At 40.3% G+C, this 57,671-nt stretch carries 47 protein-coding genes, 1 tRNA gene and 2 pseudogenes (1 of these 50 only partly in view); 31 read left to right on the top strand and 19 right to left on the bottom strand.

What is annotated here, in order from left to right; genetic code table 11:
* Together htpG and AC2SLT_RS09030 are read left to right on the top strand one after the other, a co-directional pair.
* On the top strand, positions 1-641 hold the 3' end of the coding sequence (gene htpG, locus AC2SLT_RS09035; RefSeq protein WP_486547377.1) for a molecular chaperone HtpG. It extends 1,330 nt beyond the left edge of the window; 641 of the gene's 1,971 nt are visible here — the last part of the coding sequence; its start codon lies off the left edge, out of view; the stop codon is at positions 639-641.
* Between the two features lie 579 nt (positions 642-1,220).
* On the top strand, positions 1,221-1,781 hold the full coding sequence (locus tag AC2SLT_RS09030; RefSeq protein ID WP_486547327.1) for an NADPH-dependent FMN reductase: 561 nt from the start codon (positions 1,221-1,223) through the stop codon (positions 1,779-1,781).
* A gap of 277 nt (positions 1,782-2,058) precedes the next feature.
* Here the strand turns inward: AC2SLT_RS09030 and AC2SLT_RS09025 are convergent, their stop codons facing one another.
* Positions 2,059-2,703, bottom strand: coding sequence for a DsbA family oxidoreductase (locus AC2SLT_RS09025; RefSeq protein ID WP_486547326.1), 645 nt, complete (start codon positions 2,701-2,703; stop codon positions 2,059-2,061).
* A gap of 434 nt (positions 2,704-3,137) precedes the next feature.
* Between AC2SLT_RS09025 and aqpZ the strand changes: the two genes are divergently transcribed.
* Together aqpZ and AC2SLT_RS09015 are read left to right on the top strand one after the other, a co-directional pair.
* Entirely contained in the window at positions 3,138-3,875 is a 738-nt protein-coding gene (aqpZ, locus tag AC2SLT_RS09020) for an aquaporin Z (RefSeq protein WP_486547325.1), read from the top strand.
* 447 nt (positions 3,876-4,322) lie between these two features.
* Positions 4,323-6,062 carry an AMP-binding protein gene (locus AC2SLT_RS09015; protein WP_486547324.1) on the top strand — a complete coding sequence of 580 codons (1,740 nt, stop codon included), beginning with the start codon at positions 4,323-4,325 and terminating at the stop codon, positions 6,060-6,062.
* A gap of 254 nt (positions 6,063-6,316) precedes the next feature.
* On the opposite strand, the gene AC2SLT_RS09010 is transcribed toward AC2SLT_RS09015, so the two are convergent.
* The 8 genes from AC2SLT_RS09010 to AC2SLT_RS08975 form a co-directional block, all read right to left on the bottom strand.
* The gene (locus AC2SLT_RS09010) at positions 6,317-6,835 is read right to left on the bottom strand and encodes an AmiS/UreI family transporter (protein ID WP_486547323.1); all 519 of its coding nucleotides are present in this window, start codon (positions 6,833-6,835) and stop codon (positions 6,317-6,319) included.
* 354 nt (positions 6,836-7,189) lie between these two features.
* Positions 7,190-7,870 carry a HupE/UreJ family protein gene (locus AC2SLT_RS09005; RefSeq protein WP_486547322.1) on the bottom strand — a complete coding sequence of 227 codons (681 nt, stop codon included), beginning with the start codon at positions 7,868-7,870 and terminating at the stop codon, positions 7,190-7,192.
* Positions 7,871-7,963: 93 nt separating this feature from the next.
* A complete protein-coding gene (gene ureG, locus AC2SLT_RS09000) occupies positions 7,964-8,617 on the bottom strand; it encodes an urease accessory protein UreG (RefSeq protein ID WP_486543474.1) in 654 nt (217 codons plus the stop codon).
* A 187-nt stretch (positions 8,618-8,804) separates the two neighbouring features.
* A complete protein-coding gene (locus AC2SLT_RS08995; RefSeq protein ID WP_486547321.1) occupies positions 8,805-9,659 on the bottom strand; it encodes an urease accessory protein UreF in 855 nt (284 codons plus the stop codon).
* Entirely contained in the window at positions 9,652-10,212 is a 561-nt protein-coding gene (ureE, locus tag AC2SLT_RS08990; protein WP_486547320.1) for an urease accessory protein UreE, read from the bottom strand. The genes AC2SLT_RS08995 and ureE overlap by 8 nt, the downstream gene beginning before the upstream one ends.
* A 66-nt stretch (positions 10,213-10,278) precedes the next feature.
* Positions 10,279-12,555: an urease subunit alpha gene (gene ureC, locus AC2SLT_RS08985; RefSeq protein WP_486547319.1), complete on the bottom strand. Its 2,277-nt coding sequence runs from the start codon at positions 12,553-12,555 to the stop codon at positions 10,279-10,281.
* A 69-nt stretch (positions 12,556-12,624) separates the two neighbouring features.
* Complete coding sequence (gene ureA, locus AC2SLT_RS08980) at positions 12,625-12,927, bottom strand: urease subunit gamma (RefSeq protein ID WP_486547318.1); 303 nt, start codon at positions 12,925-12,927, stop codon at positions 12,625-12,627.
* 207 nt (positions 12,928-13,134) lie between these two features.
* The gene (locus tag AC2SLT_RS08975) at positions 13,135-14,157 is read right to left on the bottom strand and encodes an urease accessory protein UreD (protein WP_486547317.1); all 1,023 of its coding nucleotides are present in this window, start codon (positions 14,155-14,157) and stop codon (positions 13,135-13,137) included.
* 731 nt (positions 14,158-14,888) lie between these two features.
* On the opposite strand from AC2SLT_RS08975, the gene fghA reads away from it, so the two are divergent.
* The 5 genes from fghA to AC2SLT_RS08950 all read left to right on the top strand — a co-directional run bounded on the left by fghA (position 14,889) and on the right by AC2SLT_RS08950 (position 18,068).
* Positions 14,889-15,752, top strand: coding sequence for an S-formylglutathione hydrolase (fghA, locus tag AC2SLT_RS08970; protein WP_486547316.1), 864 nt, complete (start codon positions 14,889-14,891; stop codon positions 15,750-15,752).
* Between the two features lie 110 nt (positions 15,753-15,862).
* Positions 15,863-16,570 carry a ribulose-phosphate 3-epimerase gene (rpe, locus tag AC2SLT_RS08965; protein WP_486547315.1) on the top strand — a complete coding sequence of 236 codons (708 nt, stop codon included), beginning with the start codon at positions 15,863-15,865 and terminating at the stop codon, positions 16,568-16,570.
* A 42-nt stretch (positions 16,571-16,612) separates the two neighbouring features.
* Positions 16,613-17,107 (top strand): hypothetical protein, encoded by a 495-nt coding sequence (locus AC2SLT_RS08960; RefSeq protein ID WP_486547314.1) that lies wholly within the window; start codon positions 16,613-16,615, stop codon positions 17,105-17,107.
* A 181-nt stretch (positions 17,108-17,288) separates the two neighbouring features.
* A complete protein-coding gene (locus AC2SLT_RS08955) occupies positions 17,289-17,600 on the top strand; it encodes a hypothetical protein (RefSeq protein ID WP_486547313.1) in 312 nt (103 codons plus the stop codon).
* A 135-nt stretch (positions 17,601-17,735) separates the two neighbouring features.
* On the top strand, positions 17,736-18,068 hold the full coding sequence (locus AC2SLT_RS08950; RefSeq protein ID WP_486547312.1) for a hypothetical protein: 333 nt from the start codon (positions 17,736-17,738) through the stop codon (positions 18,066-18,068).
* Between the two features lie 136 nt (positions 18,069-18,204).
* Here the strand turns inward: AC2SLT_RS08950 and rpmG are convergent, their stop codons facing one another.
* Positions 18,205-18,360, bottom strand: coding sequence for a 50S ribosomal protein L33 (gene rpmG / locus AC2SLT_RS08945; protein WP_019671862.1), 156 nt, complete (start codon positions 18,358-18,360; stop codon positions 18,205-18,207).
* Positions 18,361-18,407: 47 nt separating this feature from the next.
* Complete coding sequence (rpmB, locus tag AC2SLT_RS08940; RefSeq protein WP_486547311.1) at positions 18,408-18,644, bottom strand: 50S ribosomal protein L28; 237 nt, start codon at positions 18,642-18,644, stop codon at positions 18,408-18,410.
* Positions 18,645-19,320: 676 nt separating this feature from the next.
* Between rpmB and AC2SLT_RS08935 the strand changes: the two genes are divergently transcribed.
* Positions 19,321-21,165 (top strand): MFS transporter, encoded by a 1,845-nt coding sequence (locus tag AC2SLT_RS08935; protein WP_486547310.1) that lies wholly within the window; start codon positions 19,321-19,323, stop codon positions 21,163-21,165.
* Positions 21,166-21,199: 34 nt separating this feature from the next.
* On the opposite strand, the gene AC2SLT_RS08930 is transcribed toward AC2SLT_RS08935, so the two are convergent.
* Positions 21,200-21,991: a cytochrome C assembly family protein gene (locus AC2SLT_RS08930; protein ID WP_486547309.1), complete on the bottom strand. Its 792-nt coding sequence runs from the start codon at positions 21,989-21,991 to the stop codon at positions 21,200-21,202.
* A gap of 652 nt (positions 21,992-22,643) precedes the next feature.
* Between AC2SLT_RS08930 and ffh the strand changes: the two genes are divergently transcribed.
* The 5 genes from ffh to AC2SLT_RS08905 all read left to right on the top strand — a co-directional run bounded on the left by ffh (position 22,644) and on the right by AC2SLT_RS08905 (position 27,534).
* Entirely contained in the window at positions 22,644-24,203 is a 1,560-nt protein-coding gene (gene ffh / locus AC2SLT_RS08925; protein WP_486547308.1) for a signal recognition particle protein, read from the top strand.
* 165 nt (positions 24,204-24,368) lie between these two features.
* On the top strand, positions 24,369-24,530 hold the full coding sequence (locus AC2SLT_RS08920) for a DUF2256 domain-containing protein (protein WP_486543458.1): 162 nt from the start codon (positions 24,369-24,371) through the stop codon (positions 24,528-24,530).
* Positions 24,531-24,712: 182 nt separating this feature from the next.
* On the top strand, positions 24,713-25,180 hold the full coding sequence (locus AC2SLT_RS08915; RefSeq protein WP_486547307.1) for an OsmC family protein: 468 nt from the start codon (positions 24,713-24,715) through the stop codon (positions 25,178-25,180).
* 240 nt (positions 25,181-25,420) lie between these two features.
* Positions 25,421-26,638, top strand: coding sequence for a tetratricopeptide repeat protein (locus tag AC2SLT_RS08910; RefSeq protein WP_486547306.1), 1,218 nt, complete (start codon positions 25,421-25,423; stop codon positions 26,636-26,638).
* Positions 26,639-26,979: 341 nt separating this feature from the next.
* Positions 26,980-27,534 carry an REP-associated tyrosine transposase gene (locus tag AC2SLT_RS08905; RefSeq protein ID WP_486547305.1) on the top strand — a complete coding sequence of 185 codons (555 nt, stop codon included), beginning with the start codon at positions 26,980-26,982 and terminating at the stop codon, positions 27,532-27,534.
* Positions 27,535-27,603: 69 nt separating this feature from the next.
* On the opposite strand, the gene AC2SLT_RS08900 is transcribed toward AC2SLT_RS08905, so the two are convergent.
* Positions 27,604-28,851 carry a modification methylase gene (locus tag AC2SLT_RS08900; protein WP_486547304.1) on the bottom strand — a complete coding sequence of 416 codons (1,248 nt, stop codon included), beginning with the start codon at positions 28,849-28,851 and terminating at the stop codon, positions 27,604-27,606.
* 1 nt (position 28,852) lies between these two features.
* A complete protein-coding gene (locus AC2SLT_RS08895; RefSeq protein WP_486547303.1) occupies positions 28,853-30,979 on the bottom strand; it encodes an ATP-binding protein in 2,127 nt (708 codons plus the stop codon).
* A gap of 549 nt (positions 30,980-31,528) precedes the next feature.
* On the opposite strand from AC2SLT_RS08895, the gene AC2SLT_RS08890 reads away from it, so the two are divergent.
* Positions 31,529-32,023: a hypothetical protein gene (locus AC2SLT_RS08890; RefSeq protein WP_486547302.1), complete on the top strand. Its 495-nt coding sequence runs from the start codon at positions 31,529-31,531 to the stop codon at positions 32,021-32,023.
* Positions 32,024-32,290: 267 nt separating this feature from the next.
* Here the strand turns inward: AC2SLT_RS08890 and metH are convergent, their stop codons facing one another.
* Positions 32,291-36,121 carry a methionine synthase gene (metH, locus tag AC2SLT_RS08885; RefSeq protein ID WP_486547301.1) on the bottom strand — a complete coding sequence of 1,277 codons (3,831 nt, stop codon included), beginning with the start codon at positions 36,119-36,121 and terminating at the stop codon, positions 32,291-32,293.
* A 931-nt stretch (positions 36,122-37,052) separates the two neighbouring features.
* Complete coding sequence (locus AC2SLT_RS08880) at positions 37,053-38,600, bottom strand: alanine/glycine:cation symporter family protein (protein ID WP_486547300.1); 1,548 nt, start codon at positions 38,598-38,600, stop codon at positions 37,053-37,055.
* Positions 38,601-39,300: 700 nt separating this feature from the next.
* Here AC2SLT_RS08880 and AC2SLT_RS08875 point away from each other — a divergent pair.
* The 4 genes and pseudogenes from AC2SLT_RS08875 to AC2SLT_RS08860 all read left to right on the top strand — a co-directional run bounded on the left by AC2SLT_RS08875 (position 39,301) and on the right by AC2SLT_RS08860 (position 42,301).
* Complete coding sequence (locus AC2SLT_RS08875) at positions 39,301-39,912, top strand: LemA family protein (RefSeq protein ID WP_486547299.1); 612 nt, start codon at positions 39,301-39,303, stop codon at positions 39,910-39,912.
* Positions 39,913-40,024: 112 nt separating this feature from the next.
* Positions 40,025-40,207, top strand: a pseudogene (locus AC2SLT_RS08870) (TPM domain-containing protein); the annotation flags it as partial.
* Between the two features lie 124 nt (positions 40,208-40,331).
* Positions 40,332-41,552, top strand: coding sequence for a TPM domain-containing protein (locus AC2SLT_RS08865; RefSeq protein WP_486547298.1), 1,221 nt, complete (start codon positions 40,332-40,334; stop codon positions 41,550-41,552).
* A gap of 137 nt (positions 41,553-41,689) precedes the next feature.
* Positions 41,690-42,301: a TPM domain-containing protein gene (locus AC2SLT_RS08860; protein WP_486547297.1), complete on the top strand. Its 612-nt coding sequence runs from the start codon at positions 41,690-41,692 to the stop codon at positions 42,299-42,301.
* Positions 42,302-42,431: 130 nt separating this feature from the next.
* Here AC2SLT_RS08860 and AC2SLT_RS08855 read toward each other — a convergent pair whose 3' ends face one another.
* Positions 42,432-43,217 (bottom strand): SIR2 family NAD-dependent protein deacylase, encoded by a 786-nt coding sequence (locus tag AC2SLT_RS08855; protein ID WP_486547296.1) that lies wholly within the window; start codon positions 43,215-43,217, stop codon positions 42,432-42,434.
* A 353-nt stretch (positions 43,218-43,570) separates the two neighbouring features.
* Here AC2SLT_RS08855 and AC2SLT_RS08850 point away from each other — a divergent pair, with 353 nt between their 5' ends.
* Complete coding sequence (locus AC2SLT_RS08850) at positions 43,571-44,050, top strand: hypothetical protein (RefSeq protein WP_486547295.1); 480 nt, start codon at positions 43,571-43,573, stop codon at positions 44,048-44,050.
* 1,631 nt (positions 44,051-45,681) lie between these two features.
* Entirely contained in the window at positions 45,682-46,203 is a 522-nt protein-coding gene (locus AC2SLT_RS08845; RefSeq protein ID WP_486547294.1) for a lecithin retinol acyltransferase family protein, read from the top strand.
* Between the two features lie 109 nt (positions 46,204-46,312).
* Here the strand turns inward: AC2SLT_RS08845 and AC2SLT_RS08840 are convergent.
* Positions 46,313-46,429: pseudogene (locus AC2SLT_RS08840) on the bottom strand (type I-F CRISPR-associated endonuclease Cas1f); the annotation flags it as partial.
* Between the two features lie 326 nt (positions 46,430-46,755).
* A tRNA-Arg gene (locus AC2SLT_RS08835) sits at positions 46,756-46,832 on the bottom strand.
* Between the two features lie 575 nt (positions 46,833-47,407).
* Here AC2SLT_RS08835 and AC2SLT_RS08830 point away from each other — a divergent pair.
* The 9 genes from AC2SLT_RS08830 (at position 47,408) to AC2SLT_RS08790 (ending at position 57,335) form a co-directional block, all read left to right on the top strand.
* Positions 47,408-48,067, top strand: a complete 660-nt coding sequence (locus AC2SLT_RS08830; RefSeq protein ID WP_486547293.1) for a c-type cytochrome — start codon at positions 47,408-47,410, stop codon at positions 48,065-48,067.
* A gap of 314 nt (positions 48,068-48,381) precedes the next feature.
* Positions 48,382-49,359: an ABC transporter ATP-binding protein gene (locus tag AC2SLT_RS08825; RefSeq protein ID WP_486547292.1), complete on the top strand. Its 978-nt coding sequence runs from the start codon at positions 48,382-48,384 to the stop codon at positions 49,357-49,359.
* 71 nt (positions 49,360-49,430) lie between these two features.
* Positions 49,431-50,186, top strand: coding sequence for an ABC transporter permease (locus AC2SLT_RS08820; protein WP_486547376.1), 756 nt, complete (start codon positions 49,431-49,433; stop codon positions 50,184-50,186).
* Between the two features lie 40 nt (positions 50,187-50,226).
* Positions 50,227-51,210, top strand: a complete 984-nt coding sequence (locus tag AC2SLT_RS08815) for an NADPH-dependent 7-cyano-7-deazaguanine reductase (RefSeq protein WP_486547291.1) — start codon at positions 50,227-50,229, stop codon at positions 51,208-51,210.
* A gap of 1,388 nt (positions 51,211-52,598) precedes the next feature.
* Entirely contained in the window at positions 52,599-54,314 is a 1,716-nt protein-coding gene (locus AC2SLT_RS08810) for an acetolactate synthase 3 large subunit (RefSeq protein WP_486547375.1), read from the top strand.
* Positions 54,314-54,808, top strand: coding sequence for an acetolactate synthase small subunit (ilvN, locus tag AC2SLT_RS08805; RefSeq protein WP_486547290.1), 495 nt, complete (start codon positions 54,314-54,316; stop codon positions 54,806-54,808). Before AC2SLT_RS08810 ends, ilvN begins: the two co-directional genes overlap by 1 nt.
* 185 nt (positions 54,809-54,993) lie before the next feature.
* A complete protein-coding gene (gene ilvC / locus AC2SLT_RS08800; protein WP_486547289.1) occupies positions 54,994-56,010 on the top strand; it encodes a ketol-acid reductoisomerase in 1,017 nt (338 codons plus the stop codon).
* A 172-nt stretch (positions 56,011-56,182) separates the two neighbouring features.
* Positions 56,183-56,623 (top strand): hypothetical protein, encoded by a 441-nt coding sequence (locus AC2SLT_RS08795; protein ID WP_486547288.1) that lies wholly within the window; start codon positions 56,183-56,185, stop codon positions 56,621-56,623.
* A gap of 496 nt (positions 56,624-57,119) precedes the next feature.
* Complete coding sequence (locus AC2SLT_RS08790) at positions 57,120-57,335, top strand: cold-shock protein (protein WP_007394029.1); 216 nt, start codon at positions 57,120-57,122, stop codon at positions 57,333-57,335.
* The last annotated feature ends 336 nt before the right edge of the window (positions 57,336-57,671 follow it).

The following is a 57,671-nucleotide window of genomic DNA, read 5'->3' as shown; positions in this document are numbered from 1 at the left end:
AGGGTCTTGAGACCAGCTTTGCTGACTATAAAGAGCGCATGATTGAGGGTCAAAAAGCGATTTATTACCTCACCGCTGACAATTTAGCGGCTGCTAAAAATAGCCCTCAGCTAGAGCTATTTAAGAAAAAAGGTATCGAAGTTATCCTAATGACTAGCCGTGTCGATGAGTGGGCGATGAACTTCCTGACTCAGTTTGATGGAACGGCATTACAGAATATCGCCAAGGGGGCGGTTGACTTAGGTGACCTACAAGACGAGGAAGAAAAAGAAGAGGCCAAAAAAGCAGAAGAAAGCTTAAAGCCTGTCGTCGATAAATTAAAAACAACGCTCGGCGGCCGTGCTAAAGATGTTCGGGTGTCCAATCGATTAGTGGATAGTCCTGCTGTCTTAGTAACGCCAGAAGGCGAGCTGTCACCTCAGATGATCCAAATGCTTAAGCAGATGGGTCAAGAAGTGCCAGATACTCAGCCCATTTTAGAAGTTAATCCAAACCATCCTTTGATTCAAAAACTTGAATCTAGTGAGCAGTTTGATGACCTTGCGCAAGTCATTTTCGACCAAGCGTTGCTTGCAGACGGCGGTCAACTTGATGACCCAGCGGCTTATCTAAAACGTGTCAATGAGTTATTGTTGAAATAATGCCTTGTTTTAAACAAAGGTAGGGTGCGCCTCGCGCACCAAACATAACAATCAATCGCAACAAAGAAAAGGACTCATGATTGAGTCCTTTTTTTATGCAATGAATAATACCAATTCTGAAGAAAGTTATGAATCAATGGTGGATGTTGCCGAGGAGCGATTATAAAATCATTGTCATTCTTACTATCAATTAAAAAAGTGGGTTACGTTTTTTGCCCCTCTACGAGGCTTAAAAAATCCAACCACACCCTTGTACACGGGCTATATGTGTCATTAATCTTATATTTTACATATATCTCAAATATAGAGGTAAATTTTGGATTTTTATACACATATAGTATTACATTTTATTATCCAGCTTTAGGTTGGATACGTTTTTTCTGCATCCTTTCCCCAAACGTATTCAAACCTAAAAACCAAGGAACATCACAACAACGCTTTGTATCATTTCATATAATTAATTCTTGGTAGTATAACTAAATAGAAATTTTCCTTAGACCTCATGATTGAATTAGCAAATAGGGTTTAAACCGCATTAATTTAAACACTAACGATTAAAAAATAAATTAAGGAGTTATAATGCAAGACGTGAAACCTTTGAATATTGCTTTAATAATAGGTAGCTTACGTAAAGAGTCAATAAACCGAGCCTTTGCTGAATACATGGTATCGCAAATGCCTGAGCAGGTTACTGTGACCGAATGTCAAATCGATGATTTACCTTTATACAATGAAGACATTGATACGGATACACCACCAGAAAGTTATACCCGTATTCGCAACCAAGTGGGAGATGCTGATGGATTATTGATTGTCTCGCCAGAGTACAATCGCACTATCCCAGGCGGATTAAAAAATGCGATTGATATTTTATCGCGTCCAAAAGAGGGCTCTGTACTTAACAATATTAAAGTAGCCTTTGTCACTGCTTCACCTGGGACGTATGGTGGTAGAAGTTGCGGCTTTGATTTACGCAAAACCATGCTACCTTTTGCAGCACAAGTTTTATTAGCGCCAGAAATATATCTGAGTCATGCTGGTGATGCCTTAGATGAAAATAACAAGGTTAGCAGTGAACGTACACAAAAGTATTTACAAAAATTTGTTAACGCTTTTGTTGAGTTCTTGGAAGATAAATAGAGCAACTTGCTTTTATTATTACTTAGCTATTATTACTTAGCTATTATTACTTAGCTATTCTTACTTAACTATTCTTAATAGTTACCGGCAATACAGGGTATCTATCGGTAATTAAAACTATAGCCGCGCTTCGCTCTTAGCTGAGAGACGAGGCACGACCATAGTTTTGTAAGAAATACGCCTTAAAACTGACATATTTATCCCCGTCTAAAGGGCTTCGATATTAAAGCTTATATTTTGCTTTTTTTAATGGTTTAGTAGCTCCTGTTTTAACTATTTACTGTTTTAATTCCTCAATTACCCCAACAAAGTTATCCACGCCTTGAGCACCGGTCACCAAATGACGATGATTAAAGATAATCGCAGGGACGCCCTGTATGCCTTGCTGGGTAAAATATGCCTCCTCCTCACGAACCTCATTTGCATAGCGTTGGTCTATTAGCACTGTTAAAGCCTCATCTTTATCAAGACCAACAGACTCTGCAATTTCAGCCAATATAGCGTGATCAGACACATCACGATGTTGGGTAAAGTGAGCAGTAAACAATGCCATTTTCAACTCATGTTGCCGACCTTTTTGTGCCGCCCAGTGTAATAATTGATGCGAAGCAAATGTATTGTACATTCGCATATCATCACTAAAGTTCATATCAAATCCCAAGTCTTTAGCGGTTTGGGTGATATGAGCTCGGTTTTGCTGTGACTGCTCAACAGTAATACCGTATTTCTCCATCAAGTGCTCTCGCACATTTTGCCCCTCGCTTGGCATATGTGGATTTAACTCAAACGGATGCCATTGTATCTCACATGAGGTATTAGTCTTATCTAAAGCTTGTTGTAGTTGTAAATAGCCAATAAGGCACCAAGGGCACATCACATCAGAGACCATATCAATGCATAATTTTTGATTAAGTTCTGTCATAGTGTTTTTCCTCTCTTTCTTGTTTTATGTTTATAACCTTTTTTGTTTCTAGCTTCATGGGAAAATGACTTTGTTAAAGTCATTTTTAGATATTGATAATTTCTGGGCTAAAATAATTACCTTAATTGTACAAATCAATGTACAATAAGTCGTTTTAAAATAACTTAACTCACTTTAAATAGTTATTAACCAGCATAAGTTTTCAGGTGGTTATTATTTAAAGGGACTTTTTTTGCTTATTTATCATTATCTGCCAAGTTAGATATATTAACTACAGGGAACGTTTATGGTAGGTAATTTTTATAGCAGATGGTTTTTATAGCATTTCTTTATGCTATAGGTAAGTTAGTTGACGATAACTGTACGAGTTACAACGGACAGTATTTAATATAATTTATAAAAGACGCATAGCGTCTTATTATAGGGAAAGTAATATGACAACTTCAAAAAAATTAGCGGCCGAGTTTTTAGGCACAATGTGGTTAGTCCTTGGCGGCTGTGGTAGTGCCGTATTTGCGGCAAACTTTGGGGGTGATGGTAACCCACTCGGTATAGGATTTGTGGGTGTGGCATTAGCCTTCGGTCTGACAGTTTTAACCGGTGCTTATGCGTTTGGGCACATCTCTGGTGGTCATTTTAACCCAGCCGTTAGCATTGGTTTAATGGTGGGTAAGCGTTTTCCGGCCGCACAATTACCAGGGTATATCATTGCTCAAGTACTGGGTGGGGCACTGGGTGCGTTCATTATTTATCTAATCGCAACGGGTCAATCAGGATTTGCCATTGATGCCAGTAGTGCAGGTGCATTTGCGACCAATGGTTTTGGTGATTTTTCTCCAGGTGGCTATAGTATGATGTCAGCCTTGATTGCTGAAGTTGTCTTAACCGCTGTATTCCTTATCATTATTATGGGATCAACCCATCACCGTGCACCCGTTGGTTTTGCGCCAATTGCCATTGGTCTTGGTTTAACCTTGATTCATCTTATCAGTATTCCAATTACCAATACCTCAGTCAACCCAGCGCGTTCAACTGCCGTTGCCATATTCGTTGGCGGTGGCGCGTTGTCACAGCTATGGATGTTTTGGGTAGCTCCGATAATTGGTGCTGCGATTGGCGGTGGTATTTATGCTTGGTTAGGTCATGATGGTCCTGATATCGTCGGTGAATAGTTGTAAATTTGTAAATAGTTAGATATTCACACAGTCTAATATTAAAAAACCTAAGAAAAAGGAGCCTAAATAGGCTCCTTTTTCTATGTGTATTAATTTTATGCGTATTCAACCTAAATTAAATCCTAATGACAGCGCTATTTTAATAAAAGGAATAGGTTAACTCTTCTAACTGACCTAGCTATTTTAACAAGTCTAACTATTCTAATAAGCATAATGAGAGCGAATCAAAATACTAGAGTTTATAGAAGTCTAAAACTAAAATGATATATTTAGTTTCATTTTAGTCTAAATTGTGATTATATATGAATGGCATATCAAGCGTTAGGAATCAAGCGTTCGGTATGGGATTACTCATCATACAATTGAAATAACCACCGCGATAACAAGGATGCGTTAACGCTGAATCATAGAACCTGTATTCATAAGATGACAAGGAGAGTTTTAATGTTTAGAGAGTTACTAGAACAACGCTACCCACAAGCCATGTCAAAAAATGCCCCATTGAGCATGAGTCACGATATTGGACCAACAGATACGCCATTAATTGAAGCAACAATAGGCGATTATTTCGATGAGGTCGTTGAGAAATTTCCAGATAAAGAGGCGCTCGTCTCTCGCCATCAAAATAGACGGTTATCTTATAAACAATTGCAAAAGCAGGCCAATCAACTGGCCAGCAGTATGATAAGAATGGGTCTACAAAAGGGCGATCGAGTAGGGATTTGGTCGCACAATAATAGCGAGTGGCTGTTAATGCAGTTGGCCACTGCCAAAGCCGGTATTATATTAGTCAATATAAATCCTGCTTACCGTATAACGGAGCTAGAGTATGCGCTCAATAAAGTGGACTGCAAAGTACTCGTCTTTATGCGTCATTTTAAGACCAGTGATTATGTACAAATGGTGCAAGAAATGGCACCAGAGATGTATCATCAACAGTATGAGTGCCTTGAGTTAATTGAGTTGCCCAATTTAAAGCGTCTCATTTGGATAGATGAGCCTGATAGCCAAGAACACTTTGGGTTTATGCAAAAGTTCTCCGACTGGATGGCGGAAGGTGATGCCGATGACCCAAAGTTGTCAGAACGTCAACAACAGTTGGATGCTAATGACCCGATTAATATTCAGTTTACGAGTGGCACTACAGGCACCCCAAAAGGGGCGACTTTAACGCATAGAAACCTACTGAATAACGCGTATCATTTAGGGGAGGCACTATGTCTGTCGCCTGAAGATAAACTATGCTTGCCACTGCCGTTATACCACTGTTTTGCGATGGTGCTAGGTAATCTTACCGTATTGTCGCATGCGGGTACTCTCGTTTATCCTAGTACCAGCTTTGATCCCTTAAGCGTATTGCAAGCGGTAAGCGAAGAGCGTTGTACCTTGTTACATGGGGTGCCCAGTATGTTTTTGGCTATTTTAAATCATCCAAAATTTTCAGAGTTTGATTTGACCAGTCTGCGAAGTGGCGTGACCGGTGGAGCAAGCTGTCCACGAGAGCTGATGCAGCGTATTATAAAAGATATGCATATGCATGAGCTTACCATTGCTTATGGAATGACCGAAACCAGTCCTAAGTCTACGCAAACTCTACCAACCACTGACTTTGAAAAACGCATCTCGACTGTGGGTTTGGTACAACCTCATTTAGAGGTGAAAATTGTAGACACACAGAGTGGAGATATCCTACCGATCGGTGAAGTGGGTGAGGTGATGACTAAAGGCTATGCGGTCATGCAAGGCTACTGGAATGACAACGTCAAGACAGCCGAAGCAATCGTCGATGGCTGGATGCATACCGGTGACCTTGGTAGTATGGATGAGCAGGGTTATATTTCGATAGTAGGTCGCAGCAAGGATATGGTGATACGTGGCGGTGAAAATATTTATCCCATTGAAGTTGAAAACTTCTTATATCGTCATCCTAAAATTGCGGATGTCCAAATAGTCGGCATACCCGATGATCATTACGGAGAGGTATTGGCCGCTTGGATAATTCCGAAAGCTGGTGAAACCATGACTGCAAAAGAGGTCAAAAACTTTTGTTATAATCAAATAGCGCATTTTAAGATTCCAACTTATATCCGTTTTGTTGATCAATATCCTATGACGGTGACGGGCAAAATTCAAAAATACAAAATTGTTGAGACCATGAAAGAAGAGCTTGGACTGTCGGATTAAATTAACAAGGTAGAGGCAAGATTAAGGGAACATAAAGGGAAGTCAATTAACGTGTATGGGGAAGGCTAGTGCCATAACTTTACTTCTACTTTTTTATTTCTCTTTTATAAACAGTTCATTAATTTATGAGTAGAACCCATGCACCTTATAGACATTGGTAATGTAAATAAGGGACATGGGTTTTTTTAGTCGATGTATTTAAGTATCCTTTATTTATTATTATTTTTAGTTATTGTTCTTCTAATAAATTGAATCTAATAAATAACGTACAACTCTTGTAGAATGAGTAGCCCCGGTATCCATCCTGTTGCTATGGCACAAAATATAGCGTACATACCCACTTGCTTTTCTATATTCTTAGATAAGCTGAGCATAACAAAGTCTAAAAACCATAGAAGTGCCCAAGCGTACCAGTTGAAGATGCTCCAGCCACTAAAGTTTAGAGTTATTTTAAACGTGGCATTTAATGCGACTGATAACGCCGTAAGACTAACAAACAGACAAAACCAGCCTAATCCTTTTGAATTTGTGTTTAAAAACTGATTGATACCCGTCCATATATAGGTAAAGGCGAACAGGAAAGTAAACGCGCCAGTACTTATTAAATGTAGATCATGAGTATTGTTAAAAACCATATAGGTGGCAATTAGAAAACTTAGTATCCCCACTAGAAAATTAATGACGGGTACTTCTTTATCTTGAATTTTTCCGAGTAGCCAGAGTCCGTTAATCAATAAAACGGCACCCACATAAAGTAAGGTTAAACCTAACATATCAAAGATTCTCCTAATAAAAATAGGATCACTTTATATCCGAATCAGGTCTGCCTATTTATCGCTGTTTAATTTGTGCATTACCATTAGTGAAATACAGCTATGAGATAAAACTATCAGGCAAAAGCACCTCTAACCAATAGGCTTATCAGCCCACTAGGAAGTCTAAAATTTGGATAAAATTCACGCGTTCAAATTAAACAAATATCATGTCTGTAAGTTTGACAGGTAAGCACAAGCTAAGAAAATAAGTCGATAAGTGTCATACATTGGGATATAAAGCAGTCCTAAAGCATAAAATCAGGACATGTTTATTAAACATGTCCTGATTTTTAAGCGAGCATCCGTAAAATATTAACTAAATAAAACGGCGCACAAACCCACAACGGCCATGAAACGCTGAACGATTAAGCTGTTTTGCATATGAGTACTCAGATAGTTTGCAATGACGTTTCCAAAGGAGTAAAGCGCTAACATAGCGGCGATCATACCGACAAAGAAACCCGTAGTTCCACCGTTAGTAGGGGCTTCAAGCGCATGTGCTGCCCCATGAAACATGGCTAACGCACCAAAACCAACAATAGCCGCATTATATACAGTCTTGAAAGAAGCGTTGCTGTGTCCGCTAAGCACAGGATTAAAGTAGCGGCTCATAAGGGCTATCGTCAATAATACGATAGATAGCACGATACCGCCTTCAACAAGTGTGCTGTTTAAACTCATGCTTAAACTCAGCGCAAAGCCTGCAATTAGGCCAATAGTTAAGGAGGCAAACCCTTTTTTAAAGCTCTGCATTTGGGTAAATAGCAACCCCATTCCTAGTGCTAACATCAGATGGTCAATGCCGGTCAATGGGTGAATTAAACCTGCCAATAACGATGAGAAAAATGAACCATCTGATACGAATAAACCGTGCCCAGGGTGTGCAAAAGCGAGTGTCGGTAGTAATGACAGTAGCGTTAATACACTTAAGGTTGCGGATTTAGTCGTTTTATTGGAAAGTTTAATTAAGTTAGCGTTTTTTGTTATCATCATAAATTCCTTAATTAATGAAGTAAGTCGATTTTCTTACTATTAAATATTGACACTAAAATTAATATCATCGTTTACTTATATAGCTACAGCATCTTATGCTGTGCCTATCATGCCTTTGTCTTTGATAAAAGCCACGATCTCATCTAGGCCTTCGCCGGTTTTCATATTGCTAAATACCACAGGCTTATCGCCTCGCATTTTTTTGGCATCACGCGCCATTACCTCAAGAGACGCGCCCACTAAAGGCGCTAAATCTGTCTTGTTAATAATCAGTAAATCAGATTTCATAATACCTGGGCCGCCTTTGCGCGGTATCTTATCGCCTGCTGAGACATCTATCACATATAAGGTTAAGTCTGACAATTCAGGACTGAAAGTTGCGGCTAGATTATCACCTCCAGATTCGATGATAATTAATTCAAGGCCAGAGAATTGGTTTTGTAATTCTGCAATTGCCGATAGGTTAATAGAGGCATCTTCACGAATGGCAGTATGAGGACAGCCACCGGTTTCCACGCCGCGAATACGTTCTGCTGGCATGGCATTATTACGCGTTAGGAACTCTGAATCTTCTTTGGTATAAATATCATTGGTAACCACCGCCATATTGATATCATCTCGTAGGCGTTGGCATAGTCTTAACGTCAATGCGGTCTTACCAGAGCCGACAGGCCCACCAATGCCAAGACGTAGGGGAGATAAAGTGGCAGTGTTATCAGTATTTTGAGTTTTGGGTGTAAGCGCCATAATTATTATCCTTATTCTTCATTTGTATAGTCAGCGAACTACTAAACGGTTATAGCGTTAACCTCGTTAAGCCTACTCCTGTAGTACTAGCACTTGGTTGCCTTGTAACCATTTTAGACTTCTTTGACTATATTTATAAACAAAATTTTAAGAGTTGTCATAGTAGACAGCTTCAATTATTTTAAGATTACGAGCGAAATAAACGGCTATATTGTCGTTCGTGCTGACAAGACAACATGGCTAAATTCGGTAAATTCGCCGACATATTTAGCTGTTGATAAAAAATGCTTAGTGACCGCTGTACAAGACCGGTTTTCGAGCCTTTAGTGTCCGAGCCTTCAGTGTTATAACATTGATAAAAGATATTCTGATCATTTGATTGCTTTGAATCATCTATATATTGGTGGTAAACGTGACGCACTTCGGCAGCAATGTTAGGACTATATTGGCTCAACTGCTGTTGTAATTGCCAAATAATACGTTGTCCTGCCATTTGTCCAAGGGGTACCGTTTTTACTGCAGCCAATACCATATTTTCAATTTGTCCAAAGGCGTAAGTGGTCATCGCTTGTTCTGGACTTATTCGCCAATGCGCACTGATGTTCGCAAACAGGGGTAAAAATCCATTGATCACCAGCTGATTAGGAACGTTTAGAACCAATACCTCATCCAGCCATGAGGATAATGAAAGCGCCAACTGGCTCGACTCATACACAAACTCTTTACTCTCACGGCTGGCATGATAGTCCGCGGCTAAGGCATTGGCTAACTCTTCATCGTCATCAGTCAACGCTGTCACCATTAACGCCAATAACGGTAGCTCATAACCTAATAAACCCAGCTCTAGATAGTCCGTCATAAACGATAACGTACTGTCTTCATCATCAATAAGGCCAGCCTCTATAGCAGGCTCAATACCTTGCGAATAGGTATAGCTACCAATAGGCAAGTTACTCGATGCCAGCATCAGCAACCGACCAGTGACATCATGTGCGCCATGGTTTTTGTTAACGGTATTTTGGTCAATTTCAGGGTCAGTCATGGGAGTGGCTTTCACTATGCGAATGACTATGGGCATTATGTGAATGACCGCTATGAGAGTGACTGCCATGTGAATGACCGCCATGAGAGTGACCACTCTTATAAGCGCCCGTTTCAGGCTCAAATGGAGCTTGTACTTGCTCTGTCTGTAAACCCAAGTTTTGTAGCATGGACTCGAGAACATGGTCAGGTTCAAAGTAGAGGGCAGTCGGCGTTATCATAAGAGGGACATGGCGATTGCCTAAATGATAAGCGCCTTTCATTAGGTTAAATCCATCGTTAGCGGTGACGCAGACCAACGTTTGGTTGGCCGCTTTTATTTGAATAAGCTCTCCATCAGCGGTAGATAGTATGCAGCCATCTTTTAAGGTTTCAGTACGAGGTAGGTCAATACCTACAGATTCTTGACGTTCAGTCTCTGCTTTAAAACGGCTACGCTGACGGCTGTCAAAGTCTAAACATAGATAATGTTTATCCTGTTTCTGCTCTTCAATTAAAGACCATTGTTCAGGCGTTAAATCATTATCATTAAGGCGTTGCGAATAAATTTTCATAAGGCTTATTGTCTTTTTGAATTTATTAAGGTCACTAAATTAAGGTATTAAAATAATAAGATGTCATTAAAATAAGAAATAACGCTGTGCCATAGGCAATTGATCGGCAGGCTCACATGTCAATAGCTCACCATCAGCATGCACTTCATAAGTTTCAGGGTTAATTTCCATAACTGGGCAGTGGCTATTGAGCTTCATATCACTTTTGCGCACTTGACGAATATTGTGAACCGGTTTAATAACTTTACTAAGCTCAAGCTCATTAGCAACGCCCTTATCAATTGCAGATTGAGACATAAAGGTAATGCAGGTCTGAGCCACTGTTTTAGGGAAGCTGCCAAACATACTACGGTAATGAACCGGCTGCGGTGTCGGAATAGAGGCATTGATATCGCCCATTGGCGCTGCCGCTATTAAACCACCTTTAATAATGCAATCTGGTTTAACCCCAAAGAAAGCAGGAGACCAAAGAATCAAATCTGCCCATTTGCCCACTTCAACCGACCCGACCACATCACCAATACCATGGGTGATAGCTGGATTGATAGTGTATTTAGCGATATAGCGCTTAATACGGAAATTATCATTATCCTCACTAAAGTCAGTTTGCGATAGGTTGATATGACCTGCATCTTGTTCGGTTTGCGCAGAGGCATCTGGTGCCAGATGACCGCGTTGAGCTTTCATTTTATTGGCAGTCTGCCAAGTACGAATAATGACTTCACCCACACGCCCCATGGCTTGAGAGTCACTACTCATCATTGAGATTGCACCCGTATCATGCAAGATATCTTCGGCAGCGATGGTCTCTTTACGAATACGACTTTCAGCAAAGGCCACGTCTTCTGCAATTGCTGGGCTTAAATGGTGACAGACCATTAACATGTCCAAATGCTCGTCAATGGTATTGACGGTAAAAGGACGCGTTGGATTGGTCGAAGAGGGCAGAACATGCGGTTGCCCAATGGCTTTCAGGATATCAGGGGCATGTCCACCACCTGCTCCTTCGGTATGGAAGGTATGGATGCAGCGGTCTTTGAAGGCGCCAAGTGTACTTTCCAAATAGCCACTTTCATTTAAGGTATCAGTATGAATGGCCACTTGCACATCGTAGTTATCAGCAACACTTAAGCAGTTATCGATGGCTTGAGGTGTGGTGCCCCAATCTTCATGTAGTTTTAGACCTATGGCACCCGCTTCAATTTGTTCGACAACGGGGTTAGGCAAGCTCACATTACCTTTGCCGAGTAGCCCTATATTCATCGGTATAGAATCAGTTGATTTAAGCATACTCTGAATATGGTAAGCACCGGGTGTACAAGTGGTGGCAAGCGTACCTTGAGCGGGTCCTGTACCCCCGCCAAGCATGGTCGTCACACCCGACATCAGCGCTGTTTCGCATTGTTGAGGTGCAATGAAATGTATGTGACTGTCAATACCACCGGCGGTAAGTATTTTACCTTCCCCAGCGATAATCTCAGTTGATGCGCCAATGGGCAGGGTCACATCAGGCTGAATGTCTGGATTACCGGCTTTACCAATGCCGCTGATACGTCCATCTTTAAGCGCTACGTCCGCTTTATAAATACCGGTATAGTCTACGATAAGGGCATTGGTAATAATGGTCTCAGCAACGTCAACAGCCATTAATTGAGACTGCCCCATACCGTCACGAATGACTTTACCGCCGCCAAATTTGACCTCTTCACCGATATTAATGCTGGAGTCTGAATGTATTGAATTATCATTTGCCAACGTCTTGGCGTCTTCTTCAGAATGTTCTGAGCCACTAATTAATATTGATTCGTCTGTTGAAGATAAAGAGGTGTGTGTAGAGGGGGAGTTGGATGGGTCGGCTGACTTGTTATCTCTTTGTGAGTTTTGATTGCCGTCTATTTGATTGGTCAAATCGTACTCTACTTCAAGCCATAAATCGGTGTCGGCTAACCTTACTTTATCCCCTGTACTTGGACCAAAATGTTCTGCGTAGATGCGGCGGTCGATACGTTTTTGAGAGGTTTTTTGAGTGTGTTCAACCTTAGCTTCCCCCATTACCTTACCAGCAAAGCCGTATATTTCTTGCTTACCTCCGATAGCGACCAACTCGACTTCGCGCGCTTGTCCTGGCTCAAATCTGACTGCTGTACCGGATAAAATGTTTAGACGATAGCCTTTTGTCGCCTCTCTATCAAAGCTCAAAGCATCGTTTACTTCATAAAAGTGATAGTGAGAACCGATTTGAATAGGGCGGTCACCCGTATTGACAACCTCTATCGTTTGCACGCTACGGCCTGCATTTAAGGCCATCTCTCCTGCTTTTATTTTATATTCGCCCGCTTTCATAATAATCCTTAGTTGTTAATTTATTAAAACCATCATGTATTATGTCTTAGCTATTGTGAGTCTCGTCAGCTACACGATAGGATTATGCACGGTTACCAATTTGGTGCCATCAGGAAACGTTGCTTCAATCTGAACGTCTGGTATCATATCTGGCACGCCTTCCATAACATCATCTGCGGATAGATATGTCGTGCCTTCACTCATAAGCTGTGCCACACTTTTACCATCTCGTGCGCCTTCCATAAGCAGCATACTAATATACGCTACCGCTTCAGGATAATTGAGCTTAACACCTCGATTTTTACGGCGTTCAGCAACCATACCAGCAGTAAATAGCAATAATTTATCTTTCTCAGTCGGGTTTAGTTGCATGGGTTGATTCCTTGCTTAATTGTTTTTATCAATGTTAGACCCTGTATTTACACCCCAAAATTGGCTATTTTTTCAAAATATCCTAACTTTAGCGGTTAATAACAGGTTCTTAGGTTTAAGAACATAGTTAATGGTATTTGCCATGTGTATATGATTCATTTTATGACATTATTTAACTGCCTACACGTGAATACACAAACTTTTAACTTAAGTATCCCATATTCTCGGTCGATGTGGTTCAAGTTGGTACCAGTTTTTTCGGAGCACTTCACGTACTTTATAAAACGCTTCAAAGCAGGCACGTACATCCACACCCAGATAACGACAATTAATAGCTTGATAGTTATGGGTACATTCAATAGGAAGGTTGTGCTCATCGATTAACTGTCGTAATTCAGATAGGGTCTCATCCAAATATTGACCGAGCTTTAGGGGGTTTGACTGTTGAATGGTAGAAATTACGCTTTTGCTGGGTACTGCCCACAATGAACCATGAACATGCTGATTATTTAGACCAAGTGGAGATTGAAACCAACGTGATGCAGCTTGCTGTTGGGTGTTTTCACTGATTAACAAAGACTTATCACGCCATACCTCTAACCGATTGTTATATTGACCATGAGCAAAGGTCTCGTTGTAGGCTTGGCGACCAAATACCGCAATATCCCATGTTATTAAGCTGGCGGTAGGCGCAAGATAAAAGCGGTTATAAGCATGACTTACCGAATAATCGAAGTAGATGCTTTCTTGAGGGAGCCATTCGAGTATCGCATTATCCTCAAGCGTCGCTGTGATATGTTGTTCAGCTTGCACAGAACTCGAGATTGGCAGAGTTTTATTTGGACGGTATTCAACTGGCATGGTTTTTAGCATAGATTGATCAGCAGCAACCGAATCTCGTATGGACTGCCGTTGTCCATACCACTTACCGGCGCCAGGTGTTGTGATAACGGCATGGCTGTCTGATTTAAGATCGAACTTTAAGGTTAGACGGTCACCATCTGCTATGCCAGCAGGGGGATACAGAACGTAGACATGACAAATACCAGACTGATGCCTTGAAGTTAAATCTTTTAAAGTCGATGAATGAGTCTGTTGTACAGTCTCAGGTTCTGGATACAATGGTCGCTGAACCATTAACGCACCTGAATGTAAACGATGGAATAGTCGTGTTTTTTGACGGTGCGCTATTGAGTCAAAGCTTAATTGTAATGTGGATTGCCAAGTCAAAAGGAGTCCTAAGCGCCGAACTTATGCGGCGACCATGAGTAAATAATTAATCATTGAATTTAATAATGGGGTACATACTCAATAAACTTATGAGTTAATCATTATATAAAGGCCAAATAAATGATAGTTAAGCCTTGCAAAAATTAGGCCAAATTATCTAAGCATATTGAATTATTGGTATTATTTTATTCCCTTTTATATCTCAATAATTTAACGTACGGGTAGCAAAATTATTCAATAAGTAATCTATCGTAAAAAAAAGCAAAGTTTTGTGAATATTAACATCATTAAAAATAATAACTTATGATAACCCTAAATCTGGTTTTAAGCTAAGATATTGTTTTAAGTTAAGATAATAATGTTTAATAGGTTATTACTCATCTTCTGTTTAAATAAAAATAGCGTATTAAATAACTATTAGCTTATGACAGCAGGTTATTGTGACAAACGTTTATTGAATGTTGAGGTTTTACTTTTAAAAGTTCAGCCCTATGTTAATCAGCGCTATGTTAAAATTAAGGTCACTAAATCAAGGTCACTAAATCAAGGTCACTAAATCAAGGTCACTAAATCAAGGTCACTAAATTAAGACCACTAGTCTATAAAAAATAATCTACAAAAACTAATCTATATAGCCCCTAGAAAAGTGGCGACTGAAAATAACGCACTACTTAACCTTCAAATTAACCTTCAAACTTGAACCTTAACCAAAAAAATAAAAGGACTAAATTATGTCAAATCTCAAACTTATTAGTAATAACCGCTGCTTTAATGGTGAACAACACTACTACACCCATTATTCTGAAACCACTAAATCTGAGATGCGTTTTAGCATTTATTTGCCCGATGAGGCGTTAGCTCGTAAGACCTGTCCTGCTATTTTATTTCTATCAGGTCTGACCACTAGCCCAGATAATGCAACGCAAAAAGCCCATTACCAAAAGAAGTGTAGTGAGCTTGGCATGATCTTTATAGTGCCGGATACCTCTCCTAAAGGGGACGATATCCCAGATGACGAGCGTTATTATGTTGGTCAGGGAGCAAGCTATTATGTCGATGCCACGCAGTCGCCTTGGGCTGAGAACTTTAAAATGCACACCTATATCATTGAAGAACTTTATGATTTAATCCGCCATAAGTTTCCTATAAGTAGCATTGGTATTTCAGGTCACTCTATGGGTGGTCATGGCTCTATTATGTTTGGATTTAAATATCCTAGTAAGTTTATCAGTGTATCAGCGATTGCTCCTATCAGTGCGAGTAGCCAGTCTGATTGGGGTAAGCCTGCCTTTGCCGAGTACTTTGGTAAAGACTCAAATCAGGGCGAGAGCGTATGGTCACAATATGATGCGGTCACCGCCGTTGAAAAGGCCGGTAAACAATATCCCAACATTTTGGTAGATCAAGGGGCTGATGATGAGTATTATCAAGATGGCTATCTACGTCCAGAATTGTTACAACAGGCGTGTCAAAAAGTGGGTCAACAGATGACGTTACGCTATCACGGAAACTTTGATCACAGTTATTATTTCGTTCAAACCGTGATTGACGACCACATCGAACACCATTATTACGCCGCTTTAACTAATGGATAACAGGTTAAGTTTTCTAAAAATTTATAATATAGACCCGTGACCATGGGGTGTTATGCACCTTTTAACGTATCATACATTCTATTTAAATAAGCTTTTCAGACGAGAAATATATGAGCTCACAGCCAACTTTAACGCCTTCTAATTATCTAATTGCACCTTCTATCCTCTCGGCCGACTTTGCGCGTCTTGGTGAAGAGGTCGAAACCGTATTAAAAGCTGGTGCAGATGTCATTCATTTTGATGTGATGGATAATCATTATGTGCCAAACTTGACATTTGGTAGTATGATTTGTAAGGCGCTACGTGATTATGGTATTGACGCCCCAATCGATGTGCATTTAATGGTGACGCCGGTTGACAGTATGATTGAGCAGTTTTTGGAAGCTGGAGCGAACATTATTACCTTTCATCCTGAAGCTACTCGCCATGTGGATAGGTCTTTACAGATGATAAAAGATGGGGGAGCGGAGTGTGGATTGGTGCTCAATCCTGCGACGCCGCTACACCATCTCGACTATGTCATGGATAAAGTTGATCAAATATTATTGATGAGCGTTAACCCAGGCTTCGGTGGACAATCATTTATTGAGGGCACACTCGATAAGGTCAAACAAGTACGTCAGCGTATCGATGCCAGTGGTCGCGATATTCGGTTAGAAGTCGACGGTGGGGTGAAGACAAACAATATCAGAGCTATTGCTGAAGCAGGTGCTGATATGTTCGTTGCTGGTTCTGCAATTTTTAATCAGTCAGACTATAAGCAAGTAATTGACCAGATGCGTAAAGAGCTAAGCCTGGTGGGTTCAACGCAAGTTTAGCGTTGCCGCCCCTTTTTATAGCGTGCCTATATGAGACACATCATGACCAATAATACTGAAAGTTCTTCTAAGCATGGAACTGGAAACAATGGTACTTTAAACAATAGCACTGTAAATAACGGTACTGTAAACAATAGCATTAATAATAATAGCGTCATGCAAGATACCCACTTGCACCACACTAACTTAGACTCTAATGAGTTTGACCCTGCAGAGCTTGAGCCTACTAAGATAAACCATAGTGAGCCAAGTTTAGTCCCCAAAAGCCTAACCATTGGCTTGGCGATATTTGCGTTAATATTGAGTCTAGCAGGCTATGTGTTTAGGATTATTGCTGGTCATCCTGTGCAAGAAGTGTTACGTCATGCGTCGGTATTAGTACCACTTTTTGTGATTGTCATACCGTTTGGGTTTTGGGTGGGCGCACTGATTATGAACAGAGTCAAAGGTTTAGCTATCCAGCGCCGCAATGCACTGACACTAGGATGGCTAATATCTTGTGTGACGATGCTGTGGTTTATGGGGACTTATAGTTAGTGGAGTTTAATACGCGCTGCTTTAAAAGACGATAGCCAAACCTTTAAAAGAGCTTGCGTAGGATGTTCAATAATTATTCAGACCTAAACATAAGCACCTTTGTTTAAAATATTGACGGGTGCCTTTAAATCTAAAAATTCCCTAATGCTAGCCTATAAATATAGGTTCTAAGGAAGTCAACGTGTCACTATTTGATCCCAATTCGTTTTATTATCCTTATCCTAAGGGTATCCCTAAAGGCTTGATTAAGACCTTAGTCATTGGCTGTTTGCTACTTGGACTGGCAGGTCTGAGTAAAGGCAAGGGCTGGCAAGGTTGGTTAATCGTATTTGAAAACTGGCTAATGATGCTGATTATTATACCGACGGCAGTAGCTGTTGTGGCATTGCCCTTTAAATATCGCGACCCCACTTTTGAGCTCAAAAATGCCTATTGGATGGGCATGTTTGTTGCCCTCCTATTCACCCTAGGCAAGCTGCGTTATTTACGTTAATAGCGCTTAATTTATCCTGCTCTTAACCATGGTTTGAAATCTCTTGCAACGCATTGCTACAAATTAACCTTGAAATTTGTGCTCAAAGCGTCCATTGTTATTAAATACACAGATGCTAAATGAGGTGAATTAAGCATGGTATTTAATACTGAAAAAGAAAACGTTGAAGTCGACATTGATGTCGAGACTGGCGAGCGTTCTACACGCCGTCGCAAAGGATTTGCTCAAGAAACGGTGCTAGAGCTGATTGAAAATGAAAAAGGTCAAATTATCTTAAGAGATTCCTCAGATGTGGAAGATCCGTTAGTGACCATTAACTTCTCGGAAAAAGTAAAAGATATTTTGGGTAATGAAGCGCAATTCATCGGTCACCGAATGATTCATGCTGCCATTCAAGAAGTGATGCAAAAGCAAGTCAGTCAATGGCATGCCAATGTATATGACGAAGAGCCAGAGCATTACAGTTAATTAATCACAAATAATTAAACACAAATCGCAGAGACAAAAAAAGCGGGTTATCATCAGATAACCCGTTTTTTTTTTGCTAACTATTCAAATAATTTATTTATAAAATACTGTTTTTTAAACAACTGCTTTCAAATAATTATTTGATTTTAGCTTCTTTAAAGATAACGTGCTTACGGACTTTAGGATCAAACTTTTTGATTTCCATTTTGCCAGGCATAGTACGTTTGTTTTTGGTAGTGGTGTAGAAATAACCAGTACCTGCAGTCGATACTAACTTAATCTTGTCTCTCATGATGGTTTCCTATTTGTTTATAAAAAGCGTATTAGTCGGTTAAATGACTATACTTTTTCACCTTTGGCGCGTAAATCAGCAAGCACTTTGTCGATACCGTGCTTATCAATGATACGCATACCTTTAGCAGAAACACGAAGACGGACAAAACGGTTTTCAGATTCTACCCAAAAACGATGGTTATGTAGATTTGGCAAAAAGCGACGACGGGTTCTGTTAAGCGCATGCGAAACATTGTTACCCACCTGAGGGCGCTTTCCTGTCACTTGACATACTCGAGACATGACGGACTCCTAATAAAGTTGTAAGACATTGGTTTGACATGCTAATCATGTTCAAATATAAAATGTCTATACTACTCAAGATAACGAATCACAATGCGGCTATGGACACATAGGACTGCAACTTGAATAAAATGTTAACAGAAAGTTAGCGGTCACACCCTTTAATCGCCACAACAAATAAAGGAAGACCCACACTAAATAATAAAATTCGGTAGCTGAAACGTGATAAATTTTTAAGGGCGTATTTATACCACATAACCGTTTTTTTTTCAAATAAATATTCAGCTATTATCGCACATTTGATATAACGTTTTAAACCAAAATCAGTCTATTTGTGTACTATTTGATCATTCTACCTCGTTCTCAACTTATTTAAACTCATTGTAGGCTGGTGCTTTTGGCCAAGCAAATTAAAACCTTTAATCAAAAATGCTGGGCTAAAGCCACAGCCTACATTAAGAGTTGAGAATGGGGTGATTCTATAACGTCAAATCAGGAACATGGAAGCGCAGTACCAATCACCTCAAGACTTATAGCGGCTCAACTTCAAATCGTTATTTTAAATAACAACTTTAAAATGCCACTTTAAATATCTATTATAAACAGCTACTTTTAAATGACCTCAAGTTAACCCCAATAAGAGGAAAAAACGACTCTAATATTCAGGAATAAAGCCATGCAATTCCCCCATCAAAAGACCGAAAATGCAAAACCCGTATCTGGGGAAGGGGTTATTCCAGATACTGAGAATACTGAGAATACTGAGAATACTGAGAATACTGAAGGCACTGAGAATATACCTTATACATTGCTTGGTGTATTGTTGACGCTATATTTTGCCCAAGGTATGCCGTCAGGGTTTATCACCCAAGCGTTACCTGCCATCCTTCGTGACTATAATGTGTCACTGGAAATGATTGGGTTGTCTGGGCTTTTATTGGCACCGTGGGCGCTAAAGTTTTTGTGGGCGCCAGTTGTCGATCGCTATTTCTCGCCTAAATGGGGACGCTCCCGCAGTTGGATAATACCGCTACAGTTATTTTCAGCGGTCATTATGGTGATTGTCGGATTATTTAATCCGTACCAGTTAAGCTCACCTATGATGTTATGGATGATGTATGGCTTGTTGTTTTTATTAGGGTTAACGGGAGCGACTCACGATGTGGCTGCCGATGGTCTAGCGACCCGCTCATTAAGCAGCTTTCGTTATCACTCTCATCATAACTCTGACAATGATTCTCACAATGTCCCTCACAATAATTGCCACAATGACCCTCACTCAGCGCAACAGGCTAATACAACTCAACTTGATAAAGGGTTTGAGGAAACCAGCACGTCTAAAGTATCTGACTCAATAGACGTACCGAGTCAGAGTTTTCGTAAACCCGATTCTCCTGATCCCGATTTGTATCCTCAATCCATTTATCGTGAACCCTCACACCCTCAAACTTTTCATCCTCAATCGATGGGTGAGAACGATGACTTCGTTAAAGTGTCACAAAGCATTGCACTTGATCAACGACAACAAGACTCAGTACACGCCAATGTGTCAGAGGTACCTAACCACCCTTATCGGGGCATGGGTAACGCGGTGCAAGTGATTGGCTACCGTTTAGGGCTTATCATTGGCGGGGGTGTATTTTTGATGGTGCTGGGCAGTTGGTCGTGGCGCTACAGCTTTTTTGCCTTAGCGGGACTGATCCTGTTAAACACCTTACCGATTTGGCGTTATGCAGAGAACAAGCGCATTCCTATTAACGTGGTTTCTTTAAATAATGGTTTGTCAGAAAACCCAACGCAAACTGCGAAGATTTATGATGATGTAAAGACTGATACCGCAAACGTACCTGAATCTAGGAAATCGGTGAAGCAATACTTGCAGGATCAGTATGGCTACTTTTGGCATAACACCGAGATGCGGGCATGGCTCATGGTGCTGCTAACCTTTAAAGTGGTCGATGGTATCTCTAGTGGCATGGTCAAGCCGATGATGGTAGATATGAGCATACCGACTGCCAGTATCGGGCTGTGGGCAAGTGTACTGGGATCGGTAGCGGCCTTATTAGGGGCAGCAGTGGCAGCTTGGGTACTAAAGCGGTGGCGACATCATACAGCGTTGCTCGTCTTTTATGTGTTTCAAGTGTTTACTACTGCGTTATATGTATTAGTCGCCATAGGTTATGAGTACCCAAAGTGGTTAGGAATGTGGCCGGTAGAACAGACAGTGTCATTTTGGTGGGCGTATGCGGCCAATGGTATTGAACACTTTTCAGCAGCATTAGCGTTGGTAGCGATGCTGACCATGGTGATGCATTATGCCCGTCATGATAAGGCGGGTAGCGACTTTACCACGCAGGTATGTTTGTTGACTATTTTTAGCGGTGGCAGTCACTTATTAAGTGGCTTTATTGCAGGTCAGTTGGGATATACGCTGCATTTCATGCTAAGCGTGGGATTAGGGGTGATGTGTTTGTTGCCCTTATGGTATTGGCGCCAGTGCTTTATTAAAAAGTATAGTTAGAATATGGGTGTTTAGTGTTTTAAATTATTATGCGTTATAAAATCATCTCTAGCACAAACTTACTACCAATAAAGCCGACTGCTAATAAAATAAAGGCTAGAATTGCCATATTAGCGGCACGACGACCTCGCCATCCTGATCTCCAGTGACCGATGAGTAGGCCACCAAATAGCAACCAAGACAACAGGCTAAGCACTGTTTTATGGGCGATATGCTGCGCCATTAAGTCATCGACATAGACAAAGCCAACCGCTAAGGCAACCGTTAAGAGACTAAAACCAACCAGTATCATATCAAACAATAGCGATTCCATACTTTGCAAAGAGGGCAGCTTATTGACCCAAAAGCGTTGTTTGGTTTTATGCTTAAGCTCACGGATTTGAAACCGTAATATAATGGCCTGTACCGCTGCCATTAACAGCACACAATAAGCGGCAATGGATAGAATGATATGTAGATCAAGACCCGTGCTAATATCAGTCAAGGGGGCATAAGGAGCGACTCCAAAGAAGCCTAAGGTTAGCCCAATAATGGCCGTAGGCGCTGCAATGACGCCCAAGCTTAATATAGGGCGGTATAGACAGAACAGAATATAAAATAGGATAAAATAAAAGCTGGTTAAACTCGCGGTGTTAAATAGGTTGAAATTGAGACCATAAATGGTGAATATATTGGGATATAAAGTGATTCCATGTGCTATAAGGCCCACAAATAGCATCCCTAACGTAAAGCCTTTAGCAATGGGTTTGATACGCACCAGCGCCCAAACCAAGTGACAGCTTACTAGGGTATAGAGGATAAGGGCGATGATGTAAGCGAGAAACACGGTCGGTTGATCCCCAAATATCAAGTAAACAAAAAAACAATACGATGAGTCATACAATCAGACGATACAATTAGCCAGTGCAATGTTTGTTATACTAACTATGTTATTCTATGCGATTATAAATGAATACGTTATTTTGATAGCCCAGTCGTACCTATTAGTACCGTCATTAGTATAGACACGGTACATATTCGGTGATACGCATTCGATTGTATAGGCATATTAAGATAATACCCTAATTTAACATAGAATGACTCTTATTTGCGATTGCAAAGCGGTAAAAGTTAGTAGTCATTTTATTTAATGACCCTTTTGACGAGACTTATCCGATTTACTAGCGGTACGACTGTACTATTGCACTAAGTTTAACGCCGTTTTGGCATGTCACTATTCCTTAATTGGTATGCCCCCTTAATTGGTATGCCCCCTTAATTGGCATGCCACTTGAAATACGCTATATTAAGACAAATATTTAAATTATAACCCCTTATATTATAACCAGTGTTTTAATGAGATACGTTTCATCTGTTAACTAGACAAGTTTTAATAAGACAGATGTTAATAATACAGCTTTAGTTAGAAGACAGTTTTAAAACAGTTTAATAAAGCATGTTAGACAAGAATTTCACCAACGTTTTATCGAGACCACCTTATGTTTGATACCTTAACCGAACGACTCTCTGGCAGCCTACGCAAAATCTCAGGATCAGGTCAGCTGACCGAAGACAATATTAAAGACACGCTGCGTGAAGTACGTATGGCGTTACTTGAGGCTGATGTTGCCTTACCGATTACCCGTGATTTCGTCAAGCGAGTCAAAGAGAAGGCATTGGGTCAAGAGGTGCTAAAAGAGCTGGCTCCGGGTCAAGCATTCGTCAAGATTGTCTATGATGAATTAACCGAAATGATGGGCAGTGCCAATCAGCAGCTAGAGATGACAGGTAAGCCGCCTGTGGTTTATTTGCTGGCAGGTCTACAAGGTGCGGGTAAGACCACCACGGCGGGTAAACTTGCTAAGTACTTACAAGAGCGCCATAAGAAAAAAGTCATGCTGGTGTCTGCTGACGTCTATCGTCCCGCTGCGATCAAACAGCTTGAGCAAGTTGCTGGGCAGGTAAATGCTAAGTTTGTCAATTCAAGCGCTGATGAAAATCCAATTGATATTGCCAAGCGTGCGATAGAGGAAGCGAAACTACAATATCAAGACATCCTTATTATCGATACCGCAGGTCGCTTGCACATCGATGAGAGGATGATGGATGAGATCAAAGCGTTAACGGCGGCTGCCAATCCGTCAGAGACACTGTTTGTGGTCGATGCGATGACCGGTCAAGACGCGGCCAATACTGCCAAAGCCTTTAATGATGCGCTACCGCTAACCGGTGTTATCTTAACCAAGACCGATGGTGATGCTCGCGGGGGTGCTGCGCTCTCAGTCCGTGCGATTACTGAAAAGCCAATTAAGTTCCTAGGTCGTGGTGAAAAACTTGATGCCTTAGAAGCGTTCCACCCAGAGCGTATTGCCCAGCGTATTCTAGGCATGGGTGACGTCTTAAGTCTGGTTGAAGAAGTCGAACAAAAGATTGACCGTGATAAAGCGGAAAAAATGGCTCAGAAAATCCAAAAAGGTGGCAACTTTGACCTTGAGGATCTACTCACCCAGTTCCAGCAAATGAAAAATATGGGTGGCATGACTGGCTTCTTGGACAAGCTTCCGGGTATGAGCGGTGCCGGGGTTAAAGAGGCGCTTGAAGAAGCTAAGCCAGAAGAGAAAGTCAAAGAAATGGAGGCGCTCATTAACTCCATGACGCCTTTTGAACGTAAAAATCCTGACAAAATTAACCCAAGCCGTAAGCGTCGTATTGCCGCTGGGTCTGGTAAGCAAATTCAAGACCTAAACCGTCTGCTTAAGCAGCACAAGCAGATGGCGAAGATGATGAAAATGATGTCGAAACCTGAAGGTCTCGGTAAAATGATGAAAGCGGTGCAAGGCTTGACTGGTATGGGCGGCGGCACATCTGGTGGTGGCGGGCCGTTATTTGGTGGCGGAGGTGGTGCTAAAAGCAAAGCTGGCAAGCAAAGTGGAAACGCTGCTGGTGGTATGCCACCGTTTGGCTTAGATCCAAACAATATGCCAAGCAAAGAGGATTTGGAAAAGCAGTTAAAAGACGTACAACAAAACCTACCTCCAGAGTTTAAAAAGCGCTTTTAGTGTTAGAAGTGTCTATCTGAGCACAATGTAAACATAATAAAAAGCTAAGTCAGCAATGGCTTAGCTTTTTTTATTATTTAGATAGCGATACTATGGTGACAGTTTTAATCAGCAGTCAGAAAACAGAAAATAGAAGTTAGAAAATAGAGATAGGTAGGAGATACTATGGCACATAAGAAAAAGAACGTCCGTAAAAAAGAATGTCCCATTTGCCAGCGTGAATTTAGCTGGAGCAAAAAGCTGGATAAAAACTGGGACAGTATGGTGTATTGCTCGGATAGATGCCGACGGGTGAAAACCTATGAGGGTGTTGAGAAGCCAGAGTAAGGGTGTTGAAGTCTCAGAAACGTTAAATTTTCTTGCTTATATTTGCTTGATAGAGTTAACGGTCTAAATTCTTAAAGTCCTGATGTCTCATTGTGATATCTTTGACATATTAAGTAAGCGCATACTTAGTACTTAAATCAAAGGATACTCAAATCAAGGAACACTTAACTAAAGGAATGGGCATGTCAAAAACTCACCACTATCTTGTCGAAATTAAATGGACGGGTAATTTAGGTACTGGCACTTCAAGCTATAAGTCCTACACTCGTAATCATGACATTCATGCTGAAGGTAAGCATCCTATCATATCATCTGCTGATCCTGCCTTTTTGGGTGATACATCAAGATGGAATCCGGAGGAGTTGTTTTTGGCATCGATAGCGTCCTGCCATCAGCTTTGGTATTTACATTTATGTTCGGTGAATGGGATAGTCGTTGCTTCGTATCAAGATAACCCTCAAGGCATGATGCAAGAAATCGCCAATGGTAGTGGGCAATTTATCAAAATCACTTTAAATCCAACTATCCAGATTTCTGATGAATCAGATATTGATAAAGCGGTTGAACTGCATAAGGAGGCGCATCATATGTGCTTCTTAGCCAATTCAGTCAATTTCCCGATTGAGTGTGTGCCAAAGGTATCGGTTTAGTCGTTTAGTTATAGACAAAGTGAGGGTTAGCTTATAATTTACATACTCAGTAGATATATTTGTTAAGCTATAGCTAAACAATAAAGTAACTATCCTAAATGCCTAAAATGGTTTTAAGCAGAGTTCGTTTGTCATAAATACAACGTTTGCATACTTCGCGATAGTTCAGTTTTTATTCAGTAACTCAATAAAATCTTCTCGCTTAATAGGTCTAAATAGCCCCATAACCAGAGATAAAGCATGCCCTTTAAAAAAACCTCATCAAACATCAAATCGAATAAGAAGTTATATAAAAGAAAGACTAAAACGTTTAACTATAAAAAAAAGACCCTATCTGATTTTAAAAAGAAAGCATCCTATAAACCATGGCTTCATTCTTTATCTCGGTCGCTATCAAAGCAACTATCTAAATCGGTATCTAAGTCGCGATCTAAGTCATTTTCTAAGCTGCTATCCAAGTCTCTATCAAGTCGCCGGTCTAAAAAGGGTCAGGTTGCTAGCGATTTAAATGGCAACTACTTAAAAGCGATTAGCCAAAAGGCAAACGTTAATCCTCAATCGTTTTTCTTAACTGTTATGGTTATTTTTGCGCTGTCAGGAGTGGCCTACAAGGCTTATGAAGACTGCGACTGTTTTATAACAGACGATAGAACGGCTGAACCGTTAGACACCCAAGGCAAGTTAAATCTACAGGGCAAAAACGGTGAAAAGGTTCAGAACGAAGTTTACGCATCAATACAAAAATATGCTGAGAAGGATCCAGTCCTTGTTCAACAGCACGTGGCGACCCAGCAAATATTCCATTCAGACAGCACAACCGATGTTGATACAGGTGTCGCAACCTTTACAAAGCTTGCCAATGAAGGCGATGTGGGTATGCAATTTGCCCTTGGCATGATGTACAAATCGGGTAGTGGGGTCGAGCAAGACTATGACAAAGCGCTACACTGGTTTAACAAAGCTGCCGATCAAGGCGATGCAGGCGCGCAACATTTCCTCGGCGTGATGTATCAAGAAGGGGAAGGCGTGCCTCAAGACTATAGTAAGGCAAGGGAGTGGTACTACAAAGCGGCTATACACAACGAAGGCATCTCTTTATACAACCTTGGTTTGATTTATTTAAACGGTGAAGGGGTCACTCAGAATTATGACCATGCTATTGATTGGTTTGAAAAATCAGACAAGATAGGTTATGTCGGTGCCCAATATAAATTGGGTGAGTTATATGAGCAAGGGCTAGGCGTGCCGCAAAACTATGAGACGGCTATTAGCTATTATCAAAAAGCTGCCGATGATGACTACCCAGAAGCCGTCTACAGATTAGCCGAAATGCATGAGAAGGGTATTGGCGTCGCGCAAGATTATACCCTTGCCAAAAAGATGTATCAAAAAACGTGCGATATTCAATATGAAGCAGGATGCGCCAAGGTTGAAGCGTTGGTAAATAAGGGATATTAGCGCTCTAATTATCAGTTGGTTATGTAGCTAATCCTGCTATCCGCTTCTATCTTGGTTGACACGGCGGCAGTCGCTAAAGTAAGCGCCATTCCTGCGTTACGATACTGTCACTTACTAAGCGCCTGCATCACCGTGCTACACCAAGGATATCCGCTACTATCAGGGCTAAACCGCACCTAAGGCAGGGTTAGGCTGTAATAGCTTAACTATATGATTTGCTCTTATAAATTGATAAAAAATGGTGCGCGGGGCGCACCCTACATAAAACAACCTAACATCAGGCTGATTTTCCCGTAGGGTGCGCCGTGCGCACCAATTCATAAAAAACAATGGTAAAAATAATGCCACGATATATACGCTCTAACGCTCAAGGTGGCATCTACTTTTTTACGATAGTGGCGTATGAACGTAGAAAAATACTGTGTAATAACAATTTTCTGCACGCATTTAGACAAAGCATTAAACACATTCAGCAACAATATCCTTTTGAGATATTGGCATGGGTGCAAATGCCTGACCATCTGCATTGTATTTGGCAATTGCCAATTGATGATGCGAATTTTAGTATGCGATGGTCGCAGATTAAGCGACTCACTACACAAGCGTGTCCGCAGTATCACCTAGCCCATGATAAATTAAGTGCGTCAAAAATAAAGAGAAATGAAAAAGGCATTTGGCAAAGGCGGTTTTATGAACATCAGATACGCAACGAGCAAGATTTAATCACACACATTGATTATTTACATTACAACCCCGTTAAGCATGGATTGGTAGACAACGTTGTAGATTGGCCGTATTCAAGTTTTCATAGATTGATAAAAGAGGGCAGTTATCCAGCGGATTGGGGGAGTGGTGAGGTTGAGTACCCCGATAGTTTTGCGACAAGTTTAGAGTAGGTGGTAGGGGAATGTTACGCGTATCTTTCTTATTATGAATGGTGCGCGAGGCGCACCCTACCGAGACTATTATAATGAATTTAATATATTTGAAGCAAAGCTATCGTTCGTATGGTTATGGCTGTTTTTTTTATGAATTACCACATACTCTTTATTCATCGATTTTACTGCCACACCCTCATTATAAGAGATGATTCTAGCCATCCGTTTATTGGGTATATCCCTATCTAATAGTTGTAAGTTTTTAAAGCCTTTTAATTCTAAGTATGAAGACGTTATTGATGTTAGATCGATGTTCACACCATCTACTGTGCGATTACCTAAGGTCATTACTATGTATTTTCGAGTTACTTCACAAATGTGATCTAGAGACAAAAAGTAATCAGCAAAAAAGTTTATTATCTTAGTTTGCTTCGGTTTGGCTATATTGGCCAAGTAAGGTTCAATAAGCTTAAAACCTAATTTACTCAACTGGTTCTTACTACTTCCACCAAGACTCTTGCGATCTATTATTGAATAATTATCCAGCTCCCAACCTTCAAGTTCTAGGTCTTTCTTATCAATCCAAAAAAGTGATAAGGATGAAAATTGCCCATAGGTTACTGTCGTTTGGTTATCACCATACGGTGGACTAGTAATTGTAAGGTCTATTGAGCTAGGTGCAATTTTATGACCAAATTCAAGTACGTCGCCTTTAATCAAATATACATTTTTAGATTTTACATAAAACTTATCGGCGTGGAGTTTTATCTCAGCTAAAAAGTCTCTAAGCACATTATTCTTCATTCTAGCTATATCTTCAGGCTTTTTAATATGTAACTTGTACGTTGAAGAGCGTGTATTACTGTATTTTCTAACTAACTTTGAAAATATAGACCAGAAATAGAGCCTATTACGCTTACTTTTTGTTTGAATAATGGCCCATCTAATTTGAGATAAACTTGATATAATATCTTTTCTAAACCACTTTTCAATGTTTTGGAACTCAAAATCAGGGGTTGATGAAATAGATAGTAAATATTCAATTTCAGAAATATCATTACGTATATTATTTGTTACTCCTTTTAACTTTATGAACGTTAAAAGATGAGCTAGTGGATTGATATCAAAACCATAAACCGAACAGTTATTATTAATTTTAAGAGCTTCATAAAGAGATGTACCAGAACCATGGTAAGGATCATAGATGCTTTGAATAGTATCTGCTTCAAAAATACTCTTCATAACTAAATTTTGGACAGGTGCAATCATCGTTGCAGGGTATAGACTAGCACCATGTATGTCATTTTTCCGGTAGTCTTGAAATGATATATTCATTTTAAATATAGCCTTTATCTTTTAGATAGGCATCAACAAGTTGGGCAAAATAACCTGCGTACCTAGCAATACTCTCAATATCATCATTTGAAAGCTTATCAGTAGCACCATGAGAACCTAGGTTCGACTTCCTCACCATAGCTTCAAAATCAGAAGGTTCACATATATTTACTAAAGTAGTATGGCGTAAAGTTAATCTTTGCGAATAAGTACTACCCGTTGAGGTCATATGGTCTTTTATTATTGTAACTGCTTTTTTAACCTTCACCTCTAGTTTGCTATACTTTTTTAAATTAAGACTTTCATCTACACCCTCAATATTTTCTTCTAAATATAAACAACTTAAATCAAAGATAACTCTTAAGGAGCTTGCGATAATGACTTTGTATTCCTTATCTTTCTTCCATAGAGTGTTTATTTGGTGAATCAACTCACCTACTGTCGGTAAAGTGACAGTGTATTTAATGCCTATAGGTTTTATTAAAAACTGTTCAGAAGGTTTCCCATCTAATTTAGTATCTATTTGTTCGAAAACTAGTTTCAATTCATCTGAGCTACATATCACCTCATTATTTTCAACGTATCTAAAGCTTAATATTTTAATACATGAATTTGTAACTGTTTCAATTGTATCAGAGTCTGTAGGTGTTCCATCAACATAAGTTTTAATCTTACTACGTGGTATAGGTTTTCCATCCTCATTAATCGCTTCTTTGATAAATCTATCGAGATTATTCAAGCTCGTAGAAAAATAAAATCGATACTTTTTTTGTTTGTAATGTAAATTAATATAAGCCTTATTATGTGCAGAAGAGCTATCATCAGAAGAGCTATCATCAGAAGAGCTATCATCAGAAGAGCTATCATCAGAAGAGCTATCATCAGAAGAGCTATCATCAGAAGAGCTATTATCAGAAGAGCTATTATCAGAAGAGCTATTATTAGAAGAGCTACCATCAGAAGAGCTATTATCTTGACTTATAGGAGATCCATTCTTACGTAGTTTTGAAGCCTCTTCTTGGATAAATAGATTTAACTCTAAAAGATAACTTTCAATTTCAGAAACAACAGAGTTTTCTATCAATTTAGTTCTATCAGGATTAAATGATATCTTAGGATTTGTCGTAACTAAGTCTAAATATCCTATAATCTGCGGTAAAGACTTCCCTCTTTGTACTGCACGTGAAATTTCAGGGTTAAATAAATCGTAGTTATTGAATAGTACTTTATTAATATATAGCAAAGGACGTAAACTAGATTGTTTACTGCGAACTAAATGAAATAATGAGTCAACATTCTTAACACCCGAACCTTTTAAGCTAAGTATTTTGAAATTAGCTTGTAACGAAGTGTTACTAGGTAGCGTTTTTTTAGTGAACTCAATTTGAGTAGTATTATAACCTTGTTTAAAAGTTACCAATGAACTTTTATTTGAATCAAACTCAATATCAAAAATAGATAGTTTATCACTATTCTTCATAGCTTTATTGAGTGATGTTTTGTTAGATTTTATTTCTTTATTTAGAGCTTCTACCAGTTTAAAGGTTACTATGATGCTACTATCGTGGAAGAGATTTATAAATTTTTTAGTATTAATATCAGATTTAAAAAAACTTTCGATCATGTCAAGGTCATCATCTTGACTGCAATCTATTGATAATAAAGTACCAGTAAAAGCTCTGTCTTTATCCTTTGTCTTAATAGGAATAATATAATCAGTAATTTCTTCAAGTTCAATTAACTTATCTCTTTCAACTGATAGCTCTAAAATTTCGCTATAAGACTCATGTGTAGTTTTCCAAGATACTGAGTTACCAAATTTAAAAACTGCTAATAGTCCTAAACCTTTTTCACCTTGTTGATACCTATCACCGCAGACTATCTCTCCATAACGCTTAGAGCTCTTAGCTATATGAAATAGAGATTCTAAGTTGTCTAGAGACATACCATGACCGTTATCATGAACTTCTAAAATATGGGTATCAATATTATATGTGATTTCTACTTCTGTAGCGCAAGCATCATAACTATTCTTTAAAACTTCATTAATAGCAAATGTATAGCTAGGAACTTTTTCGGATAACTCACTAATTATGTTGCCACTTACTTTAACAGCGAGGTTTTTCATCAAGATAATCCTTTATATTAGATGAGGTTAATAAAACAAATTTTAATGACAAAGTTTAATTGCAGTATTTATGAAAGTAATAAATTCTATTATACATACTAGCAAGAACATCATGTGACCGCTAGTTCCAGTGCAAACCAAGATATGAGGGGGGCAGTACTATCCTAAAGTGCAGTAGATAGACTTGTGATTTCACTATTTCATAGGTGATTAGCAAGAAGTTGCAAAATAATATATTTTCTAATCGGCTGTAGTGAGTCAGGGTCTGACTTTATCCCTGCTTATATCAAGTTAATAGAAACGATACTAGCTTTTAATTTCCTCCCCTACGAGACTGCAAGATAGAATCGAAAGCATGATTAGCTACAATAACTAATCCCACTTCCAAACTCGACTACAAAAATATGATTCAATCAACTCCAAACTATCTTCCTTCTTATCTAAGTTGAAGTAGGGTGCGCCCCGCGCACCAATTAAATTAATAAGGGTGTGATAAATCGTATGTTCCAATGGTGCGCACGGTGCACCCTACGGCTAGGGAAAAGATATATGAGTAGACACACTATACATTCAAGTTATCGAGAAAAATTAATAGAGCACCTATTTATTAGTGAGATGCTCAAAATATCTTGGAAAAGAGGGGACTGTCAATTAGAGGTTTTGAAGGCTGAGGTTGACAATTCTGGGTACGATATAGTGCTTGAGAATAATAATATCCTTCGTCATATTCAACTAAAAGCATCAAAACTAGGTGGTAAAACTTCTAATCAAAAAGTGCATATCAATTTAGCGTCTAAGCCTTCGGGATGTGTTATTTGGGTAGTGTTCGATGAGGACTCATTAGAGTTATGCTCATTTTATTATTATGGGGGTAAAGCAGGAGAGCCATTAACAGGTATAGAGAATACCAAAGTTGCCAAACACGTAAAAGGTAATGCCAGTGGTATTAAAGCCGAACGCCCTAATATTCGAACGATTAATAAAGGTCAGTTCGTGAAATTCGATGATATCGAAGCGTTATATCAGACCTTATTTTATTCATAAGGTAAAACCCACGCTTTAAAGATAGCCAAACTCAAATCACGATAAATACCAGCAAGAACTCGATGTGACCGCTAGCCCTGATAGTAGCGGGTATACTTGGTATAGCACAGGGTAGCGGACGCTTAGGAAGGGGTGTTATCGCTGAGTCAGGAACGACACTTGCTATTAGCGACCGCCCCTGTGCAAGCCAAGATACAAGCGGATAGCAGGATTAGCTACAAAAGCCAATCCTGCTTCAAAAATAGGATAGAAAAATCTAACCAACACCTATGCCAAATTCGGATTTAACCATTTCTCAGCTGTCTTCATATCCCAATCTTTACGTTTGGCGTAGTCCTCTAACTGATCACGGTCAATTTTACCGACATTGAAATAAACACTTTCAGGATGTGAGTAATAGAAGCCACTAACCGAAGATGCTGGCCACATCGCATAGCTCTCAGTCAGATAAGTGCCGATGGCGTTTTGGGTGTCGAGCCAATCAAATAGCTTACCCTTTTCAGTGTGTTCAGGGCAGGCAGGATAGCCGGGGGCAGGGCGGATACCCACATATTTTTCTTTAATTAGCTCTTCATTGGTCAGCTGTTCTTCTGGCTGATAGCCCCAATATTGGGTACGAATCAATTCATGCAGATGCTCAGCAAAGGCTTCTGCAAGGCGGTCACATAAAGCCTGAACCATGATGGCGTTGTAGTCGTCACCCGCTTCCTTAAAGCTGTCAGATAGCTCTTGAGCACCTTCAATAGAGACGGTAAATCCACCCAAATAGTCGGTGTGATCGTCCAAAGGAGAGATAAAGTCTGCCAAGCTAAAGTTCGGTTTGCCACTTGCTTTGTCAGACTGCTGGCGTAAGTGCTCGAACACATGAGTTGGCTGACCGCCCTCATTAATGGGCTTATCGTACACGGTTACTGTATCAGGTGCGGTACGCTTGGCCGGCATGATTTTAAACACGCCTTTGGCGGTGACCAATCCTTCATCAATGAAGCGTTTGAGTAATTCTTTGGCATTACCAAATAGGTCTTTGGCCTCGGCGCCTACGACATCATCGTCAAAGATTTTAGGATATTTACCGACCAAGCCCCATGAGATAAAGAAGGGCGTCCAGTCAATATAAGACAGTAGGTTGACGATAGGGTAGTCGTCTAGGATGACTTGCCCTTGCTGGTTTGGTGTGGGAGGCGTGTAGTCTGCCCAATCAAACTGAAAGCCTTGTTCAATCGCTTCGGCATAGCTTAATTTAGCCGCTTTAGGTTTGCGATTTGCCAGACGTTGACGTACTTTTTCATACTCTTCACGGGTCTCTTTAATCAGATCGACTCGGTGTTCTTTTGATAGCAGTTTGGTGACGACACCGACAGAGCGTGAGGCATCGGTGACGTAAATCACTGCATCATTTTGATAATGGGGTTCGATTTTGACCGCGGTATGGGCTTTAGAAGTGGTGGCGCCGCCAATCATTAGCGGTAGGGTCATGCCACGCTCTTGCATTTGTTTGGCGACATACACCATTTCATCAAGACTTGGGGTAATGAGCCCAGATAAACCAATGATATCGGCTTTTTCCGCTATGGCCGTGTCGAGAATTTTATCGCAAGGTACCATCACCCCAAGGTCGACAACGTCATAGCCGTTACAGCCAAGTACCACGCCGACGATGTTTTTTCCGATATCGTGTACGTCGCCTTTGACGGTCGCCATGACCACCTTACCTTTGACCTCACCTTCCACTTTTTCAGCTTCGATATAGGGGTTTAAGACCGCCACCGAGCGTTTCATAACACGGGCGGATTTGACCACTTGTGGCAGGAACATTTTACCGGCACCAAATAGGTCCCCAACTACGTTCATGCCGTCCATTAAGGGTCCTTCGATGACCTCTAACGGTTTGGCATATTTTTGTCGTGCTTCTTCCGTGTCTTCATCAATATAGGTGGTGATACCTTTGACTAGCGCATGCTCGATGCGTTTTTCAACCGACTGCTCACGCCACGATAAGTCAACGGTGCCATCATTCTTTTTGCCGCCAGCCACATAGCCTTCGGCGACGGTCATTAAGCGTTCGGTGGCATCTTGTCCACTGTCACCTTGATTGCGGTTGAGCATCACATCTTCGATGGCATCACGGGCTTCTTTAGGGATCTCGTCATACACCTCTAACATCGCAGGGTTGACGATACCCATGGTAAGGCCCGCCTTAATGGCGTGATATAAGAACACGGCATTGATGGCTTCACGAATTGGATTGCCACGGAAGCTAAACGAGACGTTTGATACGCCCCCTGATACCATCGCATTAGGTAGGTTGTCAGTGATCCATTTTGTGGCGTTGATAAAGTCAGCACCGTAGTTGTTGTGCTCAACGATACCCGTGGCGACGGCAAAGATATTGGGGTCAAAAATGATATCCTCGCTCGGGAAGCCAACTTCATCGACTAAAATGTCATAACTGCGCTTACAAATATCGATTTTGCGCTCATACGTATCGGCCTGACCATCTTCATCAAATGCCATAACAATGACCGCAGCACCATAGCGCATGCATAGCTTGGCACGTTCGACAAACTCTTCATACCCTTCTTTTAAGGAGATTGAGTTGACGACCGCTTTACCCTGAGTACGTTTTAAGCCCTCCTCGATAATGTCCCATTTTGAGGAGTCAATCATCAATGGTACACGGCTAATATCAGGCTCGCCTGCGACTAAGTTTAAGAAGTGAATCATCGCCCCTTTGGAGTCGAGCATGCCCTCATCCATATTGATATCGACGATTTGAGCGCCGCCTTCCACTTGGTTTAAAGCAACTTCTAAAGCCTCGGTAAATTCGCCGGTTTTGATTAGGCGTAGGAATTTCTTCGAGCCTGTTACATTGGTACGCTCGCCAACGTTGACAAATAAGCTGTTTTGATTGATGGTAAAAGGCTCTAAGCCAGATAAACGGCAGGCGGATGGAATAGTTGGGATTTCACGCGGCTTATACTGCTGCATCACATCGTGGATAGCTTTGATGTGCTCAGGGCGAGTACCACAACAGCCCCCGACGATATTAAGCAGTCCTGACTTACCAAAGCCATCAAGCAGGGCAGCGGTCTCCTCAGGTGTCTCATCATATTCACCAAATTCGTTCGGCAAGCCCGCATTAGGGTGAGCAGAGACATAAGTGTCGGCTATATCCGATAAGGTTTGGATATGTGGCTTGAGGGCATCAGCACCTAAGGCACAGTTAAAACCTACAGATAAAGGCTTGGCATGGCGAATCGAGTTGTAAAACGCTTCGGCAGTCTGTCCAGATAGCGTACGACCAGACGCATCAGTAATCGTACCCGATATCATTATCGGCAGCTCAAATCCGATGGTTTCGAACACACCGGTTACTGCAAATATAGCGGCTTTGGCGTTGAGTGTATCGAAAATGGTCTCGATTAAAACCAAATCAATACCGCCTTCAATTAGGGCGTATAACGCTTCAGTATAGTTATCGACCAGTTCATCAAAGGTCACATTTCGATAGGCAGGGTCATTGACATCAGGTGAGAGTGAGCAGGTGCGAGACGTGGGGCCAATAACACCCGCCACAAATCTGGGTTTATCAGGATGTTCAGCCGTGAATTCATCAGCAACCGAGCGGGCAAGGCGAGCGGCTTCTCGGTTAATCTCTGGGACCAAGTGCTCCATGGCATAATCGGCCATAGAAATCTGGGTAGCATTGAAAGTATTGGTCTCGATAATATCGGCACCCGCTTCCAGATGGTCTCGATGAATGCCTTTGATAATCTCTGGCTGAGTGAGTACTAGTAAATCATTATTACCCTGTACATCTTGCTCAATATCAGCAAATCGCTCACCACGATAATCCGCCTCTTGTAGCTTAAAGGTTTGGATTTGTGTACCCATTGCGCCATCAAGCATCAAAATACGCTGTGCTAATTGCTCAGTGATACGGTCACGAACGGTGAGCTGTTGCTCTTTAAAGGGGAACTCTGAAGGTGGCACTAGATTAAAATTATCAGGACTGTGTTCTTTTTTCTCAGGTGCGTCTGAGTTGGCATTTTGGGTATTGGGCTTTTCGTTATGTTCGGGGTGTGAGCAGGTGGTCATAGCGCATTCTTATACAGTAGGTTAATAGGTCATGCTTAAATTGGTTACTTTAGAGTAGGGGTGATATTCCATTTATTAGGACTTACGTAAGTTACTGAAGTTATATATTTGAATGTGTAATGCGACTAGTAAGTATTTATTGAGTCTCTTGAACCAATATAGTGCAAGCGAATAAATAATTAGCAGTCGGCATTATTCAAAATGATGCGTCGGCACTAATTTAAATGAATCAGTTTAAATGAATCAGTTTAAATGAATCAGTTTAAATGAATAAGTGCTATTTCATTTAAGATTATTTAATTTAAAAACAGTTAGTGTAGCATAATGCTTTCTATAACCTAATGCTTAGCCGGCATAAATGAATCCCATTTCAAAAAATAACCTATCCTTGTTAAACGAGGTCAGGATCATGGGATCTATTGCTCAAACATAACCCAATCTTAAGGTAATCAAAAAGCCCGATACTCAGTATCGGGCTTTTCTTATATCGAGTCTTATATCAAGGTTTTAACAAAGCCTTAATAAGAGGCTCTTAAAATAACATGGTTTTAAATATTAGGGCCTTAGGGCGTGTGGAACATTCGACCATGGCACTGGCGGAGACTATTTTTTAGTCAATATGCAGTGAAATTTTTGACGCTTAGTCATTCTAAGTTAGAACCCTAAATTTTTAAAAGCCGCCATATATTGGCAAAAATGAGTCCCGCCCCTTCGGGCTGATGCTAAAATCGCCCCAGACGTTGTTACAAACCTAGCCAAGGTCTAAACATTAGCGTCAGTTTGCGCCTAGTCTGGAACGATTTTAGCTATCAGCAGTGCTAATTTGCGAATGTTCCACACGCCCTAACATTTATAATAGAAACAAGGTCTATTAAATATGACGGATATTATATTTATACCGCATCATTTGAGCTCTATTATTTATAACCCATTATTTTACAACATCGTCACGTTTAACAGCTTCAGCATCACGATGACGCTCTTCCCAGTAAGTGGCACCTTTAATGCCAAACTTAGCAGGATTAAACACAAAGCGCTTAGCCGTAGTACCACCACCCGCTTTTAATTGAGCCTCGTAATCCTTAAGGATATCAAGTGCAGGACGAGCTACGAAGAACACAATGATAATACCAACGATGTTCAACCAAGCCATCAGACCAACACCCACATCGCCAAGTCCCCAGATATAACCTGAAGTGTTTAGCGCACCGTAGGCAACCATGATCATAATGACCACTTTAACGGCAAACAGACCCACTTTACTAATGCCACGTCCCATAAAGCGAGTTAAGTACGAAATATTCACTTCAGCAATATAGTAGTAGGCTAGGATAGTCGTAAAGGCGAAGAAGAATACGGCGATAGCGATGAATGAATCACCGAATGTACCATACACTGATTCCATTGCCATTTGAGTGAATGAGGGAGAGCTAATTTCTGTATCAGCGGCGACATTCTGTACAATGAATTGACCATCAGGCAATGTGCCCTGAATGTTATACATACCTGTTGATAAGATCATAAACGCGGTTGCAGAACACACCAGTAAGGTATCGACATAGACTGAGAATGCTTGAACCAAACCTTGCTGAGCAGGGTGATCTACGGCGGCAGCTGAAGCGGCATGTGGGCCAGTACCTTGACCAGCTTCGTTAGAGTAAACACCACGTTTAACACCCCAACCGATAGCAGCACCAAAACCAGCTTGCGCGGTAAAGGCATCACTAATAATCATACCGAATACTTCAGGTACTTTACTAAAGTTGGTGAACATGATGAGTAGCGCTAAAACAATATAGCCTAACGCCATAAAGGGTACCGCGTATTCTGTGAATTTCGCAATACGCTTAATACCACCAAAGATGATGAAACCAAGCACGAGTAAAATAATCGCTAAAGCAATCAAACGCGTTGTACCCACGTCCATGCCCATTAGGGTCATCATTGAGCCTTCACCTGCGACCTGCGCGACAGCATTAACAACACCGTTGGCCTGTACACCGGGTAAGAAGACACCACAAGCGATAATGGATGAAATAGCAAATAAAATGCCGTACCACTTTTGACCCAAGGCTTTTTCAAAGTAATAAGCGGGACCACCACGGTACTCACCAGTGAGAACATCACGCTCTTTATAAATCTGACCAAGCGTCGATTCTACATAAGCAGTCGATGCGCCCAAAAAAGCAACGATCCACATCCAGAATACAGCGCCAGGACCACCAAAACCGATGGCAGCCGCCACACCGGCAATGTTACCCATACCAACACGGCCAGCGAGTGAGACCGCTAAGGCCTGAAACGACGAAATACCATCATTATCAGGCTTACCTTTAAATAACAATCTGAACATTTCACCAAATAGGCGAACTTGAACGAAACGGGTTAGAATGGAATAGAATAAACCTGCCCCTAAGCAGAGATAAATGAGAGCGGGGCTCCAAATGATATTGTTTAAAGTACTAACAATGCCTTCCATAGTGTTTTTCCTAGTGTTAACAGATTGAGAGACCTACGTATCACTCAATAGCAATACTAAAATGAGTGTACAGTGGTTATGTCATAGAAAAATCAGAGCAAAAAATATGCCATTTAATCCAAGTAGTTAGATGATAAAACATCTGCACTATTACGAATCAGGAAAAGATGATTGTAAGTTAACTTGGCTAAATGTTACACAAACGTATATCTTAGTAACTGCAATTTGCCATAAAAATCTTAAAATTACCAGATTATTTTTTATCACAAATTAACTTTATTGTGGAAATTTGAGTGTTTGAAAATAAATTTAATAAAAAAATGAATAAAATCGTGGGTACGATTAGTAATTTTTATAGTTTGGAGTTGTAATTAGGTAACAAAAAATTGTAAACATTGTGCTTTCACCCCATTCCACAGTAAAATCAAAAGCAACTTGCTATCTTTTTAGTATTTTTTTACTTTTTTTCTCTTTAATGTCATTTACCTGTTAATGTGGTTTAGCTAAATGGTGTGGTATGGTTCATGTACTCATATCAAATATCCTATCTAGTCATGGGTAAGTTGAACTCGTTATTTTGTAGAAAATGAGAGGTTTGCTAAACTCAAGGAATGGTTTGCTAAGCTTAAAGGTATAAAATAAAAGGATAGTGGCATTTTTAAACACATTAATATTTATCTTATGAAAATTTGGAGTAGTCATGTCTCGTAAATCAGTCTTAAAGCCTCTTGTATTATCAATGGTATTAGGTACATCAGCCGTGAGTTTGTCAGGCTGTGGGTATAATAATTTGCAAGCACAAGACGAGCAGGTTACTGCTGCATGGTCGGAAGTGGTAAACCAATATCAACGCCGTGATGATTTGGTGCCCAATTTAGTCGAAGTGGTCAAACAATATGCTGAACACGAACAAGATGTCTTTACTGATGTTGCAGAAGCTCGTTCTAAAGCGGGAAGTATCCAATTGACACCTGAAGTATTAAATGACCCACAAGCGATGGAGAACTATCAAGCGGCTCAAGCTGAGATGACAGGGGCTTTGTCTCGGTTAATGGCAGTTTCTGAACGTTATCCAGAGCTTAAAGCCGATCAACGTTTTGCAGATTTGCAAGCACAATTGGAAGGTACTGAGAACCGTATTACTGTCGCTCGTAACCGTTATATCCAAGAAGTTCAAGGCTACAATACTACTGTGCGCCAGTTTCCCACCAATATTACCGCCAAAGTATTTGGTATGGACACTAAGCCTAACTTTAGCGTTGAGAATGAAGAGGCAATATCGTCAGCGCCTAAAGTCGACTTTGGCGAATAGTTGCTAGTATTGAAATTGATTTTGGTGAAGGGGTTTTAGTGTTTAAAAGGCAACGCAATAGGTCTGCTTTGGTTGTCACTGTCTTTATTATGACAGTGACAGCACTCGTTTATTAGTCGCAAAAAATGATAAAAGACTACACCTATTAACAGGTCTTGATATTGAAGATACATTGACTGATTGTAAAGTAAAAGGGGTAATCGACACTGAAATAACCCCTGCTTTTCGTCAGAATGACTACGCATTAGGACTAGAGAAGGGCATTGATGCATTAGTCGCTAATATGATTCATTGATATATTTAATAGGTTCTAAGTTTAATAGGTTATAAGTTTATTAAGCCATAAGTTTATTAAGATAAATAATTTAGATCCTAAATGTTAAACACGAATGTTATAAATTAAGGTGGTAAAAACGAACATGCAGACGTTAAAACACAGCTTGTCAGTACTCACAATATTAGGTGCCAGTCTCCTAACGGTCCCCATGAGTGTTGCTGAGACCAGTGATAATAGCAGTTCGTCATCACCGCAAGCTGTGCAACGCTTTGGCGATCAAAGTGTCGAAGATATGGTCGCCATTGCCAAAGCAGGCCAGCAAAATGAAGCGATAAACGATGCTGTATTGGGTAATGACGCCATTAGGGACAACCTACCCAACTTTGGCGAATCTGATATCGGTGAAGCGGTTGCTGAAGCCGATACCGAAGGAGGCCAGCAAGGATCAAGCGCCGCACCGACAGGTCAACCTCGTCAATCTACAGCGCAAAGTGTCGATAGCGATAAGCTTATTCTGAACTCTCCCGTGGTGGATCAGGCGAAGATTTTCACCCCTCAAGAAAAGCAAATGCTCAGTCAACGATTGCGTCATATCTATGAGCAAGGCTTGGCTCAAGCTGCCCTAGTTACTGTACCATCGACCAATGGCATGGATATTTTCCAATATAGCTTAGAGGTGGCCGATAAATGGAAGCTTGGTAATGCCGATACCGATGATGGTCTATTGATACTGGTCGCGGTTAATGATCGTAAAATGTATATCTTATCAGGATATGGCTTAGAAGGCGTGTTACCTGATGCGGTGTTAAATCGAGTGATTGATGACGAGATTATGCCGTCCTTTAAGCAAGGTGATTATACCGGTGGTCTGATTAAAGGGATCAATCGTATCGAAGAGCGACTGGTCGCTGACCCAGATATTTTAGCCCAGTCTGATGAGCTTGCCAAAGAGCGTAGTCAAGCGCAGTCTGCGGACTCACAAGCGCCTTCATTATTTGGCACGTTTTTGATTGCCTTAATTTTTGGCTTATTTTTAACGGCTGTACTCGGTCGTATACTCGGTTCTTTAGTGTCAACTGGCGGCTTTGTCTTATTATCGCTTAGTGGTGGTAGTAGCTTGATAATGACCCTATTTTTAGCGGTATTTTTGTGGTTGTTTTTGATATCGCGCGGTTCTGGCGGTGGTAAAGGAGGCGGCAAAGGCGGTAGAGGGGGGCGTCGACGTGGCGGCGTGGTCTTTTTCCCCGGTGGCGGCTTTGGGGGAGGCGGCGGTGGCGGCTTCGGAGGCGGTGGTTTTGGTGGCGGCGGCTTCGGTGGAGGAGGTGGCGGCTTCGGCGGTGGCGGCGCTGGTGGGTCCTGGTAGTTTTCAATGTTTAATAACTAAATGTTTAATAACGAAATGTCTAATGACTAAATAGTGAGTTAAACGGTCTCTTAGGTAAGTCCAGTTTGGTTTTACGATAGCTAACATGATAAATAAAGGTTGAGGTAAGACGTCTTATGCAGCATACATCGCAAGATCCATCACAGCCACACGCTAAGCCACCTTTTAACACTGATTCTACAACTGCTCATCCAAATGTTGCTGAAGGTCATGATGTGGTGAGTACGCCAAGCTTTGCACGGTGGTGGCGTCAAGCCTTGTTTGTACCTCTCTTGCATAGCCGCTGGGTGTCTAATGAGGCCTTAGATCGTTTAACTCAGAAAGTTGCAGATGCTGAAAAGGGACATCGCGGCGAGGTGTTTTTAGTTATAGAAAACCATATCCCGATACACATCGCCTATCATGTTGCCAGTCGCGAGCGTGCAGTCGATCTATTTAGTGCATACCGAGTATGGGATACCGAAGAAAATACGGGCGTATTGGTGTATGTCAATATCTGTGAGCATACCCTTGAGATCGTCGCTGATCGAGGTATTAACGCTCATGTTAGTCCCACTGTTTGGCGAGCCATGTGCGACAAAGCGATTGCTGGCATGGCTAAAGGTAACATTGAGCAAAGTCTGGCCGATCTATTAGATGAGATTGGACTATTGCTCAGACAGCATTATCATTTAGAACATGATCCTGAGGGCAATGAGCTGTCCGATACCGTAGTATTCCTAAGATAGTCATGCGTTTAGAATGTGTTCACGGCATTGTCTTTATAGTCGTAGTCAGATATTTGAGATACAAGGCAACCGAGCGCAAGTACTACAAATGTAGGCTTAGCGAAGTTAACACTCTACCTCTTTTATATGACTATAACTCTATTGTACTCTCAACCAGTCTTGGCAGGATAATGCCAGCTTTACCTGCCAATATCACATCTAGAATAGGGTTTTCAGTGGGGTTTAGATTGACCTCAATAAGGCTAGCCCCATTATTTTTTGCCAATTGTGACAAGCCTGCTGCGGGATAAACCAAGCTTGACGTGCCAATACTGACAAACACATCGCATTGCGCTGTGGCCGCCTCTGCCAATTGCCACTCTTGTTGCGGTAGCATCTCTCCAAACCAGACAATATCTGGACGTACATAAGCATCGCAGATAGGGCAGTTCAACAGCGCATCGTTAGCATAGTCGACCTCCTGATCAAAGGCTGATCCGCAGTCGCTGCATTTATTCTTCCATAGATGCCCATGTAAGTGGGTCGTGGCACTGCCTGCTTGCTCATGCAAGTCATCTACATTTTGGGTGATAAGGGTCACAGTTTTGCCATGTTTTTCGCCCCAGTGTTGAAGCTTAGCGAGTGCAAAATGTGCAGGATTGGGCTTTTTGTCTTTCACCAGATTGCGGCGCCACTGATACCAAGACCACACCATATTAGGATTGCGTTCAAACGCATCAATGCTCGCCAGATCTTCAGCGCTATAGTTCTCCCATAGTCCCGTTTGTTTATCGCGAAAAGTTGGGATACCACTTTCAGCGGAGATACCAGCACCGGTCAATATACAAATATTTTTTGACTGTTGCAGTAGCGTCTTCGCATGTTGTAATGCCTTTTCGTTCAAAGCTGTTAAGTTTTGTGTTAAATCATTACTCATAATTCACCTATCGTCAAACAATGCTAATATCGCTAATATCGCTAATATCCATGCTAGAAGATAATCCATGCTAGAAGATAATCCATGCTAGAAGATAACCTAAGCTAGAAGATAACCTACGCTAGAAGATAACCTATCGAAGTAGACAAGTCCAAATGCAACACATTGAATACTACAAATAGTAGGTTAAGTAAGCCTAACAAAGATAGGTTATTTTATAAAAAAGGGTTAAAATCGTTACAAGGACTGTAGTAAGGTCATCAATCAGTGTCAATACCGACGCACATAAGTCGTTTGCTGACAACCATCCGTTTGGGTTCGCGTCTTACTACACATCACTATTTGGAGGGTGTATGAATCAGATATTCAGTGGCAGTACATTGCTTGGGGTAGTGTTGCTCATCACTTTCGTATTGTTTGCTATCGCCTTCTTTATCAAGCCGAAAGCGACAAGTGCGAAACCCAATGCAGCCTATCCGAGCAAACCCAATTCTAAAAAGCTCAATCCTAAAAAGCAGCAGGCCAGTTATAAAAAAAACCAAAAAGGCGAGTCCAAAAAGTTCAAGTTTGAGAGTCAATCTGGCTCGTTTAGTAATGCGCCTAAGACGCAATTGGTCAAGCTTAAAAAACAAATTGCCAAACACTTCCCAGACTTTAATGCCATCTTACGTGAGCAGCACTTAATACTAGAGCGTAATGCCAAAAAAGTTGCGATGCTGACCTTAGATGCCAATGCCGCTCTTGGGCGTCGACGTTTGGGGGAGGTGACCGTGATAAACTTCCACAAGCTGCCCAGTATAGAAGAGCTAAGAATTGAGCTTAGCGGTGTTTGATGACAGCCGACTGATGATCAAACGACGAGTACATAGCCATACCTTTTTGACGCCAATATAGTAAAGCAGTAGCAACTCTCGCTTTACACTACTATCTGCTAGCATTGGCAATGCGATTGCTAAGGTTTGCCGTGTCGCTTACTTCGTGCGCCACGTCAATACCTAGCATCGCAGTATGCCATCCCTAGCAGTATATCCGCTGCAATCGAGGCTAAACCGCGCCTCATGACTCCTATCTCGTTCTTAATCAGAATGTTTTAAGTCGTCACACTTCCTTAAGTTGTCTTATTTTCTAAGTCACTACACCACCGTTGTGCCTTATAAATATTAGAAATAGCCCCCCATGTTATCTATACTGTTTAACGGCATTGTTAACAAAGTTAACATTTAACATATCTAAATGTCGTTCTATACGCAGTATCAGTATCAGTATCAGTATCAGTTTCTAGGTTTCTGTGTAGCTGTATAAATTTTTACTGCTTCATTTTAAATTCAAGGCTAGCTAGCAATAAAAGTTATCTATAGCTGTTACGGTAGCTTTCTTAGCCAGTCTGAAACTCACTTAGCCTGTCTTATAATTGGCTTCTTATATTGTATAAAGCATGTATAAATAAATTATATATACTAAAGTATCGAACATCTGCTTAACCTATCGAACAAACTCTAGTGAGTTAATTTACCCAAAATTAAAAACTACCCGAGGTTTCAGCTAATGGATCGAACAAAATTATTGTTTTTAATTACGCTTTAAAACTAATTATTTGTATGTACAACACAATAACAGTAAATATATAGAAGTTGTTTATAACTTGAATCGATAGTTATGCAGTTATGACTTGAGAGTTTCTCATTATTTATTAATTAATTGATTAAATTAAGATAGTTTTGTGTAAGGTATTTATTCTTAAAGCTTTACTAATTCAAATTTTTGCAAATTTATAAAAATTGATAGTGTCGTAGTAGGGAAGATTAAATGAAAAGTAAGTTTTTAGTATTACTGATGACTGTACTGAAGCTACCAGGATGTTCTGAGAAGCCAATTTATTCGTGTGAAAGTAATGTAGTTATAAATACTGTTACTGATCTTGTTAAAAATCAAGTTGATTCATATTTAATTAGACCAGGTATGATCGAATATACAACCAATACTATTGGTGATTTACTTAAAGTGAATGGTGTGAATTAGTTCAGCTTCGATACTGACTATGAAAATATTAATTATAGGTTAGAAAATATAATAACTATTGACCAAGACTTAGAGCTAGGTAACTATTTCTGTAAAGGCAATATCTTAACAACTAAAGGTCAATTTGGTAAGTCTGAATTTGAAATTGAGTACACTGCAGAAACTACCAATGGGGGTGAAGATACATACGTTCAAATTCAAACTTTAACAGATGAAAATATTGGTATTCTCGCAGCTGCTATGTTACAAATAAACCCATCTCAATATCAATAAGGTTAAAGAATGAGTTATGTAGGTTTGCTAAATAAGTAGCAAGTTATCGTTCATGTTCGCAGTTGTCGCTTAATTAGTTTACATGTCTTGGTACCTATCTTTTATTCAAAACTAAGGTTTGTTAAGTAATTGGGTAGTTGTTTTAGATTTTTGGAGGATAGCAATGCTAGTAATGCCTAATTCTATTATGCGTGGTGAAATCAAAAAGTCCGAAGGGGAAGTGCGTCCAGCTGTAGGCAGTGTAGTGTATTGCGACTTAGCTGAATTTGTAGAACATACAGGAATATATATTGGATACAATAAAATAGTTCACTTAGATGGATCAGGGATAATAGAAGTAGTTACTCCTAAACAATTTATGGGAAGGTTAAACGGTTTCAATCTATCAACTCATATTTATGTATCTTGTAAAGGCAATACTGCTATAGGGGGTAAAGCTATAGCAGAAAGAGCAAAAAAGATGGTTGGAAGTAATAGAAGATACAATGTTATATTAGATAATTGTCACCAATTTACGTCAGGTTGCATAACAGGTAATTTTGAAAACTCAGATAACTTTCTATGGATGCTTAAGCACACTACTAAGAATGAAATGGGTGTTAATAACTGGCTCGTATGGGGTGATAAAAAGAATAAAAACGACAAAGATGATATATCAAGAAAAGTATTAGGGTCATTGAAGTTCTTGATGTAATATTAAAATATCTAACTAATAAAAGTTGTTTAAGTTGCTTAAATACGCTGCAGACCTTTAATAGAAAGGCATTATCGTGTAGTGTCTTCTTATTTGTTTTCTAAGTCACCTTTTGCATAACCCGGCAATGTGACAGGTAATAGATATTGGCACGCTTGGAGTGGAGGATGGTTTTGAGATCGGAGGAGGCAAAACTGTTGTCTGTGTAAGCATTGGTCTGTGACATATCATTCCTTAACATAAGTAAAGCTGCTCAAGGTATAGTCAAGCGATGCTTTAATTATAAGGAATACAGGATAAGTAAGCAATACTATAGACAGTGTTAAGCGACATTGAGTGTCGTGAATCATTTAGAACTTTTTAAAGGTACTCTACGAAAGGTATTTAAGACAATAGATACTAGGTTTTGGGTTTAATGGGGAGGGTTTGGATATGTACAACATTCGATTGGTGCTGTCAGGAAATTACAAGACACGGCAAAAGACCAAAACCTTTATTTAATAGGCTTTAGCGGGTTTTAAGTAATGGGAGTTAATGCGAAAATAATGTGGATGGTGCGCTTGGCGGGAATCGAACCCACGACCCTCGGCTTCGGAGGCCGATACTCTATCCAACTGAGCTACAAGCGCATGTATATAAAGCTAAAAACGAGCTGATTTTACATGTAGACTACTTGAAATATCAAGCTGCTGAACTTTTTAAACAGTACGTCAAAATAGAACGGCCTATTATGCAAATTGGTTACGTATTCTATTCATCTAAAAAAGCTTGTTGATATTACTCAATAGATCAATTGAATCAGTAACCTGTTTTAAGCAGGCTAGTTTAGCAAAAATGACCCAAAAAACCAATGGTATCGCTGATTATAAATGACAAGTAAGGAGTAAATTTGATACATTAGCGCCTGACAGATGTAAGATAAGCATAATATCGGTAACTGTGACGACAATTATTGTGACATATATGAGAGCTGTATATAAGTACTGCAAACTATCATTTGTCGATATAGTCACTATTCAATCATGGCTTTTAGTCCCCTTTTACCCTTATAATATTAGGGAAAAGAATTTTATACTGTTTTAATTGTGATACGCTAAAATAATTCAATCAAACATACTCGACTATTTAAGCTTGCTTAGCCATGATTGCCAAATTAACAGCAACAGAAGCTTAAGTATGTCGCTCTAAAAAGAGATTGTGACGCATGAAAAAAATCGTGATGTTAACCGCCGCCGCTATTCTTGGTTTATCAGGTATATCTTTAAGCCAAGCTGAAGACGTCATTGATCCAGCCGCTGCTACTACTGAGGCAACAGCAGATGCGACTACGCAAGCTGCTAGTGACACGAACACTATGGATGTGGTTGCAAGTGCAGAAGCAACAGATGCGGCTGCTGATGGTGCGACAGAAGCCACCGAAGCCACAGAAGATGGTGCTGAAGTAGCAGCAGCGCCGGCTGAAGAAGAGCCAATCCCTGAAGACACGCCTCAGGTCAAAAAACTAATAGCTCTATATCCGCAACTTGTCGAACGTATCAGCCCTTATGCTAAAGTTTGTTTTGAAGGGGATGAGAACTGTGACATCACCTTAACAGCGTCTGCTGGTGCTTCTGCCGATGGTGAGCCTCGAGACGGTAAAGCGGTATTCGATGCGATTTGTCATACTTGTCACGCAGCCGGTATTGCTGGTGCGCCTAAAGTGGGTGATGCTGGTGCTTGGGGACCTCGTATTGCAAAAGGTAAAGATACTCTATATGACCATGCTATCAATGGCTTTAATGCGATGCCAGCTAGAGGTGGTGCCGATATCCCTGATGAAGAAGTGCATAACGCGGTAGACTATATGATTAGTGAATCAAGCTAAGATTTAAGATAAATCAATATTTATTTTAATCCATAACTTAGCTAATACTGACTATTAAATTCACCATCTTAATATACCCATCCAGGTCTTATAATTTGATGTGATAAGTCTAGTAAAATAGAGACTAAGCTGTTGATTTTTATTAAAACGCTTACCAACTGGTGAGCGTTTTTTTGTAATGCGAATTAAGTCTCGTATAAAGTGAATTCAACATCTCGTCAAACATCAAGTTTAGGATAACTGGCTTTAAATATCTTGTTTTACACCCATATAAGGCTTATTGACTTTCATTCGACTAATTTATATGTGATTCTATGACTAATACAACGCCAACGGCAAGTCCTGCCTTACAAGTTCATAACCTCTCTAAAATATACGGCAACGGATTTGCCGCGCTAAAAAATGTCAATCTTACGGTACCTCAAGGTGGCTTCTTTGCGCTACTAGGGCCGAATGGTGCCGGGAAATCGACCATGATTGGTATCATAAGCTCTTTGTTTAAGCCTACCGAGGGCAGTGTCAAGATTTTTGGTACTGATTTACTTGAAAATCCGTCTATTGCCAAGCAGTATCTGGGTGTCGTCCCGCAAGAGTTTAACTTTAATCAGTTTGAAAAAGTCGAAGATATTCTGATTACGCAGGCTGGTTACTTTGGGATACCTGCCAAAGACTCGAAGCCACGAGCTAAGAAGTTACTCACGTCATTGGGGCTTTGGGATAAACGTAACAATAAGGCACGTGAGCTATCAGGCGGGATGAAGCGGCGATTAATGATTGCCAGAGCATTAATTCATAAGCCAAAGCTGTTAATACTTGATGAGCCGACAGCAGGGGTGGATATTGAGCTGCGCCGATCGATGTGGGAGTTTATGCAGCAAATAAATGAGGAAGAAAATACCACGATTATTTTAACCACTCATTATTTGGAAGAAGCAGAACAATTGTGTCGCTATATCGCTATTTTAGATCATGGCGAAATTCGTATTAATACTGAGATGAAAGAGTTATTAGGTCAATTGTCAATTGAAACCTTCGTATTAGATCTTGAAAAGCCCGTCAGTCATAACATTGAACTTACTGGCGTGACCGGTATAGTGCAAACAGATCCTCAAACTATCGAGGTGACGCTGACAGAAAGTGAGTCGCTAAATAAGGTGTTTGAGCAGTTAAATCAGATGGGTATCGAAGTGGCCAGTATGCGTAATAAAGCCAACCGTTTGGAGGAGCTGTTTATGCGTTTGGTAGAGCAAGGCGTGGCGAATAAAGACAGTATGAGGGAGGCTGGACTATGACAGATATCAATAATCAAACGACTAAGGCTGTTAGGCATCATCATAATGATGGCTTAACCGTCGCACAAAGAATGATCGCCTTTCGGACTATCGTTATTAAGGAAGTGCGTCGTATTCTACGGATTTGGCCACAGACCTTACTGCCCCCTGTCATTACCATGAGCTTGTACTTTGTGATATTTGGTAAGATGATTGGCTCACGAGTCGGGGAGATGGGCGGTGTGCCTTACATGCAGTTTATTGTGCCTGGTCTCATTATGATGTCGGTCATTACCAATAGCTACTCCAATGTGGTATCGAGTTTTTTTAGTGCCAAATTCACCTCAAGTATTGAAGAGCTGTTGGTCTCACCGGTGTCCAAGCACTCCATCTTACTTGGCTATGTCAGCGGCGGGGTATTCCGCGGTCTTATGATTGCATTGATTGTATCAATCGTGGCTCAGTTCTTTACTAATCTTGGGGTAGAGCATATCTTTGTCATGATGTTTACGGTATTAGGGACGTCTATCTTATTTTCACTGGGTGGATTTATTAATGCCGTCTTTGCGCGCTCTTTTGATGATATCTCTATTATTCCAAGCTTTGTGTTAACCCCTTTGACCTATCTGGGTGGCGTATTTTATTCGTTAGAAAACCTATCGCCCTTTTGGCAAAACGTCTCTTTATTAAATCCAATTGTGTACATGGTCAACTCGTTTCGCTTTGGTATATTGGGCTATTCTGATGTCAATGTATGGTATTCAATGGCAGCAATATTCGTATTTTGTGTGATCTTTTACACCATTGCCTATCGCCTACTTGATAACGGATCACGTTTGCGCCTGTAATTTAAATAAGCACTTCGCAGAAGATTGAAAGGAAAATGTCATGAGTATCCATGGTGTCTTAGGGGAAACGACCAGCTATCCCAAAACCTACCAACCAGATACCTTATACGCAATTCCAAGGGCATTGGGTCGTCAACATATTGGTTGGCAAGCTGACAACCTTGCCATCGGCGTGGACTGGTGGCATGCGTTTGAGGTATCGTGGTTAACGCCTCAAGGGTTGTCTCAAGTGGCGATTGCGCGCTTTGCTATTCCGGCAAGCTCACCAAATATTGTCGAATCCAAGTCGCTTAAGCTTTATTTAAATAGCTTAAATTTTACAGAGTTTGACAGTTGGGAAAGTGTGAAGCAGACCATTGCAAAGGACTTATCGGACTGTGTGGGCGCAAAGGTCGATGTTGAGCTCTTCGAGGTAGGCCCTTTAGACCATGATAGTCATCCCGCAAGTGAGAGCGCAGATTCAAGTTTTCTCGTTTCTCACCCGCTAGGGCAGTGTCTTGATAATGCCTTACAAAATTCTACGGTCAAAATTGAGTTGGTCGAGCATCCTGATGCTACTTTATTAAAAGGTCAACAATTAGAAGACAGCTCATTAACAGGCAGCCAATTAAAAGACAGCTCATTAACAGGCAACCCAGTTAAAGAAAGCCTGCAATCAAATATGAATAACCAAATTGAGAGTGCTGACAACATTGTGACGCATCATCAGTATTATTCCAACTTACTGCGCAGCAACTGTCCAGTGACCAATCAGCCCGATTGGGGGACACTTGCTATCGACATGACGACAGCTGAGCCAGTGCATGATGCCAATTTATTACACTATATTTTAAGTTTCCGTCAGCACAATGGCTTTCATGAGCAGTGTGTAGAGCAAATATTTGCGGACCTTAGTCAAGCTTTTAACCCCTCTAAGCTGATGGTCAGAGCATGGTATACGCGCCGTGGTGGCATCGATATTAATCCGTGCAGAGTCAGTGATCCAAGCTTGTTACCTGCGCCAAGCCGTTTGGTACGTCAGTAATAACGCTAAGGATAATAGCTAGCGTATCTTTTCCTATTTTTTGACAGCATGTTGTTAAGGTTACGTCTATATTTAGCCTAAGTTTAGTCCACGTTTCGTATATGATTAGTTTACTTGGACAATGGCATTAATCGGTTATATTTTACCCGCTTATTGTCTTTTGTTAACAAGATAAAGCAAGATATATGAGCTGAAATTAGAAATGATGACTATTGGTTAGTTAGTTTATTAAATTTATTTTGTTGACAACGGCGCCAAAACATCCGATTATAGGACTTTGATTAGTCGGTTATCTCACTTACCGAGTTAGGTAGCTATAAAGTTGCCACTATCGCAGGATTACCATCCGCTTTAGGTTGGCCTCTTTAAATGTGATGAATTAGGCAGTATTTTTTATTAACTGCCAATAATTCTGGGACTTATCGGTCTACAGCGACTAAGTAATCAATCTGAAATATTTGTGCATGACAGTTTATGTCACAAGTGGATTCGGATTGCAGGGTATCAAAGTAAGAGTAAAAGGTATCAGATTGAGTCATTTGATCTGTCCCTTTTTTAACCCGATTTGGATGTTTAATGTGACGTTTTGGCGGTTATTTTAGCCAATCAATCCCACACATCGATCTTGTTAACGTCTTAATCCCTATTTTTACTTATCTATTTTCTATCTATTTGTCTAGTGTCCTACATTCTTACTCTTAGTAAGGTTTAGCTTAACTGGATTGACTCATAAAACTTTATATGACGTTACATGGTTAACTCATATTTGTATTTATAGTTAAGCAGTAGCAAAAATAGTATAGTCCTCAAATAGTATTAAAAGTCACTGTAACCTTAAGCGCTCATATCACATGGCTAATGCCTGATGGTATTTTTTGCCATGCCTGAAGGGTTATTAAAAAATATGGCATTAACGAATTAAAAATGTTTAAAATTAGAATTTGTGTGGCATTAAAAGTAGGTAATAACTTCCTTATTTATTAATCTAACTGGCTGATGATTCAAGCAATTATCAACTTAATTAGTTATTGAATGAGTCATTGAATGAGTTAGTAACCGAGTCGCTACAGCGTTAAAGTCTGATAACGGCTACCTGTACTTTTAACACCACTCGATATATTAGGCGTATACACGAAGTATGCTTTGCTAAACCGCAATTTTTATTAATGTCTTTGGTTTATCAGATCTAAAAATGGTTTATCCGTTTTAAGGTCACATAAACACAAATGATGAGATAAGAGCCTTAATAACATCCCGCAATACAAAAGGTGATGACAGTGACCCAAACAACCCAAAGCCCTAACATGACAGGGCATACTCAATCAGCGCACGCTGCCATTAATTTTGGTAAGAAGCGTGAACTTTTAGAAAATGGCGAGGGGCCAATAATGCTCTCTGGCGGCGAAATGCTTGTCCAGTCTTTAATTGATGAAGGCGTTGAGTATATTTTTGGTTACCCCGGTGGCGCCGTGTTGCATATATATGATGCAATTTTCAAACAAGACACTATTGAGCATTTGTTGGTGCGTCATGAGCAAGCTGCCGGTCACATGGCGGATGCTTATTCACGGAGAACGGGAAAGCCTGGTGTGGTACTTGCCACGTCAGGTCCAGGCGCGACCAATACAGTGACCGCCATCGCTACAGCATTTATGGACTCTATTCCAATGGTCGTCATTTCAGGTCAGGTACCAAGATACCTTATCGGTGATGATGCGTTTCAAGAGACAGATATGGTCGGGGTATCACGTCCAATCGTGAAACACAGTTTCCAAGTGCGTCATGCTAGTGAGATTCCATCGATAGTTAAAAAGGCGTTTTATATTGCGCAGTCTGGTCGTCCAGGTCCGGTTGTGATCGATATTCCTAAAGATACTACAGCGCCGCATGAGAAGTTTGAATACTACTATCCAGAGTCGGTTAATATTCGCTCGTACCAGCCTTCGGTTAAAGGTCACAGTGGTCAGATTAAAAAAGCGGTAGAGGCCCTATTATCTGCTAAGCGTCCAATTTTGTATTCAGGCGGTGGTGTTATTTTAGGTAATGCACATGAAGAGCTCAGACAATTGGCGCATCAGTTAAATCTGCCAGTAACCAATACCCTAATGGGATTGGGAGCATTTCCAGGTTCAGACCGTCAGTTCTTAGGTATGCTAGGTATGCACGGTACCTATGAAGCCAATATGACCATGCATCATGCAGATGTCATTATGGCGGTTGGCGCACGCTTCGATGACCGCGTGACCAATAATGTTCAGAAATTCTGTCCTAATGCCACCATTATTCATATTGATATTGATCCAGCGTCAATATCAAAAACCATCATGGCAGATATCCCCATTGTCGGTGATGTAAAGTCTGTGTTGAGTGACATATTGGGCTTGCTTGACGGTGAAGATAAACAGCTCGATCAGCCAGCATTACTTGATTGGTGGTCACAAATTAATGAATGGCGTAAGCGTCATGGTCTACGATATGACACCAATACCGATGAAGGCATTAAGCCGCAAACCGTCGTTGAAAAATTGTATGAGATCACTGAAGGTAAAGCGATTATTACCAGCGATGTGGGACAGCATCAGATGTTTGCTGCCTTATATTACAAATATGATGAACCTCGCCAGTGGCTAAACTCTGGTGGTTTAGGAACGATGGGCGTCGGTCTGCCTTATGCGATGGCCGCCAAATTGGTTGAGCCAGAACGTGATGTGGTATGTATTACTGGTGAAGGCTCTATTCAGATGAATATCCAAGAGCTATCTACCTGTTTCCAGTATGGGTTGCCGGTTAAGATTTTGTGCATAAATAATGCTCAGCTTGGTATGGTAAAACAATGGCAAGATATGTTGTATGATGGCCGTCATGCCTCGTCTTATATGGAGTCCTTGCCTGATTTTGTTAAGCTTGCTGAAAGTTATGGTCATGTGGGTGTCAAAATCACAGATCCTGACAAGTTAGAGGCGCAGCTTGCTGAAGCACTTGCTATGAAGGATAAGCTGGTATTTATTGACGTCTATGTTGATCGCCACGAGCATGTGTATCCTATGCAAGTAGCGGGTCAGTCTATGCGCGATATGTGGTTATCAAAAGGGGAGCGTACCTAATGCAACAACATCTAATCTCTGTACTAATGGAAAACGAAGCTGGGTCGCTATCACGCCTTGTTGGACTATTTTCACAACGTGGCTACAATATTGAGACGTTGAACGTTGCGCCAACAGAAGATCAGTCTATTTCTCGGTTAACATTGACGACCAATGCAAGCTCCGAAAAGATTGAGCAAATCACGAAACATTTGCACAAGCTTATCGAAGTCGTTAAAGTGATTAACTTAACGGACAATGGTCATGTTGAGCGTGAGTTGATGCTTATTAAAGTACGTGCCACAGGCAGTGCCCGTGATGAAGTGAAGCGCAGTGCAGACATCTTTCGGGCTCAAGTCGTTGACGTTACCTCCAATCTTTACACCATACAGATTGTGGGCGATCAAGAAAAGCTTGACGGGTTTATCGAGGTTATCGGTCGCGATCGTATTTTGGAAGTAGTCCGCTCTGGTGTTATCGGTATCCTTCGTGGAGAGCGTACGCTTAGCGTCTAAACTATAAAACAGCTTGTGTCATAGGTTAAAGCCAGTTTTTTTAACAGGCGACATCATAAAGCCAAGACACTGGCTTTATAAAATAGTTTAATAATAAAGTATTTTTCATTAAATTTTTAAGTTAATTATCAACATACATTATTACTAACCACACTCATTAAGAGTATATAAAAAAGGACTAAATTATGAACGTTTATTACGATAAAGATTGTGACTTATCTATCATTCAAGGTAAAAAAGTAGCCATTATTGGTTACGGTTCACAAGGTCATGCCCATGCGCTAAACCTAAAAGACTCTGGTGTTGACGTGACGGTTGGTCTACGTGCCGGTTCTGGCTCTTGGAAGAAAGCAGAAAATGCAGGCCTTAACGTGGCAGAAGTGGCAGATGCAGTACAAGCTGCTGATATTGTCATGATCTTAACGCCGGATGAGTTCCAAAAAGCGTTATACGAAGATGTGATTGAGCCAAATATTAAACAAGGTGCAACCCTTGCCTTCGCTCATGGCTTTGCTATCCACTATAACCAAGTGGTGCCGCGTAAAGATTTAGATGTGATCATGGTTGCACCAAAAGCGCCAGGTCATACTGTCCGCTCTGAATTTACCAAAGGCGGTGGTATTCCTGATTTAATCGCTATCTATCAAGATGCCTCTGGTCAAGCGAAGCAAGTTGCCTTATCTTATGCAGCCGGTGTCGGCGGTGGTCGTTCAGGTATTATTGAGACTACGTTCAAAGATGAGACAGAAACTGACTTATTTGGTGAGCAAGCTGTCCTTTGCGGTGGTGCTGTTGAGCTGGTTAAAATGGGCTTTGAGACCTTAACTGAAGCCGGTTATGCGCCAGAAATGGCTTACTTTGAGTGTTTACATGAGCTGAAGCTTATCGTTGACTTAATGTATGAGGGCGGTATCGCTGATATGAACTACTCTATCAGTAACAATGCTGAATATGGTGAATACGTCACTGGTCCTGAAGTGATCAATGAGCAGTCTCGAGAAGCCATGCGCAATGCGTTAAAACGTATCCAGTCTGGTGAATATGCTAAGATGTTTATCTCTGAGGGCGCGACAAATTATCCTTCAATGACAGCTCGTCGTCGTAATAATGCTGATCATGAGATTGAGAAGACAGGTGCTAAGCTTCGCGCAATGATGCCATGGATCGGTAGTAGCAAAATCATTGATAAAGATAAAAACTAATACTGTATAAGGCTCATATAGAGAATTGATAGGTTATACTTACTAAATAAGTTTAATGGCTATCAATAAAGGTCCATGTGTCAACAGACGTGTGGACCTTTTAATTTTGCTTTGTATGGATGCTTGTCATACGTACCGTCTTAAAATGTACTCAATTGGAAAACGTTATACTATGGATACCCAGTGGCTTACTCAGATTAATCCGCAAACTACCTATGTTTTTTTAAGTGCTGTCGTTGCCGTATTAATAGGAATAGAAGGGCAGATCTTAAAAAGAAACCAAGGTAAAATGCCCACATCAAAATTCTTCAAAATATCGACTATTATCGGTACGATATGGGTTTTCATCTCAATATCAGTCATTTATTTTTACGATTTTAAGCCATTATATTTGGTGGTACCTGTGGTCTATCTCATTTATACAGTGTCGGGTTGGGTATATGGCAGTCGTTTATTAAAACGTCAAGGCCTGCCTGATAAACCCGAAAACTTAGTGATTCCTAAGTCTTATATTGCTTTTAGTCAGTCTTTTTCTGTGGTCTACTTTGCCCTATGTGTGCTGGTATTAGCATCTTCTTATATACCTAATATAGCTTTTATATCAACGTCCTAGAAATATACAGGGTGAAAATAGTGGTCTTTTACTTTTAAAATAGGGTACTGCACCCTATGAAACTTAGGCAGTAAGAGAGTTATAAAATCCCACTATTTAAATGCTAAGGTAATAGCTTTTCTAAAGACTCAATTTTACGCCTAGTAAAATTTAATAATATAATGCTTCATAAATAACAATATAAGTTACATCAAAATAACTAAAAGATAAGATATTAGTATGACATGTGCTATAAAGCTGTTATACTAACCCATAGTAAGTAAGTTACTTTTTGATTAGCTAGCTCGTTAAATAATTAGCACGCTACTAATTCAAACATGACTGCAATTAATTGTAGATGTGTATTTAAAGTTTTTATTTATTAGAGTGAAGATTAGTCAACATTCTAATCGGTAATACTCGATTTACGCTTTCTACAGAAGCAACACACACAAAATAGTTGCCAAGTTAAAAGCATCATGACTAAAGTTAAATCAATTTTATATTAGGAAAAGTTATGTCAGAACGTGTTCAAGGTACTGTTAAGTGGTTCAACGAAGCTAAAGGTTTTGGTTTCATCGCACAAGACGATGGTGGTCAAGACGTATTTGCTCATTACAGTGCTATTCAAGGTAGTGGCTTCAAAACTCTAGCTGAAGGTCAAAAAGTTACTTTCGTTTTAGGTCAAGGCCAAAAAGGTCCACAAGCTGAACAAATCGAATCTGCTGAATAATTTGTTGTAGCTTAAATTCTACAATTGATGCTTATCTTCTATAAAGAAGATGGTATCTTAAAAAGACAACCTTTAGGTTGTCTTTTTTTTATCTTAAAATTTAGCTGCAATTTCTATTCAATGACTACTATTCAATGATTCGGTTAAATATTGCTTACTGTAGAGTCACTATCCTCTTATTTTTTTTGAATGTTAAATGTTTAAATTTGAGTTAAGTTATGTCTCAATCATTTAAAGAAAAAATTTATGACCCTTTATTCACGGCAATGGCTTGACCTAATTGGGTTGGTCACGCAATATAATAGACTTTAATAATTAATCTTTATTTATATTGGC

Source organism: Psychrobacter sp. CX18 (genome assembly GCF_057396215.1).
The sequence above is the reverse complement of the archived record's forward strand: the minus strand, read 5'-3'. Positions and strand labels throughout refer to the sequence as shown.

Coding starts and splice junctions, on each gene's coding strand:
- AC2SLT_RS08865 (WP_486547298.1), top strand. CDS start 40,332: ATGCAGACGTTAAAACACAGCTTGTCAGTACTCACAATATTAGGTGCC.
- metH (WP_486547301.1), bottom strand. CDS start 36,121: ATGACCACCTGCTCACACCCCGAACATAACGAAAAGCCCAATACCCAA.
- ureA (WP_486547318.1), bottom strand. CDS start 12,927: ATGCAACTAAACCCGACTGAGAAAGATAAATTATTGCTATTTACTGCT.
- AC2SLT_RS08890 (WP_486547302.1), top strand. CDS start 31,529: ATGAGTAGACACACTATACATTCAAGTTATCGAGAAAAATTAATAGAG.
- aqpZ (WP_486547325.1), top strand. CDS start 3,138: ATGACAACTTCAAAAAAATTAGCGGCCGAGTTTTTAGGCACAATGTGG.
- AC2SLT_RS08795 (WP_486547288.1), top strand. CDS start 56,183: ATGGATACCCAGTGGCTTACTCAGATTAATCCGCAAACTACCTATGTT.
- ilvN (WP_486547290.1), top strand. CDS start 54,314: ATGCAACAACATCTAATCTCTGTACTAATGGAAAACGAAGCTGGGTCG.
- AC2SLT_RS09015 (WP_486547324.1), top strand. CDS start 4,323: ATGTTTAGAGAGTTACTAGAACAACGCTACCCACAAGCCATGTCAAAA.
- AC2SLT_RS08905 (WP_486547305.1), top strand. CDS start 26,980: ATGCCACGATATATACGCTCTAACGCTCAAGGTGGCATCTACTTTTTT.
- AC2SLT_RS08935 (WP_486547310.1), top strand. CDS start 19,321: ATGCAATTCCCCCATCAAAAGACCGAAAATGCAAAACCCGTATCTGGG.
- AC2SLT_RS08915 (WP_486547307.1), top strand. CDS start 24,713: ATGTCAAAAACTCACCACTATCTTGTCGAAATTAAATGGACGGGTAAT.
- AC2SLT_RS08950 (WP_486547312.1), top strand. CDS start 17,736: ATGGTATTTAATACTGAAAAAGAAAACGTTGAAGTCGACATTGATGTC.
- AC2SLT_RS08790 (WP_007394029.1), top strand. CDS start 57,120: ATGTCAGAACGTGTTCAAGGTACTGTTAAGTGGTTCAACGAAGCTAAA.
- AC2SLT_RS08910 (WP_486547306.1), top strand. CDS start 25,421: ATGCCCTTTAAAAAAACCTCATCAAACATCAAATCGAATAAGAAGTTA.
- ureE (WP_486547320.1), bottom strand. CDS start 10,212: ATGAAAATTTATTCGCAACGCCTTAATGATAATGATTTAACGCCTGAA.
- AC2SLT_RS08825 (WP_486547292.1), top strand. CDS start 48,382: ATGACTAATACAACGCCAACGGCAAGTCCTGCCTTACAAGTTCATAAC.
- AC2SLT_RS09010 (WP_486547323.1), bottom strand. CDS start 6,835: ATGTTAGGTTTAACCTTACTTTATGTGGGTGCCGTTTTATTGATTAAC.
- AC2SLT_RS08895 (WP_486547303.1), bottom strand. CDS start 30,979: ATGAAAAACCTCGCTGTTAAAGTAAGTGGCAACATAATTAGTGAGTTA.
- AC2SLT_RS08815 (WP_486547291.1), top strand. CDS start 50,227: ATGAGTATCCATGGTGTCTTAGGGGAAACGACCAGCTATCCCAAAACC.
- AC2SLT_RS09025 (WP_486547326.1), bottom strand. CDS start 2,703: ATGACAGAACTTAATCAAAAATTATGCATTGATATGGTCTCTGATGTG.
- ffh (WP_486547308.1), top strand. CDS start 22,644: ATGTTTGATACCTTAACCGAACGACTCTCTGGCAGCCTACGCAAAATC.
- AC2SLT_RS08810 (WP_486547375.1), top strand. CDS start 52,599: ATGCTCTCTGGCGGCGAAATGCTTGTCCAGTCTTTAATTGATGAAGGC.
- rpe (WP_486547315.1), top strand. CDS start 15,863: ATGAGCTCACAGCCAACTTTAACGCCTTCTAATTATCTAATTGCACCT.
- ilvC (WP_486547289.1), top strand. CDS start 54,994: ATGAACGTTTATTACGATAAAGATTGTGACTTATCTATCATTCAAGGT.
- AC2SLT_RS08960 (WP_486547314.1), top strand. CDS start 16,613: ATGACCAATAATACTGAAAGTTCTTCTAAGCATGGAACTGGAAACAAT.
- AC2SLT_RS08830 (WP_486547293.1), top strand. CDS start 47,408: ATGAAAAAAATCGTGATGTTAACCGCCGCCGCTATTCTTGGTTTATCA.
- AC2SLT_RS08855 (WP_486547296.1), bottom strand. CDS start 43,217: ATGAGTAATGATTTAACACAAAACTTAACAGCTTTGAACGAAAAGGCA.
- AC2SLT_RS09030 (WP_486547327.1), top strand. CDS start 1,221: ATGCAAGACGTGAAACCTTTGAATATTGCTTTAATAATAGGTAGCTTA.
- AC2SLT_RS08920 (WP_486543458.1), top strand. CDS start 24,369: ATGGCACATAAGAAAAAGAACGTCCGTAAAAAAGAATGTCCCATTTGC.
- AC2SLT_RS08900 (WP_486547304.1), bottom strand. CDS start 28,851: ATGAATATATCATTTCAAGACTACCGGAAAAATGACATACATGGTGCT.
- AC2SLT_RS08875 (WP_486547299.1), top strand. CDS start 39,301: ATGTCTCGTAAATCAGTCTTAAAGCCTCTTGTATTATCAATGGTATTA.
- AC2SLT_RS09005 (WP_486547322.1), bottom strand. CDS start 7,870: ATGATGATAACAAAAAACGCTAACTTAATTAAACTTTCCAATAAAACG.
- fghA (WP_486547316.1), top strand. CDS start 14,889: ATGTCAAATCTCAAACTTATTAGTAATAACCGCTGCTTTAATGGTGAA.
- AC2SLT_RS08850 (WP_486547295.1), top strand. CDS start 43,571: ATGAATCAGATATTCAGTGGCAGTACATTGCTTGGGGTAGTGTTGCTC.
- ureC (WP_486547319.1), bottom strand. CDS start 12,555: ATGAAAGCGGGCGAATATAAAATAAAAGCAGGAGAGATGGCCTTAAAT.
- AC2SLT_RS08860 (WP_486547297.1), top strand. CDS start 41,690: ATGCAGCATACATCGCAAGATCCATCACAGCCACACGCTAAGCCACCT.
- AC2SLT_RS08820 (WP_486547376.1), top strand. CDS start 49,431: ATGATCGCCTTTCGGACTATCGTTATTAAGGAAGTGCGTCGTATTCTA.
- AC2SLT_RS08880 (WP_486547300.1), bottom strand. CDS start 38,600: ATGGAAGGCATTGTTAGTACTTTAAACAATATCATTTGGAGCCCCGCT.
- rpmG (WP_019671862.1), bottom strand. CDS start 18,360: ATGAGAGACAAGATTAAGTTAGTATCGACTGCAGGTACTGGTTATTTC.
- ureG (WP_486543474.1), bottom strand. CDS start 8,617: ATGGCGCTTACACCCAAAACTCAAAATACTGATAACACTGCCACTTTA.
- AC2SLT_RS08845 (WP_486547294.1), top strand. CDS start 45,682: ATGCCTAATTCTATTATGCGTGGTGAAATCAAAAAGTCCGAAGGGGAA.
- AC2SLT_RS08995 (WP_486547321.1), bottom strand. CDS start 9,659: ATGACTGACCCTGAAATTGACCAAAATACCGTTAACAAAAACCATGGC.
- rpmB (WP_486547311.1), bottom strand. CDS start 18,644: ATGTCTCGAGTATGTCAAGTGACAGGAAAGCGCCCTCAGGTGGGTAAC.